Here is a 45,297-nt window from a genome sequence, read left to right on the forward strand (position 1 = left end):
GCTGTGGTTGTTATGGATGGTGCTCTATGGCATCAACCAAGTTTAAACCTACATAATGTGACGATGCTTAAATTACCCCCTTATTCACCTGAGTTAAATCCATCTGAACAGGTGTGGTCGTATTTGAAACAACATTGGTTATCCAATAGGTGTTTTGATGGTTATGAGGCTATTGTTGATGCTGCTTGCAAGGCTTGGAATAGACTTTGTTCCAAGCCCGAGCTCATTCAGTCTATAACTTCTCGTGATTGGATTGGTTTATAGGTTTATTTATGGAATTGGTATAATTTTATATTCTAGGTGTAATGGACAAAATCCCTGCCGCGCACACTGGTCTCAATCAGTAGCTGTGAATAAGGGTGCTGCGGATTGGTAAATAGATCTTGTGAGCGACTATATTCTACACACTCACCTGCTTTAAGAACCATGATATATTGACACAAAGCTTGTACCACATTCAAATCGTGACTGATGAAAATATAGCTTATACCCAATCTTTTCTGAATATCTCGTAATAATGCGACCACAGCCACTTGCGTACCACTGTCTAATGCGGAGGTCGGCTCATCAAGTATCATGACTTTTGGTCTCATAATAAGTGCTCGAGCTAAAGCAACACGCTGGCGCTGACCACCCGATAACTGATGTGGGTAGCGATGTACAAACTCTGGCGGTAGTTGCACCATTGCAAGTACCTCAAGCACAGCCTTTCTACGTTGTTGTTTGTTCACACCCTGAACCAATAGGCCTTCTTCGATAATCTGCATCACATTAAATCTTGGGTTAATGCTGGCAAAAGGATCTTGAAATACCATCTGGATGTTTGAGCGAAATGAGCGCAATTCTTTTTTGCTTAGGCTATTTATTGCAACATCACCAATAGATACCGAGCCTGATACCTTAGCTTGATTGCTAAGCAGTCTTGCTAAGGCCAAAGCGATGGTTGTTTTACCAGATCCCGATTCACCGACAATGCCCAATGACGTACCCTGTGCCAATTCAAAGCCAACATTCTTTACGGCATTCATCCAGCGACTGACACCACCGAACAGGTTTTTTTTGTAGGGAATGCAACATTCAACTGCTCAACAATAACGATAGAGCTCGCTTGTAAAGCTTGTGGTATCGTTAACGGCTGTCCAAAGTCCTGACTGATCAAAGATTTGGTATAATCATGGTTTGGCTGTCTAAAAACACGCTCACTTGCCCCCTGCTCGACTACCTTACCTTGCTGCATGACGATAATATGATCACTATAACGGCGTACTAAGTTCAGATCATGACTGATTAACACCATAGCCATACCGTGCTGTTTTTTCAGCCTATCTAGGAGTTGCAATATATCATGCTGTAAGCTGACATCAAGTGCTGTGGTAGGCTCATCTGCTATTAGAACATCTGGATTTTGTGCCAATGCCATCGCAATCATCACTCTCTGACGCTGTCCACCAGATAACTCGTGCGGATAGCGATTGAGTTTACTGGCTGGGTCTTTGATATTGACATCTTCTAATAGTGCAATACTATAAGATTTGATTTGTGACTTGGGCGTACCCACCAGCCTTAGACTTTCGGCAATCTGCTTACCCACTGTGTGCAAAGGGTTTAAGGCGGTCATAGGCTCTTGAAAAATCATGCCAATACGAGCGCCTCGGATGGCTTTTAGTTGTTGCTCTTGTTTTGCTGTCCGTTGAACCTTGGTATTGGCTAAGTCATCTTTAACGAAGTTACCTTTAGCTAAATTAATTTTAGTTAAATTACCTTGAGTGATAGGCAGCTTACCAACGCCTTGCAGGCGGACTTGTCCTGTGACACTTAAACTCTCTGGCAACAAACCCAATAACGCTAAGCTTGATATTGATTTACCAGAGCCTGATTCGCCGACAATAGCTAAGGTTTCACCTTGATGCAGTTGATAGGATAAGTCATTGACTAGAATATTGTGTTGATGCTGACTGTCTATTTGTGCAATTTTTAAATGCTTGACACTTAGTACAGGCTCACTAGCTACTTGGTTAGTTTCGGTGCTTGTTAGACTTGCATAAGCCTTACTTACATGAGCCTTAGTTGAAGAGTTCTGAGCTGCCTCAGTTGGGATATTGGGGGTAGAATTGGTAGTAGCAGGCATCAGGTAATCTCATTAAGTTATGATCTATCAATAAAAAATCGCAGTTAAGCATCAGCGTGTAATGACAAAAACTGATCCACTACTTTATACTGCCCTGCTGTCGTCTCTTCGGCATACATGGCTTGACGAAAAGCATTAGAATCTTCGATACCTGAGGTATACCAAGCAATATGCTTGCGAGCAATGCGACAGCCTGAGTATTCACCATAAAAAGCATACAAAGCTTCCAAATGAGCCAATACTATCTGCCTTAACTCTGTAATGCTCGGTGCTGGTAACAAGTCCCCTGTCTCTAAATAATGGGCAATATCACGAAACAACCAAGGTTGCCCTTGAGCAGCACGGCCTATCATAATGGCGTCACAGCCGGTTTTGTTATACACCTCTACTGCCTTTTGTGGACTATCAATGTCGCCATTGGCAATTACTGGAATATCAACCATTTCCTTAACTTCTCGAATCAACTCATAGCGAGCATTACCAGTATACTTCTCCTCACGGGTACGCCCATGTATCGCAATGGCTGCTATCCCTGACTCTTCGGCACGTTTGGCGATTCGCAAGATATTTTCATTACCATTTTCATAACCCAAGCGGGTTTTGAGGGTGACAGGTGCATCCACGGCTGCCACAGTCGCATCAAGTAGACGTGCTACCAAATCTTCATCTTGTAATAAGGCAGATCCTGCCAGCTTGCGGCAAATCTTTTTTACAGGGCAACCCATATTGATATCGATAATCTGTGCCCCATTACTAACTTGATAACGGGCAGCTTCAGCAATTTTATCCACATCAGCACCCGCTATTTGTGCAGAAATAGGGGCAATCTCTCCATCAAAGTTGGCTCGAAATAGTGATTTTTTGTGCGCATATAAGGTTGCATCTGCGGTCATCATCTCGCTGACCGCATGACCTGCACCAAATGATTTACACAAACGTCGAAATGGGTTATCGGTCACCCCAGCCATTGGCGCTACCATCAACCGATTTTGTATTTCTAAACCGCCGATATACAAGGGCTGCAATAAAGGATGTGATGCTAAAACCTGCGCATCCGAACTTTGTAAGCTATGATCCATAATATAAGGGTGCACCAACTGTTAGTAACGCCATCTGTTCTACAAAACAAAGCCTATCGCATAAATATCACTGAAAAAAAACTGCTTTTTTAGACAATACGCAGTAAAACATCTGGCATTGGGTCATTCTTAATTAAAAAAACTTGACTAGGTCTAAATAATATCAACAACTACTGACTATTCAGCCGCTGCAATCGCTTCTCGTAGCTGTTTGGCTTGCTCAGCTAACTCTGCCATATCCGCTTGAGTACTGGCATGCTTGCCTAGTTGATGAATATTGGTTGGTATCAGATGTACATGATAATGGTACACAGTTTGTCCAGCTTCTGCGCCATTAAGCTGCATTTGGATAATGCCTTCACGCTCAAATACTTGGCGCTGGGCTTGCATCACTTTTTTTGCAGTCATTAATACCGCACTTGCATACTCAGGCTCTAGCTGACTTAGCTCCACTGCTTTTTGTTTTGGGATTACCAACACATGACCTTTGGCTTGTGGCATCACATCCATAAAAGCCAAGGTTTTATCATCTTCATAAACCTTGTGTGAGGGAATATCACCAGCTAAAATTTTGGCAAAAATATTATCATCTTCATAGGTTAAATTTAAAGTGGTCATAACTATTTCCTTATAGACTTATTGGGTTATAGGTATATTAGGGTCTGTTGCACATTCATCTTCGCAAAAAATTTAAACTTTTTTATACAAAAATGCAGTTTCTTTCAACCTAGACTAGCATAGAGCAAGGTGGTACTGTTCAACACACCCTACTTAATAAGTAAACCTGATGAACAGGAAACAAACTGGTTTGTTTAAGACAAAAAGAGACCTCCATACCGAGATCTCTTTTATTGTTAGCAAACTGTTAAATAAAAGCAAGTTAAATTAATCGGTTTAGGCACATAAACTTAATATGAGCCATACACAAAACTACTAAACTACTTACTGATTAACCGCTTAATAAGCTTAAAACACTCGATTTAGACCATTTAAGGCAGCAACACGATAGGCTTCTGCCATGGTTGGGTAGTTAAAGGTCGTATTCACAAAGTACTCAAGCGAGCTACCAGACTTCATCACTGCCTGACCAATATGGATAATCTCTGAGGCATGATTGCCATAACAATGAATACCCAAAATTTCCAACGTCTCGCGGTGGAATAAGATTTTTAAGACCCCTGTTAACTCACCAATAATTTGGGCACGTGCCAAATGACGGAAGAAGGCTTGTCCGACTTCATAAGGCACGTGTTCATCAGTTAACTCTTGCTCGGTTTTACCAATACATGAGATTTCAGGAATAGTATAAATACCCGTTGGTACACTTGATACTGGCTCAGCATCTTCATCACCCATCATAAAGGCAGCTGCACAGCGACCTTGGTCATAAGCAGCAGATGCTAAAGATGGCCAACCAATCACGTCACCAGCGGCATAAATATTATCCACTTCGGTACAGTAGGTGCCATCTACCTTTAACTGGCCTCGACTATTGGCTTTTAACCCCACCGCTTCTAAATTTAGACTTTCTGTGTTCCCTGAGCGACCGTTACACCATAAAATGGCATCAGATTTGATTTTTTTACCACTTTTTAAATATAAAATCACATAATCATCATAAGTTTCTAGTTTCTCAATTTCTTCATTATTACGGACCAATACGCCAAATTGACGGAAGTCATGCGACAAAGCATCACTGATTTCGTTATCCAAGTAACTAAGCAACTGCCCTTTGTTATTAATTAAATCAACCTTGTAGCCCAAACCTGTAAAGATAGAAGCATACTCACAGCCAATCACGCCAGCACCATAAATAATGATCTTTTTGACCACATAATCCATCTGCAAAATTTTATCAGAGTCAAACACACGTGGATGATCAAAGTCTAAAAGCTCTGGACGATAAGGACGGCTACCCACCGTAATAATCGCTTTGTTAAAGGTAATGGTTTCATAACCAAGTCCATCACCTAGCTCAATTTTTAGAGTGTGCTTATCAATAAAACTGGCCCAACCATGACGTACTTCAATTTGGTTACGCTCATAAAAACGAGTGTGGGTTTCTACTTGACTACGCACCACTTTACGGGCTTTGGTCAACACTTTATTAAGAGGTACTTGGTAGTAATCTAAACCTTGAGAAAACAGTGGGTCACGGCGGTAGTTAATTAGGTTAAATACCGACTGACGCAAGGTCTTGCTGGGAATGGTGCCTACATGAGTTGAGTTACCACCCACTTGATTACGGGCATCTACCACTACCACTTTTTTCCCAGACTTGGCCAGCTTCATTGCAGCGGCTTCACCAGCAGGACCTGCACCTATAACGACCGCATCATACTCAAATTCGTGTGCGTCATTTTTTATACGTTTTGAATCTCGGGTAAAGCCTGATTTAATACGGATACGATCACTGTCTAGTGGACTGATTAAATTAGGATGATATACATTATCTTCATCATGGTTTGGCAGTATTTTAGCTGTTTGATTTGATGATCCTGCTTTGATTTCAACCAGTTTTGACTCATCTTGAATCGATGACTCTGGCTTGCTATTAGACACTGAGTTTTCAGTCTGATTATTGCTACTCATGCTATCAGTAATATTTGTGCTGTCATTGGCTTCATCGCTTTTGCGTTTTTTTGACATAGTATCCTCTTGTTATGGCTATGACGGTATTTTTTTATTTAATTTATGTTCTCAACTAAATTTTTTCGCTGTTGTTAACGATACTGTTAGCGCCCTTGTTATATGCTCAAGTTCTAGTTGTATTTCAAATTGTATTTTGCTCTCTAGTTATAGTTAGCTCTTAGCTCAATTCTCAATTCTCAATTCTCAACTACAAGTCGACTAGTCATCAGCAGTAGCTAATTTGTCACTACCGACCACTTCATAAAGCGTATTATACCAAGTTAGCCAAATAAGGTCATGGCAAAAGCCGACTGAATGACATTAAAACAACCATTCACTGCCAAAACAGCAAAATATCGAAAAAAACCTATCCAATACGACGCTTTAGCCCTGTAATTTGTAAGATACGAGTAGCAATTTCTTCTACGGACATCTCCGAGACATCGAGACTTGGAATGTTTTGAGTCATATAAATAGCTTGGATCGCACGTTGCTCTTCTTCACATTGACGATAACTGGCATAACGACTACCAGCTCGACGCTCTTGTCTGATTTTTTGCAAGCGTTCGGTATCAATAATTAAACCAAACAACTTGTCTTTATAAGGACGCAAGGCCTTAGGCAGCTGATTATCAAATAAATCATCCTCGGTGAGTGGATAATTGGCAGCACGAATACCAAACTGCAAAGCTAAGTATAATGAGGTTGGTGTTTTTCCAGAGCGTGAGACCCCTATTAGAATGATATCAGCCATGTCATAGTGACGAGTTCGAGCACCATCATCGTTATCAAGAGCAAAATGTACAGCTTCAATCCGTGATTTATAGGTTTCTGAATCAACATCATCATGGGCATGCCCAGAATGGCCATCTGGCTCTACGCCAATTTCGTCAGTAATACGTCCAATCAGCCCTTCATACATATCCAAGTTACACGCTTGCGCTGAATTAATCACCTCTCGAATATCTGGATCGACAATGGTGTCAAACACCAAAGGCAATACACCTGTTTCTTGATAGGCCTTATTGATATGAGCCACCGCCGCTTTTGCCATGTCAATACTATCAACATAAGGAATAACCCGAGTTTCAAAGGGTACACTGGCAAATTGACTTAATATCGAGCGTCCAAGTGTTTCTGCCGTAATGGCCGTCCCATCTGAAATAAAAAAGGCCACACGTAGCACCTGAGGGGTATCATCAATCGCCAGAGCGCTACGATTTTGGATGGTGGGTTTTGCAGTTAAGGTATTAATAGTATTTTCCATAATTTTCCTTAGAAGTGACCTTTGGAGTATAAAACTGAAAGTCAATATTGAGGCATATCTGACTTTAACTCTGTCTCTGGCTTTAACTCTGTCTCTGACTTTAATTTTCTGACCTTAATTCTATATAGGCCTAATACAATGTCAAGCAGATTAAAAAAGAGTCAAGCAGATTAAAATATGGTCTGTTGACCGCAATGCAACTAGCTAACTGCAATTTTATACATGATTTTATACGTAAGTTTTATGCATTAGTTTTATATAAGAAAATCACAAATATGTTATATAAAATCAAACATAAAACGCAAAAAACCCATAATAAATAAAATAAATACCTCATATTTAGGAAATAATTAACTCTTTTTTGATAAGGCGTTACCCCCTGCAAAGCTAATTCCACTATTTTTATCCAATAGACGCACAATTAGAATAAGTGTTATAGTCTTGCCACATCTTATTAGTGTTGTAGTCAACCAACCTGAAAATTACGGCAAATTAGATGTGAGAAGACTATACGATGTGACTACTTTTCATAATAGTGCACTAAGTACGTCCTCTCATATTATTGCACGTGAATAACCGTATCACTTACTTAAATCGTGAGTAGTTTTACCTTGTGAATGGCTTGACTATTAGGTGGTATCCGTTTGGGTAGCCACCAGCTTCATAAGAGAGAATGTCTTACCTACAATAAGCCATAGGCACATCATGATAGGCACTGCATGGATTACTCTACTATTACTATGTCTTCAAAGTAGCAATCCTCAAAGTAGCACTGACATTGATTGAATGCTAAAGTAGGTTTACAGTCTATCCTTCTTATGAGACTTGGGCACGCCTTTACAACACACATTATTCGATTAGCGGTATTATTCGAAAAAATAACCTTTATATCCTGGAGTTATCATGTCAACACCGCAAGTTATTACCCTTGACAAGTTAGGCAAAAACGACGTCGAAATCGTTGGCGGTAAAAATGCCTCGCTAGGCGAAATGATCAGCCACTTATCAGATCTTGGGGTTAGTGTTCCTGGCGGTTTCGCCACAACTGCCGCAGCATTTAATAACTTTTTAACCGAAACTGGGCTGTTAGACAAAATCAACGATGAGCTAAAAAACTTAGACGTTGATGATGTCAAAAAACTAACTGAAACTGGTGAAAAAATCCGTCAGTGGATTATAGAGCAAGAGCTACCTAAATCACTAGAGCAAGAAATCCGTGATGCCTTTGAAGTTATGAGTAACGGTGAGGATATTGCAGTTGCTGTACGCTCCTCAGCCACAGCTGAAGACTTACCAGATGCTTCTTTTGCTGGTCAGCAAGAGACTTATTTGAATATCCGTGGTATTGATAATGTCCTAATCGCCATTAAAGAAGTATTTTCATCGCTTTATAACGACCGTGCCATTGCTTACCGTGTTCACCAAGGCTTTGAGCATGCTGGCGTTGCCCTATCTGCTGGTATTCAGCGTATGGTTCGCTCAGAAACCGGTGCTTCAGGTGTTATGTTCACCCTAGATACAGAAAGTGGCTTTGATCAAGTGGTATTCATTACTTCAAGCTATGGTCTAGGTGAGATGGTTGTACAAGGTGCCGTTAACCCAGACGAATTCTATCTATCAAAAGCCTTACTAGCCGAAAACAAACCAGCGGTTATTCGCCGTAACCTAGGCAGTAAGCATCAAAAAATGATCTACGGTGATGAAGGCAGCACCACACGTTCAGTGAAAGTTGTTGAAGTTGATAAGCAAGAACGCAATCAGTTCTCATTAACTACTGAAGAGCTAAATGAGCTGGCCAAACAAGCGATCATCATCGAAAAACACTATGGTCAACCAATGGATATTGAGTGGGCCAAAGACGGTGACTCAGGTGAGCTGTTTATCGTTCAGGCACGTCCTGAAACTGTCAAGAGTCGCCAAGACACTAACGTCATGGAGCGTTATTTAATCCAAAGTCAAAATGCCAAGATCTTGTGTGAAGGACGCTCTATCGGTCAACGTGTAGGTGCAGGTAAAGTTCGTATTGTCAACGACTTACACGAGATGGATAAAGTTGAAGTTGGTGACGTATTGGTTTCTGATATGACAGACCCAGATTGGGAACCAGTGATGAAGCGTGCCTCAGCTATCATTACTAACCGTGGTGGCCGTACTTGTCACGCTGCTATTATTGCTCGTGAGCTTGGTGTGCCTGCTATTGTTGGCTGTGGTAACGCCACTGAGATACTAACTGATGGTCAAGAAGTTACCGCATCTTGTGCCGAAGGTGACACCGGTTTTATCTACGAAGGTATCTTAGATTATGAAGTGAAGAGCAACTCTATCGATGAGATGCCTGAGCTACCATTTAAGATTATGATGAACGTTGGTAACCCAGATCGTGCCTTCTCGTTCACTCAAATTCCAAACGCAGGGGTGGGTCTGGCTCGTCTAGAGTTCATTATTAACCGTATGATTGGTGTGCATCCAAAAGCACTACTAAACATGAACACCCTACCGCGTGAAGTGTCGCAAGCCATTAAAGAGCGCATTTCAGGCTATGCCTCACCTGTTGACTTCTATGTAGATAAGCTAGTTGAAGGTATCGCCACGCTAGCAGTAGCGTTCAGAGAACAGCCTGTCATCGTACGTATGTCTGATTTTAAATCAAACGAATATGCCAACCTTATCGGTGGTAAGCTGTATGAGCCATCAGAAGAAAACCCAATGCTTGGTTTCCGTGGTGCCAGCCGCTATGTGTCTGAGACATTCCGTGACTGCTTCGACCTAGAGTGTCGGGCGCTTAAACGTGTTCGTGATGAAATGGGCTTAACCAACGTTAAGATTATGATTCCATTTGTACGCACCACCAAAGAAGCGAAAGAAGTGGTAGAGATTCTTGAAACCAATGGCTTAAAACGTGGTGAAAACGGTCTTGAGCTTATCATGATGTGTGAGCTACCAACCAACGCTCTACTGGCTGATGAGTTCTTAGAGTATTTTGATGGTTTTTCAATCGGTTCAAATGACTTAACCCAGTTAACACTTGGTCTAGACCGTGACTCAGGTATCGTTTCGCATCTGTTTGATGAGCGTGACGAAGCCGTTAAAAAGTTATTGTCTATGGCAATTTCAGCCTGTGTTAAACAAGGCAAATATATCGGTATCTGTGGCCAAGGCCCATCAGATCACCCAGATTTAGCTTACTGGCTAATGGAACAAGGTATTAGCTCTGTGTCATTAAACCCAGACTCAGTGCTAGATACTTGGATGTTCTTAGCAGATGACGCTAATGCCAACGGTAAGGCAGAGGTCAAATAGATAAGCCTATCTTAATTAGGGCGTGTCACTTGTTTGCACTCTGACGACTGATGGACAAGTTGGCATTAAACTCTGGGCTATATTTTTGCTAATCTTTGCAAGTTTTTAGACAGTATGTATCTATATTATTTGCAAAATTATTTACAAAATTCACACCGATTAGCAAAAATCGACTTCGTTTTAGCCTCATCATCTAAATAAAGACACGCCCTAGGCTTATTTCTCATCTTGCTATAAGCCTATTAGCGACCACAATTATCAAGCTTTATTGATTATTGTGGTCGTTTTCATTTATGATAAAAACATAGTTATATTTTATCTAAAGTTTTACTTTTTAAGAGGTTGTCATATAGATGCAGATTTATCTCGCAAGAAATAGCGTTCAAGCTGGACCATACACACTCACTGAGCTAAATAATATGCTTGCCACTGATCAAGTTGAACTTACTGACCTGATGTGGCACGAAGGGATGGAACAGTGGCGCCAAGTCGGTGAAATGACTCATGGTCAATATAACTACAACCCAAATGCCCAGCCTAACCAACCACAAAGAAGATTAACTGTGGCTGAGCTATATGGGCAGCAACCCACAGATGCTAATCATGCATCGTCATCGCCTGCTTCATCACCATTTGGTACAGGAGCAGCACAGCCAAAATCTACTACTGCAAATCAAGCTCAATACAGCAAATTACAATCAACACAAACTCTCACGCTGGCCAATGTAGGTAGCCGCATTGCCGCGGTTATTATTGATCAAATCTTGGCTGTATTATGTATGTTGCCTATCTTATCTGGCCTAAATTTTGATTTTGAACAGTTACAACAAGCTGCCACTGATACTGTATTAATTACCCAACTTGCAGAATCCATTCCCCAACATTTGGCGTTGATGTCCACAGTTCTAATTTTAGCCTTATTTGCAACACAGATCTTTATGCTTATTAGACGTGGTCAAAGTATTGGTAAGTTAATATTAGGTATTCGTATTTTAGATATTCAAAGTAAACAAGTCCCTTCAGTGACTAATATTATTTTGATGCGTACTATCTTAACCAATGTGGCTTATAATATCCCTACTATTGGGGTGGTTATATTAATCGTGGATTTTGTGATGATGGTTAGCAATAAGCAACGTATGAGCTTGCATGACAAAATTGCAAAAACCATTGTGGTTAAAGCAACACCCAATCAGCTAAAAGACAAATCATAACTTGGGCTTTAATTGCTAGAGGCTTTGATTTATTTTTTACTTTCTAGACAGCGCCTATTGTGTTTATAGGCCTAGTTTGCTAGAATTATCGGCTTTAAATAATACACAAAAATAATATTCCATCTTTGTGTAAACGGCCTATGCAATATCAAGTAACACTGTTTTATTTTGGGTTTTTGTTTTGGGCGCAAGAGCTCTAACCTAAGCGCAAAAGTACAAACAGTGGCTTTGAAAAGGTTAATCTGGCTGCTATAACCCGATATACTTAGTGCTGTTATAGCTATTATGGCTAGCCAATGGATAGTCTCAGATCCATAACGGCTAAAGTAGGCAAGCTAAATATCTTCTAGCGTTAGAAGGTTAATAAGTTTTGTGTAAATTTATAAATATATTTTTACGTCAATCAGTTTTTACTATAAACTATTGATTTTTATATTCATCAGTATCTATTACTGAGTCCTAATTTAGTAATTAATTCTACCAAGGAGACATCCGTGGCTAACTCAGCACAAGCTCGTAAACGCGCACGTCAAAATAACACTCGCCGTCAACACGCTGCATCACAACGTTCAATGATTCGTACTTTCATCAAAAAAGTTGATGCCGCTATCGCAGCTAACGACTATGAAGCAGCTACCGAAGCTTATAACAAAGCCGTACCTGTTATTGACCGTATGGCTGACAAAGGTGTTATTCATAAAAACAAAGCTGCTCGTCATAAGAGCCGTTACAACAAGGCAATCAAAGCACTTAAAGCTTAATGTTGTCATGAATATATGTTGAGACTTCCCTGTTAACTCAGGCAGGTACGTCAACATGAGAGCCCTTAACCTATGTTAGGGGCTTTTTTATGGCTATGTTAAACTAGACAAAACTAATACCAAATCTGAAACTTAAGATATCGAGGAAAACGAGTGCAAACGCTACAAGTAGTAGGTTTTGCGAATTTGACAAAGATAGGTTGTTTTTCAGAAAAGGTATAACTTAACAAGACAAGCCTTAAGCAATATATATAAGTTCTGGGCAATAAAGACTTGCTCACAGCAACCTACCTTAAGGTAGCCTACCTAGCAGTTGAATAACTAGCGATTAAAGTAATTGATGGGTTGCTACCTCAAAATGCTCACCACGCCAAATAAAGTTGGCAGTTGCCTGCTCAAATGGCTTATCATCAAACCACACAAATATACCTTCCATCATCTTTGGCCAGTCGTCCCAATCAATCAATCCTGCCTCACGCATCACTCCTAAGAAAGCTGCCAATAGCGTATCGTGACTGACCGCTAATGACAAATGACCTGGATCTGGCTGTGAATCATACAGCAAAGACAATAAGTCCAATCCACCTTGCTTGGCTGATTTGGTACTGTCTAATTCATCTTGCAAAAAAGCATTGATAAAGTTAAGTGCTCCAATTTTTTTAAATACTGCATTAGCGCGAATTGGATCTGTCACTAAGCTGCCTGGCTCTACCAGTAGCGACTCTTGCCGTATAGGCTGTGTGACCCCAGCCCCTTGTTGCATCAGTTGAGCGGTATCCACACAGCGCCATATCGGGCTGGCAATACTTTTGGTATCTAAGGAATAAGGAAGGTGTTTGGCGAGCCACTGCCCCCAAGACTTTGCCAATACTCGTCCCTTGGGGGTCAAAGGTAAGTCATAGCTAGCAAAACCCTGCCCATTTGAACGCTCACGCAATGAATGTCTGGTAAATAATAACAAGCGCTCATTACTATTGGGTAGATGCTTAACTGACTGCATCATACTCTCTGGCAAGTGCGCTGGAGTAGGCGGATAAGTGTGTAACGCCTTTGCTGGCTCATGTTTGATGTTATCTATCGGAGTTGTCATTAATTCTTATATTGCCATTACTGTTTATTGATTATGTATGATAGGGAGGGTTATACCGCCTTTAAGGCGTATCTTCATTTAGAAACTTGAAGACGGTAAAAAAAAAACCAAAATCAGATATCAGGGTCATACAAAAAATAACGCAGTAACATTTTCATTATCACTATTATCATCATATTAAGCCCAAGCATATTAAATCCAACACTTACATCCAGTCACATTAATCCATATGAGCGTATAACAAGATTTAATATTTTTTAGCCCATTTAAATATCATTGCACGAATTGAAGACACGCCTTAGGCTAAACTGTCTAAAATTTTTTCTATTTTATCTATTGGACTATCTGCTTGGGTAATAGAACGACCGATTACTAAGTAATCCGATCCATTTTGCATCGCCTGTTGCGGTGTACAAATACGCTTTTGGTCATCAGCAGCATCCTGTAAGGTGCGAATACCTGGGGTTACTAACAAAAAACTCTCACCACATAGCTGCTTTAAGCGCACTGCTTCTTGAGCAGAGCACACCACCCCATCAAGACCAGCTTGTTTTGTTAATAGTGCCAAGCGCTCAACCTGCTGTGGCAACGGGGACTCAACTCCTATACCAAGTAGCGCCTCTTGGGTCATAGAGGTCAAGACAGTCACTGCAATTAATAACGTATTATGGCCAGCATCTACTAGACGCTGCTTGGCTACTTGCATCGCCTCCAGTCCAGCACTGGCATGTACATTAACCATCCACACCCCCATATCGGCTGCCGCCAATACTGCTTGCGCTGTCGTATTTGGAATATCATGAAACTTTAGATCTAAAAAAACTTCAAAGCCTCTATTATGCAACTGGCTAATTATGTGAGGGCCACAGCGAGTAAACAGCTCTTTGCCTACCTTAACACGACATATTCTAGGATCTAGCTTATCAGCTAAAATCAAAGCCTCCTCTAATGACGACTTATCTAAGGCTACAATAATAGGCGTATTGCAACAGATTAACTGTGAATGACTTTGCAGGTTGGGTTGCAGACTTTGAATCACATTGCCTCCATGAGTACACAATAAAAGGTAGCGCTTTACATTTAAATATTGAATCACGCAATGAGTTAGGACTTACGCATCGTAACGCTTAGTAATAATGACACATTGGTGTATCGGTACGTATCTGCATGAGCTAACAGCTAGATCTAGATAGTAGGCATTTAGCTATACTTATAAGTTGTCCTCATACATCAATAGTTAACACTTATTAATAAGCTCATTCATGCATATTTGAGCAAAAACAGTCAAATGTAGATTATGAATACCGCTTGTTAAATACCTTGTGCGTAAGTCTTATTATCTTAAATTTACGCTTAGCGAATGGTCTTTTTATTGTTGTCACTATTGCTAGTATCGACTGTCTCTGGTGGGGCTTGCTGAGCATTTAAGTCACTGTCCACAAATACTGCCTTGTCGGCTTGACTGGCCAAAGAATGACGCTCAATCTCAACCGCAGCTTGGGTTAACTCGTCTTTTAAACGCTTATTTTCTTTGTTTAAACGGCCAATTTCCCATTTGTTTTGCAGTACTTTAAACATTAATAGCGCCAACAGCATACCAATCAACACGCCCAGTGCAATGCACAAAATAAGTAATAACCCCAGATTCATCTCTGGTGCTTGAGTAAATAATAAGTTTACTGCAACTTCTTTGCTGTTGACCAAGACTAAACCTAAGGAATAGCCAAAAATCACAAACAATAAGATCATTAAAACAAAACGCATGATGGCCTCTACTTGATTGGGGTAACTGATTGAAAAAATTATGGGTTATAATTCAGATTATAGCGTTTTCTATGGGCATACTGCTAGCATTCATTTTAGAAGTATTAAAATAGAGATATCGTAAATTTGAAGTCAAATGATGAAATAATGCGTTGTATTGCAACTAAGTGTTATCAAGGGGACGTTTTTTTGATACTATGCGTGTTAGATTATAATCCCTCTATGCGTAGATATTGATAAACATAGATATTAACAAAGATAGATACTGATAACTAATGCATTTAACTAGCGCATAGATACGAATAACCAAACAAATTATTTATTTATCATTTATTATATAATAGTATCCTTTTTTATATATTTTTTATATCTAGGGACTGTATTAAGTCACTTTTTTTAGTGCCTGTCTTTATTTTAAAAATGGTGATAAAAATAAGATAAATCGCAGTCAGACTAGGAAAATAACGTAGATAATATCATAATATTCCCCCGTTATTTGAGGCTGATTGACAAAACTTAGCTATTTTTAGCTCATTTAAATATCATTGTACGAATTGAAGACACGCCCTAGTACAACTTTTTTTATACAACTAACTTTATTGATAAAGTTAAGCCTGCAAGCTTTAAGGAAGTTTTATGCTTTTATTTATTCAAGCAGCACATGCTGCACCCGAACAAGGTGGTACCGCAATGATTATGCAATGGGTTTTTCCACTGGCGATTTTTGCCATTTTTTACTTTTTGGTAATTAGACCACAATCAAAGCGTGCCAAAGAGCATCGCAACATGGTTGACGCCCTGACCGTTGGCAATGAAGTGATCTTCGCTGGTGGTTTAATGGGAAAAATCAAATCAATAGATGGTGATTATGCCGTAGTTAGCTTAAATGACAAAAACGATGTGATGATTCAACGTGCCTCTGTCATTTCTGTATTACCTAATGGCACTATGGATGGCCTACAATAAGAAGCTTCCATCTCTTATTGAATTGATGTCTGTTGTTTATAATCTACATCTATTATTGCTATCCATATAATTGTAATATTTAGTGCTTTATATTGTAGCCAACCCAAATATAAGTAAATTTGGGTTTGGCTAAAAATTAAAGTATAGCACTCAACTGTTTACCTTCCCTCAAGTGAAGAAGCCACTATGCATTACCCCGCCTGGAAATATTTCTTAATAGTCACCGTACTCATCATCGCTGGACTGTATGCCCTGCCTAATTTATATCCTGATGAACCTGCGGTACAAATAACAAGTGCCTCAGCAGGTACAGAGCTGACTGAAGAGGTGCTCAACCACTCCACACAACTGCTTGACGATGCTGGTATTGCCTATCATGACCCCACCTTTTCTGATAATAGCGCCTTGCTACGGGTTCAAAATGGTGTAGATCAGCGTAAAGCTCAAGAAGTACTGCGCCAACAGCTTGGGAATGATTATGTTGTCGCCTTAAACTTAGCACAAACCACACCAGACTGGTTGCGAAGCATTGGTGCTAAACCATTAAAACTTGGACTTGATTTACGTGGAGGTGTCCGCTTTGTCCTCGAAGTGGATATGGATAAAGCGTTAGAACAGCGCTTAAAAACTGCTAGCAATGAAGTACGTAGTAGCTTACGCCATGAACGTATCCCATTAAAAAGTATTAACGTTGCCGATCAAGGTTTACAGCTTCACTTCAATGACACTGAACTGCGGGACAAAGCACAGCGTGTCATTCAAAGAGATCAAGGAGTCCAGTTCAATTTACAAGCATTAATGGATGATCAAGGCCCTGTATTACGTCTAGATTACAATGAAGCCACGTTAAATGAGATTAATAAATATGCGGTTGGTCAAAACTTAACTACTTTACGCAACCGTATCTCTGAGCTTGGGGTTTCTGAGGCGTTAGTACAATCTCAAGGTAGTAACCGTATTGTGGTTGAGCTGCCTGGCGTCCAAGATACTGCTGAAGCAAAACGTGTCCTTGGTCGTACTGCCAATCTAGAGTTTCGCTTGGTTGCAGATGAGAATGCTACTTATGATGGCGGTATTCCACCCGCTGGTACAGAAGCATTCCCTTATATGACTTTAGATGGCCCCCCATCACTGCTAATTCGTCAACCTATTTTAACGGGTGAGCGTGTACAAGGTGCAACCTCTGGTCTTGATGAAAATGGCGCCCCTGAGGTCAATATCACCCTTGATACGGCTGGCGGTAAGCTAATGCAAAATGCCACCAAAAATGCGGTTGGCAAGCAAATGGCTGTATTATTTATCGAAAATAAACAAAAAGTCAGCTACGATGAAGATCCTGATACTGGCGAGATGATAGAAACTCGCACACCGTATGCAGAAACCAAGATTATTAGCCAAGCCAATATTCAAGCTGTATTAGGTTCTAACTTTCGCATTACTGGCTTAAATAGTAATGCTGAAGCTGCTGAGCTTGCACTATTATTACGCTCAGGTGCCTTGGCTGCACCCATGTACTTTGTTGAGGAACGTACCATTGGCCCGTCATTGGGACAAAAAAACATCGATGATGGGCTGTTTTCAACCAAAGTGGGTTATTTATTAGTCTTCTTATTTATGATTGTGTTCTACCGCTTGTTTGGGGTGATTGCCAATATTGCATTGGCCTTTAACTTGGTAATTATGGTAGCTGTATTGTCTATCCTAGGTGCATCATTAACCCTACCAGGTATTGCTGGCATTGTATTGACTATCGGGATGGCGGTAGATGCCAACGTCCTTATTTTTGAGCGAATACGTGAAGAGCTGGCAGAAGGCTCACGACCAAAATCAGCCATTGTGGCTGGCTTTAGTCGCGCCTTCAGTAGTATTTTTGACGGCAACATTACTACCTTATTGGTTGCTATTATCTTGTTCTCCATCGGCTCAGGCCCGATTAAAGGATTTGCTATTACCCTAGCCATTGGTATTTTAAGCTCGCTATTTACAGCCATTATTGTGACGCGTGCTTTGGTGCAACTGGTTTATGGCAATCGTAAATCTGTCGAAAAATTGAGCATAGGCTAGGAGAGAATAATGTCTAATAACAACTCGAACGATACTCTAAACAACCGTCTTGATGACAATGGTCAAAATGATAACAGCGGCCACCAGCCAGATAGCTCAAAACCCGCTTACTATGAGGGTGGTCGTCCACGCAGACGTGGCCCACGCCGTGATGGTCGTGGCAATCATGCTACTCCCAAAAAAAGTAAATCATCTGCACTGACTCAAGATCATCAAACAGATGACGAGCCAGCCATAACTAATAGCTATGATGAGCAGGTCACCCAGCCGTCAGATCCAAGTGTATTTGAAGAGGATGATGCTGCCTTAGCAGAAGGCGGGATTAAGGCGGTTGGTGATAAGCGCATTATTCCGTTTATGAAAATTGAAAAACCAATGGCCATCATGTCTATCATTTTAGTATTGGTCAGTATCGGTGCTTTATTTATCAATGGTTTAAACCTAGGACTAGACTTTACTGGTGGTGTCTCTGCTGATGTGCGGTACGAACAGCCGGTAGAACAGGTTGAGGTGACCAATTCATTAGCATCTGCAGGCTTTAATGATGCTGTTGTGCAATATTTAGGCGGTACTACTGAACTATTAGTACGCTTACCACCCCAATCTGATAACGTCGATGGTCTCAATGACAGCCTCAAGCAAGCACTAGATTTACCTAATAATGAGGCCACTATTAGCAGCGTTAATATCATTGGTAGCCAAGTTGGTGGTGAGGTCTATATTAGCTCTATCATCGCTATTGCTACCGCCTTGGTCATGATGATGCTTTATGTTGGTGTGCGTTTCCAATTCAAACTTGCCTTAGGTGCACTATTGGCTTTAGTACATGATGCTATTGTGACCTTAGGGGTTTTTGCGTTATTTCAATTCCCATTTGACCTAACCGTACTAGCTGCTATTTTAGCGCTGATTGGTTACTCACTAAACGACACCATAGTCGTTTATGACCGTATCCGTGAAAACTTCCGGCGTGTACGCGATGCTTCACCAGTACAGATTATCAACTTGTCATTGACCGAGACATTACGCCGTACCATTATGACCATCTCAACCGTATTGGTAGTGGTACTTGCTATGTTGTTCCTAGGTGGTGCTGGTCTTTACTGGTTCTCACTGGCCTTCTTTATTGGTTTGATTGCTGGTACTTATTCATCAACCTATATCTCAAGTTCAATACCTTTGGCAATGGGCTTATCGCGTGATGACTTTGTGGTGAAAGTCAAGCCAGAGTTCCAAGAAGAAGAAGTGACCTTTAATGACCCTAAGTCTTTTGACGATTAACCTGTATTTATAACCAACTATATATAACAGGTAGATTTACGTCATCACCTTTCAAAAGACCTTGAATAAAAGGCACCTTAGGGTGCTTTTTATTTATCTTGTGTTATAACAAGGGCTGTATAAGCTCTAAAACACAATGCTAAAACTTAAAACACAAACTCTAGGGCGTGTCTTCATTTTGAAAGTGGTGATAAAAATAAGATAAATCGCAGTCAGACTAGGAAAATAACGTAGATAAAATCATAATACTCACCTGTTATTTGACGCTGAATGACAAAACTTAGCTATTTTTAGCTCATTTAAATATCTTTGTACGAATTGAATACTCGCCCTAATCTAAAAAAGATAAACTGCTATGTGTAACGCTCAGCCTAATACCAGCAAACGCCCTGCCCCGTTAGACTTAAGTTATCAGCATATTATCACCATCGCCACCCCTGTGCTGATTGCCAATCTGGCCATGCCGCTCCAAAGCGCAATAGATATTGCAGTGGTTGGACACTTTCCGCAGCCCTTTTACTTGGCTGGTCTTGGCATTGCATCTCAGCTATGGCTACTGATATTGGTCAGCTTTAACTTTTTGCAATACGCCTCATCTGGTCTGGCTGCTCAAGCGCTCGGAAGACAAAAAGCAGCTGGCAAACCCAATATGGAGCTTGCCGATATTCTATTTCGCTCATTAGGCTTGGCGATAATTTTGGCGGCTCTACTTTGGCTGTGCCAAGGCGTTATTATAGACCTTGGCTTACAGCTACTTGGTGCCCAACAAAGCAGTCAACAAGCGGCCAGCACCTACATTCATATTCGCTATTATGGCATCGTGTTTGAGCTGATGAATTATGCCTTTATTGGTTGGTTCGCCGGACAAGGTAAGACCAAGCAAATGATGCTGGTGCAGCTATTAATCTCATCTATTAATATTGTGTTGACTCTAAGCTTTGTTTACCTGCTGGATATGGGGCTAAAAGGTGTGGCACTTGGTACCGTCATCGGCTATGCTATTGGTTGTAGTACTGCATTTGTATTAGCCAGACGCTTAATACACTTACAACGTACCGCTTCAGATGACATAAAAGCTACAAAGCCGCCTAGCCTAGGTCAACGACTGGCTAAAATTTATGCCCCTGACAAAATTCTTAGCCTCTTTGCGCTGAATAAAGATATCTTTATTCGCACTATATTATTAACTTTAAGCTTTGCTTGGATTACCCGCCTATCAGCACAGCAAGGTGATCTAATAATGGCCACTAATGCCGTACTATTACAAGTTTTAAGTATCTCTTCCTATGCGCTTGATGGCGTCGCTGTGGCAGCAGAGAGCCTGTCAGGTCAAGCAGCTGCTCGCAAAGGACACCCTTTATTTTTAAAAGCATTAAAACGCACTGGAGTGACGGCCTTTACCTTATCGATAGGCTTGACTTTGTTATGGTGGGTGCTGTTGCCTATTTTTTTATCTATCATGACCGATATTGCAAGCGTAACCCAATTAGCGCTTGAATATCGTTATATCGCCATCTTATTGCCTTTGGTTGGTGTTGGTGCTTATTGGCTTGATGGCATTATGTTTGGCTTAACCGCTGGCCGTCAGATTCGGCAAGTTGCGATTATCGTTGCTGCTATTTTCTTTCCATTAACTTGGGCGGTGTATCGTGCCTTTGGTGATACTCATGCGATGCCAGTAATTTGGTTTGCCATCTACTGGCTGTTGTTATCCCGTTTTGCCATCGCTGCTATTGTTTTATGGCGTAATGAAACCAAACTTATTACACAGATAAAACAGCAGTAAAGCAAGGACAACTTCAAACTTATAAGATTTGGGCGTGTCTTTATATCAAAATATCAAAAACGGGCTATTTGGCGCTAGATAACAAAATTTAGCTATTTTGAATCGATTTAAATATCGTAATTTAAGTTAAACACACGCCTTAATATATTGATATTCTTATAGTTTACTAATTAACACAACTCTACAATAACTAACGAAAATCCTGCCAAGCCCTACTAACAATTCTGTGATAATAACCTCTCATTACCCACAATAATAATCACTATAAATATTTATTATCTTACTTTTATCTTGTAGGGTTACTATGTCTGATTCTAAAAATATGTCTGATTCTAAAAACAAATTTCCCTTTGAACCCATTCCAGCAATTATCGCTGTTGCAGTCGGTCTCATTATTTGGCTTGTTATTCCAACACCAGAAGGTGTCAGCGACAACGCTTGGCAGTTGTTGGCACTATTTGTCGCCACCATTATTGCCATTATTGGTAAGGTCTTGCCCATTGGCGCCCTAGCCATTATCGCCATCACTCTAGTTGCTGTTACAGGTGTCACTGCCGATAGTCCAAAAGCGGCCATCAATGATGCGCTTTCAAGTTTTTCCAGTCCATTAATTTGGCTCATTGGTATAGCGGTCATGATATCGCGCGGACTGATTAAAACTGGTCTTGGCTCACGTATCGCCTACTACTTTATTTCCGTCTTTGGTAAGCGCACCTTGGGTATTGGATACGCTTTAGCAATTGCCGAACTAATTATCGCTCCCATTACTCCATCCAATACAGCACGTGGCGGCGGTATTATTCACCCCATCATGCGCTCTATTGCGTTAAGCTTCAACTCAACGCCGCAACAAGGTACCCAAAACAACATGGGCCGCTACCTTGCTATGGTCAACTACCATGCCAACCCCATTACTTCAGGGATGTTTATCACCGCCACTGCGCCCAACCCTTTGGTTGTTGACTTAGTCAACAAAGCCACTGGCAGTGAAATCCACCTGTCATGGACCACTTGGGCATTGGCAATGTTTGTACCTGGTATGCTATGTATCTTATTGATGCCATTAGTGATTTACTGGGTATATCCACCCCAAATCAAAGAAACGCCAGATGCCAAAGCCTATGCACACGAAAACCTAGCCAAACTTGGCAAAATCAGTAATCACGAAAAAATCATGCTTGGCGTGTTTACTCTTATGCTGCTACTTTGGGCAAACGTTCCTGCTATGATTTTTGGTGAGCACCTAACGTTAGACGCCACCACTACCGCCTTAGTTGGGCTATCAATACTACTAATCACAGGCGTATTGAGCTGGCAAGACGTACTCAAAGAAAAATCAGCATGGGATACCATTGTCTGGTTCGCCGCATTAGTTATGATGGCAAATTATCTTAACAAGCTTGGGCTTATCAGCTGGTTTTCGACCAATATCGAAACCGCCATCGGTATGACAGGCGTTAGCTGGGTTGGTGCTGTCGTCATCCTAACCTTGGTATATTTATACATGCACTACTTTTTTGCCAGCACCACAGCACACATCACTGCCATGTTTGCTGCCTTTTATGCTGTCGGCATCAGCCTTGGTGCGCCGCCAATGCTATTTGCTCTGATACTAGCCGCAGCCGGTAATATCATGATGACTCTTACCCACTATGCCACAGGGACTGCCCCAGTTATCTTTAACTCAGGTTATACGACTATGGCCGAATGGTGGAAAGTCGGCTTTATAATGAGCGTAGTCAACCTTATTGTATGGATAGGCGCAGGCCTTGTCTGGTGGAAGGTCTTAGGCTACTACTAATCACCAGCAGCAATCCACACGTTTTCTTAACAGACAATAGCAGTTAGCCAAAAGGTTAACTGCTTTTTTATGCAATCTTATCTTCTCGCTTATATCTTGCTTTTTACTCATATTACCCATATCTAGGTCGCCCACTGCCTTATACTCTGAATTGATAGCAGCCTGCTAATTGTACTGTTATCTAGTTGTACCTTTATTGACTAGTTGTACCTTTATTGACTAGCTATAACATTATTGGCTAGCTATAACATTATTGACTAGCTATAACATTATTGACTAGCTATACTATTATTGTGGCTGGTTAAAAGGCTTAATTAAAGTGAGTAATACTTTCAGTCTAAGCTCATCTTAGATTAATTCAACTGAAGTCAAGATAAATATAAGTACGCATAATAATGTGAAGCTGACACAGCATTATTTTGTTCAACAGCCAATTTGTTTGGCACAAATGATAATAGGCATTTGCTATTTGTTTTAGTAAGCAAAGTCTGCACAGGATTGACTATGTGCGATGTAAATGCGAATATTTAATCTTTTAAATAAAAAAGGACGCTTTAAACCATGTCTTATGTAATTGAGCCTGCAAAGCTAGCCGTCCTGGATGTCAAAGGCACTGACGCTAAGTTCCCTGTACGCCGTGTTTATTGTGTTGGTCGTAATTATGCTGCACATGCCATTGAAATGGGATCAGATCCAAAACGTGAGCCACCTTTTTTCTTTTGCAAACAAGCAGATGCTGATTGTGTAGTTGCAGTACCTGCCAATGCATGTATCGACATCCCCTATCCATCATTAACCAAAAATTACCATTATGAGGCTGAACTTGTAGTCGCTATCGGCAAAGATGCCAAAAACATCTCAGTAGCAGACGCCAAAGATATCATTTATGGTTATGCGGTCGGCTTAGACATGACCCGCCGAGATCTGCAAGCCACCATGCGTGAGCGTGGACGCCCTTGGGAAATTGGTAAAGCCTTTGATTATTCAGCACCTATTGGTGAGATTACCCCGATTGAAGATTCTGGCGAGATTAACTCTGGCAATATTCAATTGTCGGTCAATGGTAAAACCAAACAACACAGTGACATCCGCCACCTAATCTGGAATGTATCTGAAGTTATCTCTCGTCTCTCTGAGCTATTTGAGTTAAAAGCTGGCGATCTGATTATGACTGGTACTCCAGAGGGTGTCGGTGCAGTTATCACTGGTGACACCTTAGTGGCAAGTGTTCAAGGGCTTGCTAGTATTACTATTAAGTTGACCTCCTCCTCTTCTTAGGGTGAGAAGATTCCCACAACTAGACGGTCAATCCCGACCGCAAGGATGTTGTTAGCGGCATTGATCTCTCTATCATGCCCTGAGCCATACTCAGCACACCTCCATCCACTTATTCCAAGAGATGTGTGCAAAAAGTTTGAGACTGAGCTTAATAAAAAGGAGCTGAAGATATCCTTCAGCCCCTACCTTACTTTCTTTTTTCTACTTTTTTATGATTGTTGATTACAGTTCAGCAATGACCAATCATTTTTTAGAACTGATAAGTTAAAGATGCTTTAAAGTTACGACCAGGCTCAAAGTCTGTACGATCATCTTGAGTTGGATCTAGGCGTGAAGCATGATTAGCATAAGTTTCATCAAATAAGTTATACACTCCAAGGGTAGCTTTTAAGCCATCAATTTGACGAGGTTTATAACTAACAAAGATATCATGCACATCATAACTTGGTTTTTTGGGGTCGTTGCTTGCAGTTTTTGGTTTAATAGATTCAACATAAGTACTGCGCCAGCCTAACTCAAGCTCGTCATTTGGCTCATAGTTTAGGTTTAGCATATATTTGTCACCAGCATCTGAGCTACTGCCACTAACTTGACTCATGTTATAGCCTGTTGTTTTGCCTTTACTACGTGCTCTGGCATAGCTTAACCCCATACCAAAGTTGTTAGTGTGATAATTAGCTGAGAGCTCAACCCCTTTTATTTCATAGTCTTCATCACTATTTTTCATACCTTGACAAGACTGTAAGTTGCCAGGTGATCCTTGCTCGCCTGTTAGACAGTTTAGACCATAACGGCCCGCACGGTTGCCTGTTCTAATAAACTGTAAGTAGTTTTCTATATTTGTTTTAAAATATTTGGCATTAAGTTGTAACGCATCATCTGCAACTGTCAAATTACGTAAAGTGGTAGTGATGCCAACCTCAGTATTATCTCCTTCTTCAGGCTTTAAGTTTCTATTAACATAAGTGCCATCACCATCTGTATTAAAAATAGCTTGACTTAAATCTGGTCCGTTAAACAACTCGGTATAGCTGGCAAACAAATACGTACGTGGTGCAATTTCATAGCTTGCAGAAAGCGCACCGACAACATTATTGTACTTTTTACCACCTGCTACATACTTTGGCGATTCATAACGATCATAGCGAACACCTGGGGTTAGTGTCAGCTTGTCTATTTGCCATTGATCTTCTAAGAAAATAGAAGTGTTTTTGGCCTCATCACTACCTGTTTTACGTGTATCACGAGCCATTTCCGACTCTTTTTTATAGTGCTCAGCACCTGCAATTAATCGATGTGTTCCAGGTCCAGTATTGATAAGACTGGTATTTTGTATTTTAGCACCTGTTGTTTTGACTTCAGCAATCCAGTCATATCCAGGCTGTACCGTATAGTCTGTATCTCGTGAAATTTTGGTCTTTGTTTGATACACATCCGCATCAACATTAACCCACTCATTTGCCGGATTGTAAGTATAGTTTAATGTATAAGTATCACGTTTGACTTTTTGAGGTAATACTTCGTTCCAACTACCTACGCCTTCAGATCCTGGGAAGTCAGGGCGTAATGGAAAACGACCTTTATTCTCAGTTTGGCTAAAGCTGGCACCAATTCTATGATCTTCTGCAAAGTTTACGCCAGCTTTTAACAAGATATTTTCGCCTTTACTATCTTTTGTCAAAAATTTTCGCCCATCACCATCTTCACCAGCATTGGCATCACGTTTGCCATAATATGCTAATAAATCAACATTATCATTAGGTGCTGCATAGACAGTGGCAGAGGTGAGCAGCTCATCGTTATTATCAGCAAAACCAACGTGTAGCTTTGCTCCCACTTGTTGACCTGGCTTGAGCAAATCAGCGGCATCTACAGTTTCAAAGGCAACTGCACCACCTAAAGCATCATTACCTAAGGTTACTGAGTTATTACCTACTGCTACTTCTGTGCGTTTTAGTAAATCAGGGTCAATAGTAACATCACCCATGTGGTAAAATAATGCCCCTTCTTGTCGAGCACCGTCAATCGTCACCTTAACATTGGTATCATCTAAACCACGAACTCGAATACGCTGGTTTAATGCTGACGAACCTCCAACAGTGACACCTGGTACAACTTCCAAAAAGTCGCTTAGATGCGATGCTTGCTGTGCTGGAGTATACTCTTCTGAGTAAACAGCATCTTGTTGCACCGTATCATGCACCGAACGATTTGCAGTGACGGTTATGGTTTGTGCTGTCATTCTTGGTACTGATGTTTCTGTTGCTGCACTAGCAACTTGCACAAACAAAGCTGTACTAACTGCTAGGGTTAATGTCGTCAAACGACTAGGCAATGATGTATACATAGGCTCACTCTCAGTATAATAAAATAGCCACGCACTTATCCACAGTTTGTATTTTGATGTCTTAGAGCATGTCCCTATTTGTTGTTGCAAAATACATGTTTGTTGCAAAATACATGTTGTTGCAAATTACATGAGTTATGAACTAAAAATGGCTATATTTGCGCCAAACTGTGTCTAATTTCTAACGAATATATGTATATTCTCTTCGAAATTATCCGTGTTTGACAAAAACCTCTCTCATTTTTAGCCTCATAATCCAATTAAGGACACGCCCTAATAATATCGTGGTTAGAATAATGACTAGGTTACAATTAAAAATATATACGAAACTATAACTACAACTTAGACGAAAATAGTAATAGTAATAATTATCATTAACTTTCTGAAATTGTGATATTACCCAATAGATTTATATTTTGCAATAGTAATTTTTTAGTAATACTCTCACATATTGTGTTTACAGTCAGTAATTGGAAGATCTGTGCTCACACCTACAATAGGCTTTTTTTTAGCTAAAACTTCCTATAAGACATTAATAAGATAGGATTTTTTATTTTCAGTATACTTTCTTGTAACACTTTTCTTATACAAACTAACTCATCGTTTATCTTGCGAAACATATATTTACATAGTATATTCTATGTGTCAGAAGTACAAACTAAACCAGTAATATTGGGTGACATCTTCATTCAATTTGGTCAGTTATTTAACTGTTAACTCTGTTTACTTTTTTAACTATTTAGATTAGAACCATAAAATAGATTAGAACCATAAAAAAGCGAACATAACTAAACAGATGTCGCATTATGATTATTTAACCAAATAAATATGTTGTAAAACTGAGCCATACGATTAGAGCTACCCATTATAGATATAGACCAACTTGATAAACCAACTTGGAACCCTCCCCACTTAGGAACTCTCTATGAAACACCCTCTATTTAAATTAAGTCTATTGGCAGCGACTACTTTAGCTATAACAGCCTGTGGTGGCAATGAAGATAAAGCTACGACTGCTAGCAATAATGCTGCAAAAACTCTAATTTATTGCTCTGAAGGAAGTCCTGCTGGATTCGACCCTGCTCAATACACAGCTGGTACAGATTTTGATGCTAGCTCATATCCTATTTATAATGGCTTAGTAGAATTTAAACGTGGTGAAACTGAAATTCAACCAGCACTAGCAGAAAGCTGGGATATTAGCGATGATGGTAAGACTTATACATTACATCTTAGAAAAGGTGTAAAGTTTGGCACAACTGATTATTTCACCCCAACCCGTGAATTTAATGCCGATGACGTTATTTTTACACTTGAACGCCTCACCAATCCAGATTTTGAATTCAATAAGGCGTATCCTGCAGAGTTCCCATACTCAGTAGATATGGGCTTACCAGATAATATCGCTAATATCGAAAAAGTCGATGATTATACGGTAAAAATCACTTTAAATGAGGTTAATGCCCCATTCTTACAGAATTTAGCAATGCCTTTTGCTTATATAGATTCTGCTGAATACGCGCAATCACTTCTTGAAGCTGGTAACGCCGCTGACTTAAATACCAAACCAGTTGGTACAGGTCCTTTTGTATTTACTTCTTATCAGAAAGATTCGCAAATTCGCTATACTAAAAATCCAGATTATTGGGACAAAGATAACATTCACATCGATAACTTAGTCTTCGTAATTACTAAAGATTCAGCTGTTCGTGCCCAAAAAGTGCAAGCAGGCGAGTGTCATGTTTCAGCCTATGCCAACCCTTCTGAAGTTGAAGCCGCTAAAGCATCAGGTAAAGCCAACGTGCTAGAAGAGCCTGGATTTAATGTGGGCTATATTGCCTATAATACGGAACGTCCTGAACTAAAAAACCGTAAAGTACGTGAAGCACTAGATATGGCAATTAATAAAGATGCCATCATTGATGCAGTTTATCAGGGTGCAGGGGTGAAAGCTGCCAATCCCATGCCACCGACTCAGTGGGGCTATAACGATAGCTTAAAAGATGCACCTTACGATACTGAAAAAGCAAAATCCTTACTTCAAGAAGCTGGTGTGAATGGGTTTGAAATAGATCTTTGGTATATGCCTGTACAGCGTCCTTATAACCCAAATGCTAAGCTTATGGCTGAAATGCTTCAAGCAGATTGGGCAAAAATAGGGGTTAAAGCCAATTTAAAAACTTATGAGTGGGGTGAGTATCTCAAACGGGCTAACAAAGGTGAGCATGATATTATCCTAGCGGGTTGGACTGGAGATAACGGTGACCCTGATAACTGGTTAGGCGTATTATTATCCTGTGATGCAGTCAATGGTAATAACTATGCACGCTGGTGTAATCCTGAATTTGATAAGCTAATCATGGATGCTCGTGCCATTACCAATCAAGAACAACGTATTGCCAACTATAAGCAAGCGCAAACTATCTTTAAACAAGAGTTGCCTTGGACAACCGTTGCTAACTCAGTGGTTACTGTATTAACCACACCAAATGTAAAAGACTATAAAATTAGTCCTTTAGGTTCTATTCGTTTTGATGGTGTGGATATTGAATAAACTTACACTACCAGACCAAAATAACCTAATTACCTTGATTTTAGGTGACTAAGTTTATTTAAATAACTTAATTTAGATAACTAGTTATGATGGCTGGTACAGATATCACCTCTGTTCCAGCCTTTTTAATTTGAAATGATAGCCAAGTCTGATTCAGTATATTAAATACCCCATTCGATATCTCAGATCTAGCAATCCTTTTTTATCTCAGTGTTTTACCAACCCTATTTATCAAAATCGAGCACGCCCATGCTATTGTATATTCTACGCCGAATCCTGATTCTGATTCCAGTCTATATTGGCCTTACTTTATCCACTTTCACTTTAATCCGACTTGTGCCTGGTGATGCAGTAGAGATTATGATGGGTGAGCGTATGGTAGATCCAGAAATGCACGCTCAAGCCCTTGCTCGCCTTGGTTTAGATAAACCCCTACCTGTACAATACTGGGATTATATAAGTGGCATTATGCAAGGTGATTTTGGAGAGTCATTCAGAACTAGAACTCCTGTTTTACAAGATTTTTTCGCTCATTTCGTACCCACTCTCGAGCTTGCACTTTGCGCAATAATTATTGCCAGTATTGTAGGTATTAGCCTAGGAGTTTTAGCTGCTCTTAAACGAGGCACTTGGGTCGATTATACCTTGATGTCTGGTGCTCTAGCAGGTTACTCAATGCCTATCTATTTGCTGGGCCCTATTTTAACAGGTATTTTTGCTCATTATTTGGGCTTGCTACCGGTATCTGGAGTGATCTCAGTGGCCCAGTTTTTAGATGTTAAGCCATTATATGGCTCATGGTTATTGGGCTCATTAAACTCAGGAGTACCTGGAGCTTTTTGGAACGTGGTAAAGCATTTTATTTTACCTTCTATTGCTTTATCTACAATTCCCCTAGCTATGATTGCCCGTATGACACGCTCTGCCATGCTTGAGGTTTTGGACGAAGATTATGTACGAACAGCGCGGGCCAAAGGCTTATCACCCAAACGAGTCATATTAATTCATGTTATGCGCAATGCTCTTATTACCGTTGTAACCGTTGTTGGGTTACAAATGGCTACTTTGTTGGCAGGTGCTATTATCACCGAGACTATCTTTAGTTGGCCAGGGGTAGGTAACTGGCTTCTCGATGGATTTTTTACTCGTGACTACCCTATTGTTCAAAACGGTATTTTATTGGTAGCTACTGCACTTATATTAGTTAGTTTACTGGTCGATATCTTATATGGGCTAATTAATCCCCGTATTAGGCATACTTCCTAATCGCAGCTTATTAAACCAAACCCTTTGAACAAAAAGCTTTACATATAGCATTAGCAAAATAGGAAACTTCCGATGAAGCCTACTGTACTTTCCGAAGATATTGATCTAGCAGCGACACCCCCGTCTTCTGGGCGTTTATTTGTTGCCACTTTTTGTCGCAATCGTGGTGCTGTACTTGGATTATTGGTATTAATTAGTATGGTCATCATTGCTATATTAGCCCCAAGTATTGCTCCACATGATCCTTATGAGCTTTATACAGGTAAAGAGCAGCTGCCTCCAGCCTTTTTCGCTGGTGGTGATTCCATGTTTATTTTAGGCACCGATGATGCAGGTCGGGATACTTTATCCCGAGTTATGTATGGAGCCAGATACTCATTATTTATTGGCTTGAGTGCTACTTCTTTAGCTATGATCACTGGCATAAGTTTGGGGTTAAGTGCCGCATTTTGGCCAAAAGTCTGGGGTAAAGCTGTGATGTTAGTCAATGATATTTTGATGTCATACCCCAGTCTATTATTAGCCATTATCATTGCTGCTATTTTAGGCCCTAACATGACCAATACTATTATCACCATTGCTTTGGTCTGTACTCCGCCTTTTATTCGCTTAACCCGTGCCACTGCAATGGTCGAACTGCAACGTGAATATTTTACCGCCTCTAAAGTCATGGGCGCTGGTGTGCTTAGGCTATTATTTATAACCATTTTACCTAACTGTATGGCACCCCTAATTGTGCAAGCAACCATGATTTTCTCATCTGCTATTTTAGAAGCAGGTGCTATTGGTTTCTTAGGCTTTGGGGTACAGCCACCTGACGCTGAATGGGGAGCTATGTTAGGTACTGCTCGTCAATACATTCAAAGCAATGTTTGGCTAGCCATTTGGCCTGGCTTGGCTATTTTCTTAGCTGCTTTATCTATCAACTTAACTGGTGATGGCCTACGTGATGCTCTAGATCCCAAACTTAAGCAGGTGACTTAATGACACATAATAATTCAAACCCTGCAAACCCTTTGATTGATACCAAGAACGGAATAGATGTGAAAACTGATAACTCACCCCTACTTTTAGAAATTGAGAATCTCTCAGTAACTTTTGGTAAAGGTGCCCGTGCATTTAGAGCGGTAGATGATGTTTCTCTGCAACTAAAGCAAGGGGAAGTATTGGCTGTGGTCGGTGAATCTGGTTCAGGCAAGTCAGTCACTATGATGGCACTTATGGGTTTACTACCTTCAACTGCCACAGTAGCTGCCAATAAGATACGGTTTGATGGCCAAGATATGTTGACTCTCTCAGCTCGGGATCGGCGTAAAATTATTGGTAAAGATATTTCCATGATTTTCCAAAACGCTATGTCTTGTTTAAACCCAAGCTTTACTATCGAGTTTCAAATTGCTGAGGTATTAAAGACCCACCTCGGTTTAAAAGGCAGCGCAGTGCGTAAACGTATTTTAGAGCTATTAGAATTATACCAAATCTAAAAATTAAGCTATCGAGGAAAACGAGTGCAAACGCTACAAGTAGTAGGTTTAGCGAGTTTGACAAAGATAGGTTATTTTTTAGAAAAGGTATTAGTTGAAATTCCTGATGCCAAAAACCGCCTGTCTGTTTATCCACACCAACTGTCAGGGGGTATGAGTCAACGTATTATGATAGCCATGGCTTTAGCTTGTGAACCTAAGCTATTAATTGCTGACGAACCAACCACAGCACTAGATGTTACGGTACAAGCACAAATCATGGACTTACTCGCTCGCCTGCAACATGAAAAACAAATGGCTATGGTTTTAATCACCCATGATTTGGGTTTGGTCGCTCAAAATTCTCGTGATGTAGCGGTTATGTATGCTGGGCAAATGGTTGAAACCAGTACTGTTCCAGAGATTTTTGAGCAACCTGCACACCCTTATACAGAAGCCCTACTACAAGCAATACCGGAGCTTGCCATTGGTCAAAAACGTTTAAATAGCTTGCCAGGTGTCGTCCCTAGCCAATATGATCGGCCTAAAGGCTGCCTATTATCACCGCGTTGTCCTTATAAACAGCCAGAATGTGAGGTTCCACCACCGATTTTATTGACAGAAAATGGTAAAGTGCGTTGTATTAAGACAGATTTTCCTGCTCGTATCACATCTAATACCACTTCTACCAGTAATGTTGAGCATTTGGGGAGTACATTATGAATACCGACACCCTTACAATGACTAACTCACGTTCTAAATTAAGTACCTCAAATGTGAGCCCTGCTATGAATTCAAAAGTAGTCTTAAAAGCAGAACATTTACATAAACACTATCCAGTCTCTCAAGGCTTGGGTAAGCCTAAAGGTTATGTAAAAGCTTTAAATGGTATTTCATTTGAACTTGAAGCTGGCAAAACCTTAGCCGTGGTTGGAGAGTCTGGCTGTGGTAAATCTACACTGGCTCGACAATTAACTCTAATTGAACAGCCCACAGACGGCCAGCTTTTTATTAACGGAATTAATACCACCAGCTATAATCGACGTGCTTTAAAAAACATCCGAACTGAAATTCAAATGGTGTTCCAAAACCCTTATGGTAGCTTGAATCCTCGCCATACGATTGGCTATCAATTGACTGAGCCTTTAGATATTCATACCAAACTATCATCTGTTAAAAAGAAACAAAAAGTAAATGAAATGATGCGTTTGGTTGGACTTCGTCCTGAGCATTCAGGTCGCTATCCACATATGTTTTCAGGAGGACAACGTCAGCGAATAGCCTTAGCGCGTGCGATGATGCTTAACCCAAAGATAGTAGTTGCTGACGAACCTACCTCAGCTTTAGATGTATCGATTCAGGCACAGGTATTGAACCTTTTTATGGATCTACAAGATGAGTACAATACCGCCTATGTGTTTATCTCGCACGATTTATCAGTCGTTCGCCATATCGCTGATGACTTGATGGTAATGTATTTAGGTAAAGTGGTAGAACACGGTCCCAAAGAAGCCATATATATCAATCCACAGCACCCTTATACCATTGCACTTTTGTCAGCAGCACCAAGTATTGGTGAAAAGAAAAAGGAGTTAAAGTTACAAGGGGAGCTACCTAGTCCTTTAAACCTCCCTTCAGGCTGTGCACTGCATAAGCGATGTCCTTATGCTACCGAGCAATGCAGTCAAGTAGAGCCAGAACTAAGAGAATGGAAAGGACGATTAGTATCTTGTCTTCGACTTGAAGAAATATATAGTTGAGCCTTAAAAAAGTATGACACACTTAGAAACTGTATAAAGCTGCAGCCTATACCTGACAGCTCTATACAGTTCAAATTAGAAATAGCTTGATTTCAAAACACGATAGCTAAAGTAAGCGATTTTTCTTAACCCACTCTGCATTCATCTCTTTTACCGCCACAATCTCCTCATCCATAAAGTCTTTACACTTACCTGGATTTTTATGTAATGCATATCCATACAATACTATACCTAACACAACCCAAGCAATAAAGATAATCCACTCAATACCCGTAAGAGCTGATGGCATACCAGGCATATATAACATTAACAAGCCAATACTTAATAAGATGGTAAAGATACCAACCGCCTTGCCTATTGGTACTTTAAATGGACGCACCATCTCAGGCTCACGATAACGCAATACTAAAAACGACACTGCCACACAAGTATAAGCAATCACAATCCCAAAGCCACCTGCATCTACAATCCATACTAGCATTTTACGGCCAAATAAAGGAGCAAAGGTTGCAATACCACCAAACAATAAAATAGCATTAACAGGGGTATTATATTTTGGATGCACTTTGGATAAGAATGCTGGTAACATATGCGATTTTGACATGGCATACATTAAGCGACTGCCACCGATCAAAAAGGCATTCCAGCTTGACAAAATACCCAGTACACCAGCGATAACTAATAATGTGCCTGCCCATTTTCCATGCCATGCATTGGTCATAGCGTCAGCAGTAGCCAGAGCAGAGTTTTGCGCTTCGATGTATGGCAAAGTGCGACCCACACTCCAAGCAATTGCAGCATACCATGCCACTGCTACTACCAATGAAAATATTAAAAACTTACCAATATTGATCCGTGATAAATCAATCTCTTCCGCTGCTTGCGGAATAACATCGAAGCCAACAAACATAAACGGCACCATGACGATAACTGCCATTACACCAGCCATACCACCTATAAACTTAGGGGCACTGGCATTGGCTTCTGTCACTGGAGCTTCCGGCACAAACAAAGCTGCACCAATAAATAGCAGTACACCAACGAATAAAATACCAGTCACTGCAATTTTTTGAAACCAAGCGCTTACTTCAACCCCACGGATATTCAGCCAAGTGACCAGTATCGAACCAAGCATACCGACACCCGCCCAACTGGCATAAACGTCCCAGCCAGCCACATTCCATAACAAACCTTGATTAAAGTTTGGTACTAAATACTCAACAACAGTAGGTAGAGCGACGGCTTCAAAAGCAACAACAGACAAATAACCAAACAAGATACTCCATGAGCATAAAAATGACACATGCGTGCCTAATGCTCGATGAGTATAGGTATGTTCACCACCTGTGATGGGCATGGATGCTGCAAGCTCTGCATAGGTTATCCCAATCATGATAACTGCCAAGCCACCAATAAGGAATGCTAATACAGCACCCCATACTCCAGCAGCAGTAACCCAGCCTCCAGCTAGAACTACCCAGCCCCAGCCAACCATTGCTCCAAATGCTAGAGCAACGATATCTACCATTCCTAACGATTTTTTTAATCCAGACATAACCATTCCTTAGTTATCTATCTGTGAATTTTAGATGCTGCCTATTGTTAGTTTTCTACTATTAATTACTGTTAGCTTTATACTAGCTACTGACGCATCCCTGCTTATCAAAGAGCCTTTGTCTGCACTCTCCTAATTATGATAATTTAATAACTTATATTTGATGTTTTATTTAAAAGTTAGTTTAAGAGTTACCTCAGACTTAATTCTTAAGAATATGGTTTTTCATTATGATAACTTTTATTTATATTTATTATAAAAGACGGTTCTCTTTTAACCACTGTACATTAATTTGTTTGATAGCATCAATCTCTTTATCCATAAATTGTTTACTTTTACCTGGATGTTTATATAAAGAGTACAGATACAGCCCTAGTCCCAATATGATCCAAGCAAAGAAAATCAGCCATTCGATAGTGCTTAACGCAGATGCCATACCAGGCATATACAACACCAATAACCCTAAGCTCAATATAATAGTAACCGCACCAACAGCTTTACCTGCTGGCACCTTAAAAGGGCGTACCATATCTGGCTCACGATAACGTAATACCAAAAATGAAATAGCCACACAAGTATAGGCCACCACGATACCAAAACCGCCTGCATCTACGATCCATACCAACATCTGACGACCAAATAAAGGAGCAAAGGTTGCCAACCCACCAATTAATAAGATGGCGTTTACTGGTGTATTGTATTTGGGGTGAAGTTTTGCTAAAAAGCTAGGCAACATATGCGACTTTGCCATAGCAAACATCAAGCGACTACCACCGACCAAAAAAGCATTCCAGCTTGATAAAATACCTAATACCCCACCTATAACAAGCAATATCCCAGCCCATTTACCATTCCAGGCGTTGCTCATTGCATCAGCAGTAGCCAGTGTCGAATCTTTGGCTTCTACTAAAGGTAAAGTGCGCCCAACACTCCAAGCCACACCTGCATACCAAGTAACAGCTACTATCAATGAAATAATTAAAAATATACCAATTTTAGGTCGTGTTAAGTCAATTTCCTCAGCTGCTTGCGGGATAACATCGAAGCCAACGAACATAAACGGTACCATGACAATAACCGCCATCATTCCGCCAATACCACCAATGAATGCAGGAGCTTGAACCGCCTCTGAGTTTTCAGGGCTATACAGCATTGCACCGATGATAAGTAGCGTACCGACACAAAGAATACCGCTGACAGCCAGCTTTTGAAACCACGCACTAACCTCCATACCCCGAATATTAAGCCAAGTCACTAATAGTGACCCTATCATCCCCACTCCAGCCCAAGAGGCATAGACATCCCAACCAGCTATGTTCCATAGTTTGCCCTGATTAAAATTTGGGATAAGATATTCAATTACTGTTGGTAGCGCCACTGCTTCAAATGCAACAACAGAAAGATAACCAAATAAGATACTCCAAGAACAAATAAAGGACACATGCACCCCCAACGCCCTATGAGTATAAGTATGCTCACCGCCAGTAATTGGCATAGATGATGCTAACTCAGCATAAGCAAAACCAATAAATATAACTGCTAAACCACCGATTAAAAAGGCCAGTACTGCACCCCAGATTCCAGCAGAAATAACCCAGCCACCTGCTAATACGACCCATCCCCATCCGACCATTGCTCCAAAAGCAAGCGCAATGATATCTAGCATCCCTAAGGATTTTTTTAATCCAGACATAGTAATCACTCCCTGATCTTGTAGTCAAAGAACACTAAAATGGTTGTCATAGGTTAACACCGTCACCATTTAGTCATTCACTGACTATATACTCTACTTATCCTCACTGACCTATTTCATCCTAAATTTGGCAGTGAGAATCAAGGGCGTGTCCTTAATTCGTTAATTCGTTAATTCGTTAATTCATTAATTCGTTAATTCGTTCAGTCATAATTAAATGGGCAAAAATAGCTAACTCTTATCATACAAGGTCAAATAACGGGTTAATATCCATATATTAATTCCGTTATTTCCATTGCCTGACTACAATGCTTAACAGAGAATTATCTAATTTTTTATCACGATTTCTAAAATAAGAACACGCTCTACTTTGTTATAACACCTGCTGATTAATATAACCGCTTATCTCAATCACAGTGGCAGGTGAGCTTATAGAACTTGCTTGATGATATCTAAGCCTTCTTGCAGCACTTCATTAGATACGGTTAATGGCACCATCACTCGAATGGCATTACCATGACGACCACAAGACGCCAATAACAAGCCTTTTTCAAATGCATCAGCACGTAGCTTAGCAGTTGCTTCTGCATCTGGATTACCGTCTGCATTGACTAAATCGAAAGCCAGCATTGCACCTTTATGACGGATATTGCCTATCTTATTGCTATTGAGATTTGTTAAAAAATCAGCAATGGTTTTCCCAATTTGCTTACTACGCTCTAACAAACCCTCTTCTTCAATCACTTCGATCACGGCTAGCGCTGCCACACAGCCAAGTGGATTACCAGCATAAGTCCCACCAAGACCACCAGCTTGTGGAGCGTCCATAATATCAGCTCGACCTACCACTGCCGATAACGGATAGCCTCCAGCCAAACTCTTAGCACTGGTCATCAAATCAGGTTCCACACCTAGTTGCTCTGTGGCAAACAAAGTGCCTGTACGACCAAAACAAGTTTGTACTTCATCAAAAATTAGTACAATACCATGCTCATCACAGATAGCACGTAATGCTTTGGCAAATGATGGTGTCACTTGATGGAAGCCGCCTTCACCTTGTACTGGCTCAATAATCATTGCTGCCACATCACTTGGATGAATGGAAGATTGGAAAATCATTTCTATGCTTTCAAGTGCTTGCTCTTCTGTAATACCAAGCTCTGGAGCGGGAAACATGGCATGATAAATTGAAGATGGCATAGGACCAAAATTATTTTTATAAGGGATGACTTTACCGGTTAAACCCATACACATATGCGTACGACCATGCCATCCCCCAGAAAAAGAAATAACTCCGTGGCGTCCTGTGCTTGCTTTGGCAATTTTGATGGTATTTTCTACTGCTTCAGCACCTGTCGTGAAGAATACGGCTTTTTTGTCACCGCTGATTGGAGCAAGCTCACACAGTTTCTCTGCCAAACTGACATAGCTTTCATAGCTAACTATTTGAGCCGCGGTGTGGGTAAATTTGTCTAGCTGCTCACGCACACGGGCTGTAACTTTGGGATGATTATGCCCTGTATTTAACACTGAGATACCACCGACAAAGTCGATATAACGGTTGCCCTCTACATCCCAAATTTCAGTGTTCTGTGCTTTTTCGGCAAATACAGGATACGCAACACCTAACCCTTTTGGTAAAACCGCTAGACGGCGCTCTAATAATGACTGGTTAGTTAATTTACTCATAGCTACATCCTTTGTAACGATTTAATGCAGTCACATTTATGTGATTGTTCATTAAGGTGATAGTTGACCGTATCTTTTAAATAGACAAATCAACTCTGATTTTTAAGGGTTGACAGTCAACTCAACCCAGTTGTAAATTGCTTTTCTAAGCTAATCTTCTTGTATTAGCTTCTTATTTTCTTAATTTAGTCTTTTAACTCAATTCTTGAGCCCAGTATTTGATAGTTATGTATTCTTCTATACCGTACTTTGACCCTTCACGGCCAAATCCTGATTGTTTAACACCGCCAAAGGGAGCCACTTCGGTTGATAAAATGCCTGTATTTTGGGCGACCATACCGTACTCAAGACCTTCAGATACTCGCCACGAACGGGCTAAGTCATTGCTATAAAAATAAGCCGCTAAGCCATAAATGGTGTCATTGGCTGCTTTAATAACTTCTGCTTCATCTATGAAACTAAAGATAGTGGTAATGGGACCAAATATTTCTTCACGAGCAATATCCATATCTTCTGAAATATTACTGATAACGGTTGGGTTCATAGTCAACTCTGATGCGGGGTTGGTATCACCGCCTGCTAATAACTCAGCGCCCTTGTCTAAAGCATCTTGCAAGAGACCAGACACTTTTTTCAAAGCACTTTCATTAATAAGTGGTCCAATATCTACCCCTTCCTGCAAACCATTCCCTACTTTTAATTTTGCAACTTTCTGCAAATATATTTTTAAGAAATCATCTTTAATACTATCTTGAACATAGATACGGTTGGCACAAACACAGGTTTGTCCTGCATTGCGATACTTAGCTGCAATTAAGCCCTCGGCAGCTTTTTCCAAATCAGCATCGTCAAACACGATAAAGGGAGCGTTTCCGCCAAGCTCCATGGATAGCTTTTTAATAGTAGGTGCACATTGCGCCATTAAAGTACGGCCAACTTCAGTAGAGCCTGTAAAAGACAATTTATGTACTCGCTTATCAGCGGTTAAAACCTCCCCCACTACCGATGATTTACCAGTAACGATTTGAAGCACGCCTTTAGGGATGCCTGCTTGAATGGCAAGCTCTCCTAAAGCTAGCGCTGAAAAAGGGGTTGCAGTTGCTGGCTTGACGATCATGCTACAACCCGCTGCTAAGGCAGGTGCTGCTTTACGAGTAATCATTGCTGATGGAAAGTTCCAAGGGGTAATAGCGGCACAAACACCAACTGGTTGCTTCAATACGGTAATGCGCTGAGAAGACTTGGTTGCAGGGATAACATCGCCATAGACACGTTTACCTTCCTCGGAAAACCATCTTATAAAGCTATTGGCATAAGTGATTTCGCCACGAGATTCTTTTAGCGGTTTGCCCTGCTCTAGGGTCATCAATACTGCTAAGTCTTCATGGTTTTCATCAATCAGATCTGCCCACTTATTTAGCAATTTGCCACGTTCAGCGGCTGTTAATGCAGCCCAAGCTACTTGCGCTTGTTCGGCATCGCTGACGGCTTGCACCACCTGCTCTTGAGTAAGACTGGGTACACTGCCAAGTATCTCACCATTAAAGGGGTTAATGACTTCTATACTTGATCCATCCTTGGCATCTACCCAACCATCACCTACTAGACATTGAGATTTTAATAATGCGGGATTTTGTAACCTTAACATACATACCATCCTTGTAGCTTTATAAACCAGTTGCTTTATAAACCAGTTGTTTTGTGAGCTTATTAATTAGGGTCATTGTTTGTGATTAATTTGCCACTGCAACTGCTAACACAAAACTAGTCCGTCCATGAAATTCAGTATACTGAACTTGTATCTTGTATATCGTACGATTTATTATAGGTTTAATTTATTAGCAAATGCAATATATATTTTTAAATCACTTGAATTAGGATACTCCATTGAAATCTACCTCAAAAAAGAATGATATTAGTGTTCCTGCCATTGATAAAATGTGTCTTATTTTAGACCTTATTACTGAGTCGAATTATCCCTTAACCTCGACAGAAATTGCCACTAAATTAAAGTTACCCAAAAGTAGTACCCACAATATTTTGCAAAGTTTACTCAGCAAGCATCTGGTTTTTAAAGATAGGGACAATCGCTTCCATCTTGGCTCCTACCTACTGTATTGGGCGGGAAAATATGAAAAACAGCACAGTATTATTGATGTATTCCATGAGCTAATAAACAGCTACCCAGTATTGCTAAAAAACACAGTCACCTTATCCAAACTTGATAGCAAACAGGTCGTATTTTTGGCCTGTCATGAGTCACCAGCACCCCTTGGATTTACTTTCCGCTCTGGTGTACGTGTACCCGCACCTTTCGCCGCAACGGGAAAAGCCATGTTGGCGGCCTATGACGACCAGACAGTTATACAAATATTTGATAATGAGATGCCAGAGCCATTTACCACTCGCAGTGTTGATACAGTGACAAAGTTAATGGCGGAATTAAGGCAGGTACGTCAAACAGGTATCTCATTGGATGATGGACAGTTAAGAGAAGGTATGTACTGTTTGGGAACCTGTATCTTAGATGGGGATGGCCAGCCCATTGCGGGTATGGCCGTAAGTTTTGTAAAAGAAGAATACCAGAAGCAACGTGACGTGGTCAGCCAAGCTTTACTAGCGTTAGCAAAGGATATCTCATTACGGTTAGGTTTAAAGTAACAGCCACTTAAAACACTAAAAAAACCTATAATAGATTAATCGCATTAATAAGCCCATAGCACTGAAAGACTGGCCGCTAAACAATCCCATCTGCTTTTAGCTTAGCGATTATCTCACTATCATAACCCATTGCCGCTAACGTCTCGTCAGTATGTTGGCTTAATCTTGGTGGCGGTGTGCGATAACTGACTGGCGACTCTGATAACTTAATGGGACTACCCAATGCTTTAACTGGACTATCCTTAAAGCTGACAATCATCTCTCTGGCGATAACTTGCGGCATGGATAACGCTTCGGTGACATTATGAATGGGACCACAAGGCACGCCAACAGCCTGCAACTCATCTAACCACTGCTCTCGCGTTTTTTGTTTAAACGCCTCTGCTAAGACTTGTTGCAAGCTGTCTCTATTAGCAACTCGATTTGGATTACTGCTGTATCGTTCATCTTTATGCAGTGTCAATCCAAGGACTTCACATACTTTGGCAAACTGCCTATCATTCCCACAAGCTAAAATGAAATGGTTGTTATCAGCAGTTGCAAATACTTGATAAGGCGTAATATTGGGATGTGCATTCCCCAGTCGTGGCGGTGTGCTATTTGAAGCCAATTGATTCATGCCAATATTAGCCAACATGGCTACTGCACTATCCAATAAAGCCACATCCACATATTGACCTCTGCCTGTTTTTTCACGTGCCAGCAAAGCCGCTTCAATACCTATGGTCAACTGAAGTCCCGCAAATAAGTCAACCACTGCCACCCCCACTTTATGCGGCTCACCATCAGCAGGTCCAGTGATACTCATCAATCCAGATAAGCCTTGGATAATATAATCATAGCCAGCTTTATGAGCCTCTGGTCCATACTGACCAAAGCCTGTCAGGGAAGCGTAAACCAGTCTAGGATTAATTGTTTTTAATGAGTCATAATCAAGACCATATTTTTTAAGCCCACCGACTTTGAAGTTTTCAACCAGCACATCACTTTCAGCAGCCAGCTTCTTAATAATCTGCTGACCTTCAGGTTTAGTAATATCGACAGTAATAGATTTTTTATTGCGATTGACGGTGGCAAAATAAGCCGCCATCTCGTCCCCAGTTTCTTCATCTTTAAAATTCGGTGGGTTCCAGTGCCGGGTTTCATCTCCAATGATAGGTCGCTCTACTTTGATGACTTCTGCGCCTAGATCAGCCAGGATTTGGGTACTAGAAGGTCCGGCCAGCACCCGTGACAAATCCAACACTTTTATACCGCTTAAAGCTTGTACATTATGGCTTGTATTGTCTGGCTCATTTTCTTGATCATTTAACATATCAGCCCTTCTTTATCTTATACAACCAACTTAATAAATCAGAACAAATTCAACTGAACGCTTGAATGCCTGTCTGAGCACGGCCTAAGATTAATGCGTGCACATCGTGAGTACCCTCATAAGTATTCACCGCCTCTAAGTTCATCACATGACGGATCACATGGAATTCATCACTAATGCCATTGCCGCCATGCATATCACGGGCGACCCTTGCTATATTTAAAGCCTTACCACAGTTATTACGCTTAATAAGCGAAATCATTTCTGGTGCTGCATTATGCTCATCCATTAAGCGACCCACCCGCAGTGCCGCTTGTAAGCCTAATGAAATTTCAGTTTGCATATCCGCAAGCTTTAACTGTACCAATTGCGTCGCCGCTAGCGGACGATCAAACTGTTTACGATCTAAAGTGTATTGACGAGCCGCTTTCCAACAAAACTCAGCGGCACCCATAGAGCCCCACGCAATGCCATAACGGGCTTTGTTTAAGCAGCCGAAAGGTCCTTTTAAGCCGCGAATTTCTGGAAATACATTTTCTTCAGGAACAAAGACATTATCCATGACAATTTCACCTGTGATCGAGGCACGCAAAGAAAACTTACCCTCAATCTTGGGCGCTGATAGACCTTTCATGCCTTTTTCTAACACAAAACCACGGATTTTATCTTCGTCGTCTTTGGCCCATACCACAAACACATCAGCGATAGGACTGTTAGTAATCCACATCTTATTGCCTTTAAGCTGATAACCGCCGTCCACTTTTTTGGCACGGGTTTTCATTGACCCAGGATCTGAGCCAGCATCAGGCTCAGTTAAACCAAAACAGCCTACGTATTCACCAGAAGCTAATTTAGGTAGATATTTCTCTTTTTGAGCTTCAGTACCATAGGCCCAGATAGGATGCATCACTAAACTAGATTGCACGCTCATCGCTGAACGATAGCCCGAATCCACGGCTTCCACTTCTCTTGCAATCAAACCATAAGCGACACTAGATAGACCAGCACAACCATAACCTTCAATAGTCACGCCTAATAAGCCTAGCTCACCCATTTGTCGCATGATATCGCGATCAAAGGTTTCATGGCGGTTGGCTTGTAAGATCCCTGGCATCAACTCGGTCTGACAAAAATCATGAGCTGATCTTTGAACCATTTGTTCTTCTTCAGTTAATTGATTGTGTAATAAAAAAGCATCTGACCATTCAAAGCTTGGTCTTTGGGTGGCATAAGCGGTATTGGTTGCATTTGACATAACGGGTTCCTTGTTGAATTGCAAATGAGTAAGAAAATTGATAGACTCTAATTGTTTCGCATAGTGAAACTATGTTTCATTTATTAAAAACATTAAAGCAGAATTGATAATTGAAGTAAAGTTTTTTTCGAATGAAATTATGTATGTCGATTCAAACACACAGAGACTTTTAACAGCGGAAACCACATGAGCAACTCAATTAGTGACAGCATTAAAGACCGTTTGCATACTGCCAAAGAACAAAATGACAAAGCTTTTATAACATCACTAGGACGTGGGTTATTGTTACTGAGTGCCTTTGAAGAAGATCAAGAGTTAACCCATCAACAGCTTTGTGAAAGAACTGCTTTACCCAAAGCAACCATTAGTCGTCTACTACACACTCTGCTAACCCTAAAATTTATAACTCGAAGCCATAAAGACAGTTATAAGCTCGGAAAAAATTTACTTAAGATCAGTGCCAGTGCTTGGCAAAATCAAGATATGGTAGAGGAAGCGATGCCGCTATTAAGAGAGTTTGCCCAAGCACACCAAGTGTCGGTCAATATTGCGACCGAAGATGAAGCAGAAATGCGTTATGTTGCGTGTTATCGTAGTCCTGCAAGGTTAGCAGTGAACCTAACTGTGGGCTCAACCGTCCCTTTAGATAAGACAGCTATTGGACGTGCTTTTTATGCAGTTCAGTCACCTAACATACAACAGCAGATAACTGATAGCTTATCGTATGCACAAAATTCAGCCTTGCATACACAAGCAGTTGCCAACTTAGATTTGGCAACTATGTTTTATAAACAACAAGGATATACACTTTCTGACGGTGAGTACTCACCAGATATTTTGGCTGTGGCTGTCCCTTTATACGACAGTATAAGCAAGGCCTACACCCACTCTTTAAATGCAAGTGTGCCAAAGGCAAGTTGGGATGTGGATAGCTATGTTGAATTTATTGTGCCAAAGTTGCAGGCATTGGCAGCTAGGATTGAAGCATTATAAGGAAATTATTAATGTAAGCTCGGGCATGTTTTCATTTTGAAAATGGTGATAAAAATAATACCAAACCCAAAATATATAGTATAATTCAATTATGACCAAACTAACAAATACCCTAGACGATCACGACTTTGGCAAATACTCAAAAACTGAGAGCAATCCCAGAGCCCGCCTACGACTGCTGATCTTACACCAGTACAGCATAGGCAAATCCACGATAGATATTGCCAAAGACCTCTGCATACACCCCGAAACTGCCAGACGTACTAAGAAGCGATATTATGAACGAGGACTTGAAAGCATCTACGATCGTCATCGTCGAGGCCGTCACAGCAAGCT

Annotated in this window: 33 protein-coding genes and 3 pseudogenes; 20 read left to right on the forward strand and 16 right to left on the reverse strand. The window is 40.7% G+C overall.

The window, feature by feature from the left end:
* Window positions 1–264, forward strand: a 264-nt coding sequence (locus H140_RS0109785) for a transposase (RefSeq protein ID WP_019672031.1), incomplete at its 5' end; no start/stop codon positions are given.
* Between the two features lie 32 nt (window positions 265–296).
* Here H140_RS0109785 and H140_RS14960 read toward each other — a convergent pair.
* From H140_RS14960 to ppsR, 5 genes and pseudogenes are all read right to left on the reverse strand, one after another.
* A pseudogene (locus H140_RS14960) lies at window positions 297–2,128 on the reverse strand (ABC transporter ATP-binding protein).
* Window positions 2,129–2,172: 44 nt separating this feature from the next.
* Window positions 2,173–3,207: a tRNA dihydrouridine synthase DusB gene (gene dusB, locus H140_RS14435; protein WP_019673477.1), complete on the reverse strand. Its 1,035-nt coding sequence runs from the start codon at window positions 3,205–3,207 to the stop codon at window positions 2,173–2,175.
* 177 nt (window positions 3,208–3,384) lie between these two features.
* Window positions 3,385–3,825: an HIT family protein gene (locus H140_RS0109800; protein WP_019673478.1), complete on the reverse strand. Its 441-nt coding sequence runs from the start codon at window positions 3,823–3,825 to the stop codon at window positions 3,385–3,387.
* A gap of 348 nt (window positions 3,826–4,173) precedes the next feature.
* Window positions 4,174–5,856, reverse strand: coding sequence for a Si-specific NAD(P)(+) transhydrogenase (gene sthA / locus H140_RS0109805; RefSeq protein ID WP_019673479.1), 1,683 nt, complete (start codon window positions 5,854–5,856; stop codon window positions 4,174–4,176).
* 349 nt (window positions 5,857–6,205) lie between these two features.
* On the reverse strand, window positions 6,206–7,042 hold the full coding sequence (ppsR, locus tag H140_RS0109810; protein WP_026349004.1) for a posphoenolpyruvate synthetase regulatory kinase/phosphorylase PpsR: 837 nt from the start codon (window positions 7,040–7,042) through the stop codon (window positions 6,206–6,208).
* Window positions 7,043–8,008: 966 nt separating this feature from the next.
* Here ppsR and ppsA point away from each other — a divergent pair.
* The 3 genes from ppsA (at window position 8,009) to rpsT (ending at window position 12,380) form a co-directional block, all read left to right on the forward strand.
* The gene (gene ppsA, locus H140_RS0109815; RefSeq protein ID WP_019673481.1) at window positions 8,009–10,405 is read left to right on the forward strand and encodes a phosphoenolpyruvate synthase; all 2,397 of its coding nucleotides are present in this window, start codon (window positions 8,009–8,011) and stop codon (window positions 10,403–10,405) included.
* A 353-nt stretch (window positions 10,406–10,758) separates the two neighbouring features.
* Window positions 10,759–11,619: an RDD family protein gene (locus tag H140_RS0109820; protein ID WP_019673482.1), complete on the forward strand. Its 861-nt coding sequence runs from the start codon at window positions 10,759–10,761 to the stop codon at window positions 11,617–11,619.
* A 494-nt stretch (window positions 11,620–12,113) separates the two neighbouring features.
* Window positions 12,114–12,380 (forward strand): 30S ribosomal protein S20, encoded by a 267-nt coding sequence (gene rpsT, locus H140_RS0109825; protein WP_019673483.1) that lies wholly within the window; start codon window positions 12,114–12,116, stop codon window positions 12,378–12,380.
* A 328-nt stretch (window positions 12,381–12,708) separates the two neighbouring features.
* Here rpsT and H140_RS0109830 read toward each other — a convergent pair whose 3' ends face one another.
* The 3 genes from H140_RS0109830 to H140_RS0109840 form a co-directional block, all read right to left on the reverse strand.
* On the reverse strand, window positions 12,709–13,470 hold the full coding sequence (locus tag H140_RS0109830) for a histidine phosphatase family protein (RefSeq protein WP_019673484.1): 762 nt from the start codon (window positions 13,468–13,470) through the stop codon (window positions 12,709–12,711).
* Window positions 13,471–13,768: 298 nt separating this feature from the next.
* Window positions 13,769–14,464 carry an orotidine-5'-phosphate decarboxylase gene (gene pyrF, locus H140_RS0109835; protein ID WP_033426986.1) on the reverse strand — a complete coding sequence of 232 codons (696 nt, stop codon included), beginning with the start codon at window positions 14,462–14,464 and terminating at the stop codon, window positions 13,769–13,771.
* Between the two features lie 359 nt (window positions 14,465–14,823).
* Window positions 14,824–15,234, reverse strand: coding sequence for a LapA family protein (locus H140_RS0109840; RefSeq protein ID WP_019673486.1), 411 nt, complete (start codon window positions 15,232–15,234; stop codon window positions 14,824–14,826).
* A gap of 636 nt (window positions 15,235–15,870) precedes the next feature.
* Between H140_RS0109840 and yajC the strand changes: the two genes are divergently transcribed.
* From yajC to H140_RS0109870, 6 genes are all read left to right on the forward strand, one after another.
* A complete protein-coding gene (yajC, locus tag H140_RS0109845) occupies window positions 15,871–16,200 on the forward strand; it encodes a preprotein translocase subunit YajC (RefSeq protein WP_019673487.1) in 330 nt (109 codons plus the stop codon).
* Between the two features lie 186 nt (window positions 16,201–16,386).
* Window positions 16,387–18,264: a protein translocase subunit SecD gene (gene secD / locus H140_RS0109850; RefSeq protein WP_019673488.1), complete on the forward strand. Its 1,878-nt coding sequence runs from the start codon at window positions 16,387–16,389 to the stop codon at window positions 18,262–18,264.
* Window positions 18,265–18,273: 9 nt separating this feature from the next.
* A complete protein-coding gene (gene secF, locus H140_RS0109855; protein ID WP_019673489.1) occupies window positions 18,274–19,545 on the forward strand; it encodes a protein translocase subunit SecF in 1,272 nt (423 codons plus the stop codon).
* A gap of 355 nt (window positions 19,546–19,900) precedes the next feature.
* Window positions 19,901–21,331 (forward strand): MATE family efflux transporter, encoded by a 1,431-nt coding sequence (locus tag H140_RS0109860; protein ID WP_019673490.1) that lies wholly within the window; start codon window positions 19,901–19,903, stop codon window positions 21,329–21,331.
* Between the two features lie 322 nt (window positions 21,332–21,653).
* Complete coding sequence (locus H140_RS0109865) at window positions 21,654–23,132, forward strand: anion permease (protein WP_026349007.1); 1,479 nt, start codon at window positions 21,654–21,656, stop codon at window positions 23,130–23,132.
* A 561-nt stretch (window positions 23,133–23,693) separates the two neighbouring features.
* A complete protein-coding gene (locus H140_RS0109870; RefSeq protein WP_019673492.1) occupies window positions 23,694–24,410 on the forward strand; it encodes a fumarylacetoacetate hydrolase family protein in 717 nt (238 codons plus the stop codon).
* Here the strand turns inward: H140_RS0109870 and H140_RS16440 are convergent.
* Window positions 24,407–24,529: pseudogene (locus tag H140_RS16440) on the reverse strand (RNA-guided endonuclease InsQ/TnpB family protein); the annotation flags it as partial. The gene H140_RS0109870 and the pseudogene H140_RS16440 sit on opposite strands and share 4 nt — an antisense overlap.
* 131 nt (window positions 24,530–24,660) lie before the next feature.
* A complete protein-coding gene (locus H140_RS0109875; RefSeq protein WP_019673493.1) occupies window positions 24,661–26,757 on the reverse strand; it encodes a TonB-dependent receptor domain-containing protein in 2,097 nt (698 codons plus the stop codon).
* A gap of 925 nt (window positions 26,758–27,682) precedes the next feature.
* On the opposite strand from H140_RS0109875, the gene H140_RS0109880 reads away from it, so the two are divergent.
* The 7 genes and pseudogenes from H140_RS0109880 to H140_RS0109900 all read left to right on the forward strand — a co-directional run bounded on the left by H140_RS0109880 (window position 27,683) and on the right by H140_RS0109900 (window position 33,800).
* Complete coding sequence (locus H140_RS0109880) at window positions 27,683–29,311, forward strand: ABC transporter substrate-binding protein (RefSeq protein WP_019673494.1); 1,629 nt, start codon at window positions 27,683–27,685, stop codon at window positions 29,309–29,311.
* A 249-nt stretch (window positions 29,312–29,560) separates the two neighbouring features.
* Window positions 29,561–30,577, forward strand: coding sequence for an ABC transporter permease (locus H140_RS0109885; RefSeq protein WP_019673495.1), 1,017 nt, complete (start codon window positions 29,561–29,563; stop codon window positions 30,575–30,577).
* A gap of 72 nt (window positions 30,578–30,649) precedes the next feature.
* The gene (locus H140_RS0109890; RefSeq protein ID WP_019673496.1) at window positions 30,650–31,561 is read left to right on the forward strand and encodes an ABC transporter permease; all 912 of its coding nucleotides are present in this window, start codon (window positions 30,650–30,652) and stop codon (window positions 31,559–31,561) included.
* A complete protein-coding gene (locus H140_RS16510) occupies window positions 31,561–32,061 on the forward strand; it encodes an ATP-binding cassette domain-containing protein (protein ID WP_019673497.1) in 501 nt (166 codons plus the stop codon). The genes H140_RS0109890 and H140_RS16510 overlap by 1 nt, the downstream gene beginning before the upstream one ends.
* A gap of 99 nt (window positions 32,062–32,160) precedes the next feature.
* A pseudogene (locus tag H140_RS16515) lies at window positions 32,161–32,292 on the forward strand (ATP-binding cassette domain-containing protein); the annotation flags it as partial.
* A 27-nt stretch (window positions 32,293–32,319) separates the two neighbouring features.
* Window positions 32,320–32,763 carry an oligopeptide/dipeptide ABC transporter ATP-binding protein gene (locus tag H140_RS16520; RefSeq protein WP_409371738.1) on the forward strand — a complete coding sequence of 148 codons (444 nt, stop codon included), beginning with the start codon at window positions 32,320–32,322 and terminating at the stop codon, window positions 32,761–32,763.
* On the forward strand, window positions 32,760–33,800 hold the full coding sequence (locus H140_RS0109900) for a peptide ABC transporter ATP-binding protein (RefSeq protein WP_019673499.1): 1,041 nt from the start codon (window positions 32,760–32,762) through the stop codon (window positions 33,798–33,800). Before H140_RS16520 ends, H140_RS0109900 begins: the two co-directional genes overlap by 4 nt.
* Before the next feature lie 106 nt (window positions 33,801–33,906).
* Here H140_RS0109900 and H140_RS0109905 read toward each other — a convergent pair whose 3' ends face one another.
* The 4 genes from H140_RS0109905 to H140_RS0109920 form a co-directional block, all read right to left on the reverse strand.
* Window positions 33,907–35,355, reverse strand: a complete 1,449-nt coding sequence (locus H140_RS0109905) for an APC family permease (protein WP_019673500.1) — start codon at window positions 35,353–35,355, stop codon at window positions 33,907–33,909.
* Window positions 35,356–35,608: 253 nt separating this feature from the next.
* Window positions 35,609–37,048, reverse strand: a complete 1,440-nt coding sequence (locus H140_RS0109910) for an APC family permease (RefSeq protein WP_019673501.1) — start codon at window positions 37,046–37,048, stop codon at window positions 35,609–35,611.
* Between the two features lie 429 nt (window positions 37,049–37,477).
* The gene (gabT, locus tag H140_RS0109915; protein WP_019673502.1) at window positions 37,478–38,737 is read right to left on the reverse strand and encodes a 4-aminobutyrate--2-oxoglutarate transaminase; all 1,260 of its coding nucleotides are present in this window, start codon (window positions 38,735–38,737) and stop codon (window positions 37,478–37,480) included.
* Between the two features lie 193 nt (window positions 38,738–38,930).
* Window positions 38,931–40,385, reverse strand: a complete 1,455-nt coding sequence (locus tag H140_RS0109920; RefSeq protein WP_019673503.1) for an NAD-dependent succinate-semialdehyde dehydrogenase — start codon at window positions 40,383–40,385, stop codon at window positions 38,931–38,933.
* A gap of 239 nt (window positions 40,386–40,624) precedes the next feature.
* Here H140_RS0109920 and H140_RS0109925 point away from each other — a divergent pair, with 239 nt between their 5' ends.
* Complete coding sequence (locus H140_RS0109925; protein WP_019673504.1) at window positions 40,625–41,398, forward strand: IclR family transcriptional regulator; 774 nt, start codon at window positions 40,625–40,627, stop codon at window positions 41,396–41,398.
* Window positions 41,399–41,474: 76 nt separating this feature from the next.
* On the opposite strand, the gene H140_RS0109930 is transcribed toward H140_RS0109925, so the two are convergent.
* Window positions 41,475–42,713, reverse strand: coding sequence for a CaiB/BaiF CoA transferase family protein (locus H140_RS0109930; RefSeq protein ID WP_019673505.1), 1,239 nt, complete (start codon window positions 42,711–42,713; stop codon window positions 41,475–41,477).
* A gap of 49 nt (window positions 42,714–42,762) precedes the next feature.
* Window positions 42,763–43,968, reverse strand: coding sequence for an acyl-CoA dehydrogenase (locus tag H140_RS0109935; protein WP_019673506.1), 1,206 nt, complete (start codon window positions 43,966–43,968; stop codon window positions 42,763–42,765).
* A 186-nt stretch (window positions 43,969–44,154) separates the two neighbouring features.
* Here H140_RS0109935 and H140_RS0109940 point away from each other — a divergent pair, with 186 nt between their 5' ends.
* A complete protein-coding gene (locus tag H140_RS0109940) occupies window positions 44,155–44,961 on the forward strand; it encodes an IclR family transcriptional regulator (RefSeq protein ID WP_019673507.1) in 807 nt (268 codons plus the stop codon).
* 91 nt (window positions 44,962–45,052) lie between these two features.
* On the forward strand, window positions 45,053–45,297 hold a 245-nt coding region (locus H140_RS15560), incomplete at its 3' end, for a helix-turn-helix domain-containing protein (RefSeq protein WP_156819117.1).

The sequence above is a fragment of the Psychrobacter lutiphocae DSM 21542 genome (assembly GCF_000382145.1).
GTDB classification, from domain to species: domain Bacteria; phylum Pseudomonadota; class Gammaproteobacteria; order Pseudomonadales; family Moraxellaceae; genus Psychrobacter; species Psychrobacter lutiphocae.

Bases quoted from the DNA above. Each gene is read 5' to 3' on its own strand.
- H140_RS0109870 (WP_019673492.1), top strand. From the start codon at position 23,694: ATGTCTTATGTAATTGAGCCTGCAAAGCTAGCCGTCCTGGATGTCAAA.
- H140_RS0109905 (WP_019673500.1), bottom strand. From the start codon at position 35,355: ATGTCTGGATTAAAAAAATCGTTAGGAATGGTAGATATCGTTGCTCTA.
- H140_RS0109800 (WP_019673478.1), bottom strand. From the start codon at position 3,825: ATGACCACTTTAAATTTAACCTATGAAGATGATAATATTTTTGCCAAA.
- yajC (WP_019673487.1), top strand. From the start codon at position 15,871: ATGCTTTTATTTATTCAAGCAGCACATGCTGCACCCGAACAAGGTGGT.
- H140_RS0109900 (WP_019673499.1), top strand. From the start codon at position 32,760: ATGAATACCGACACCCTTACAATGACTAACTCACGTTCTAAATTAAGT.
- H140_RS0109820 (WP_019673482.1), top strand. From the start codon at position 10,759: ATGCAGATTTATCTCGCAAGAAATAGCGTTCAAGCTGGACCATACACA.
- H140_RS0109935 (WP_019673506.1), bottom strand. From the start codon at position 43,968: ATGTCAAATGCAACCAATACCGCTTATGCCACCCAAAGACCAAGCTTT.
- H140_RS0109885 (WP_019673495.1), top strand. From the start codon at position 29,561: ATGCTATTGTATATTCTACGCCGAATCCTGATTCTGATTCCAGTCTAT.
- H140_RS0109940 (WP_019673507.1), top strand. From the start codon at position 44,155: ATGAGCAACTCAATTAGTGACAGCATTAAAGACCGTTTGCATACTGCC.
- H140_RS0109930 (WP_019673505.1), bottom strand. From the start codon at position 42,713: ATGTTAAATGATCAAGAAAATGAGCCAGACAATACAAGCCATAATGTA.
- sthA (WP_019673479.1), bottom strand. From the start codon at position 5,856: ATGTCAAAAAAACGCAAAAGCGATGAAGCCAATGACAGCACAAATATT.
- H140_RS0109880 (WP_019673494.1), top strand. From the start codon at position 27,683: ATGAAACACCCTCTATTTAAATTAAGTCTATTGGCAGCGACTACTTTA.
- secF (WP_019673489.1), top strand. From the start codon at position 18,274: ATGTCTAATAACAACTCGAACGATACTCTAAACAACCGTCTTGATGAC.
- H140_RS0109830 (WP_019673484.1), bottom strand. From the start codon at position 13,470: ATGACAACTCCGATAGATAACATCAAACATGAGCCAGCAAAGGCGTTA.
- H140_RS0109875 (WP_019673493.1), bottom strand. From the start codon at position 26,757: ATGTATACATCATTGCCTAGTCGTTTGACGACATTAACCCTAGCAGTT.
- secD (WP_019673488.1), top strand. From the start codon at position 16,387: ATGCATTACCCCGCCTGGAAATATTTCTTAATAGTCACCGTACTCATC.
- H140_RS0109865 (WP_026349007.1), top strand. From the start codon at position 21,654: ATGTCTGATTCTAAAAACAAATTTCCCTTTGAACCCATTCCAGCAATT.
- ppsA (WP_019673481.1), top strand. From the start codon at position 8,009: ATGTCAACACCGCAAGTTATTACCCTTGACAAGTTAGGCAAAAACGAC.
- H140_RS0109840 (WP_019673486.1), bottom strand. From the start codon at position 15,234: ATGCGTTTTGTTTTAATGATCTTATTGTTTGTGATTTTTGGCTATTCC.
- dusB (WP_019673477.1), bottom strand. From the start codon at position 3,207: ATGGATCATAGCTTACAAAGTTCGGATGCGCAGGTTTTAGCATCACAT.
- H140_RS16520 (WP_409371738.1), top strand. From the start codon at position 32,320: ATGGACTTACTCGCTCGCCTGCAACATGAAAAACAAATGGCTATGGTT.
- gabT (WP_019673502.1), bottom strand. From the start codon at position 38,737: ATGAGTAAATTAACTAACCAGTCATTATTAGAGCGCCGTCTAGCGGTT.
- H140_RS0109890 (WP_019673496.1), top strand. From the start codon at position 30,650: ATGAAGCCTACTGTACTTTCCGAAGATATTGATCTAGCAGCGACACCC.
- H140_RS0109920 (WP_019673503.1), bottom strand. From the start codon at position 40,385: ATGTTAAGGTTACAAAATCCCGCATTATTAAAATCTCAATGTCTAGTA.
- H140_RS0109910 (WP_019673501.1), bottom strand. From the start codon at position 37,048: ATGTCTGGATTAAAAAAATCCTTAGGGATGCTAGATATCATTGCGCTT.
- H140_RS0109860 (WP_019673490.1), top strand. From the start codon at position 19,901: ATGTGTAACGCTCAGCCTAATACCAGCAAACGCCCTGCCCCGTTAGAC.
- H140_RS16510 (WP_019673497.1), top strand. From the start codon at position 31,561: ATGACACATAATAATTCAAACCCTGCAAACCCTTTGATTGATACCAAG.